The sequence below is a fragment of the Ruegeria sp. BC3 genome, from assembly GCF_056539265.1.
On record NZ_JBQFUP010000008.1, the window covers coordinates 56,309 to 109,263 of the forward strand.

Annotated in this window: 65 protein-coding genes (2 of these 65 running past the window's edge); 31 read left to right on the plus strand and 34 right to left on the minus strand. The window is 58.9% G+C overall.

What is annotated here, in order from left to right:
* The 3 genes from dgcN to ACR0MV_RS18440 form a co-directional block, all read left to right on the plus strand.
* Window positions 1-503, plus strand: partial view of an N-acetyltransferase DgcN gene (gene dgcN, locus ACR0MV_RS18430; RefSeq protein WP_170469603.1) — the 3' portion only. The gene continues 499 nt to the left of window position 1, outside the view; 503 of the gene's 1,002 nt are visible here — the last part of the coding sequence; its start codon lies off the left edge, out of view; the stop codon is at window positions 501-503.
* A gap of 64 nt (window positions 504-567) precedes the next feature.
* Complete coding sequence (gene dgcA, locus ACR0MV_RS18435) at window positions 568-1,533, plus strand: N-acetyl-D-Glu racemase DgcA (RefSeq protein WP_480703208.1); 966 nt, start codon at window positions 568-570, stop codon at window positions 1,531-1,533.
* Between the two features lie 11 nt (window positions 1,534-1,544).
* Window positions 1,545-2,405 carry a D-amino-acid transaminase gene (locus ACR0MV_RS18440; RefSeq protein ID WP_480703209.1) on the plus strand — a complete coding sequence of 287 codons (861 nt, stop codon included), beginning with the start codon at window positions 1,545-1,547 and terminating at the stop codon, window positions 2,403-2,405.
* Between the two features lie 42 nt (window positions 2,406-2,447).
* Here the strand turns inward: ACR0MV_RS18440 and ACR0MV_RS18445 are convergent, their stop codons facing one another.
* The 3 genes from ACR0MV_RS18445 to ACR0MV_RS18455 all read right to left on the minus strand — a co-directional run bounded on the left by ACR0MV_RS18445 (window position 2,448) and on the right by ACR0MV_RS18455 (window position 3,883).
* Window positions 2,448-2,762, minus strand: a complete 315-nt coding sequence (locus ACR0MV_RS18445; protein ID WP_480703211.1) for a DUF1244 domain-containing protein — start codon at window positions 2,760-2,762, stop codon at window positions 2,448-2,450.
* A gap of 77 nt (window positions 2,763-2,839) precedes the next feature.
* Window positions 2,840-3,079: a DUF6868 family protein gene (locus ACR0MV_RS18450; RefSeq protein WP_170429025.1), complete on the minus strand. Its 240-nt coding sequence runs from the start codon at window positions 3,077-3,079 to the stop codon at window positions 2,840-2,842.
* A gap of 66 nt (window positions 3,080-3,145) precedes the next feature.
* Window positions 3,146-3,883: an N-formylglutamate amidohydrolase gene (locus tag ACR0MV_RS18455; protein WP_480703212.1), complete on the minus strand. Its 738-nt coding sequence runs from the start codon at window positions 3,881-3,883 to the stop codon at window positions 3,146-3,148.
* Window positions 3,884-4,015: 132 nt separating this feature from the next.
* On the opposite strand from ACR0MV_RS18455, the gene pyk reads away from it, so the two are divergent.
* The 6 genes from pyk to ACR0MV_RS18485 all read left to right on the plus strand — a co-directional run bounded on the left by pyk (window position 4,016) and on the right by ACR0MV_RS18485 (window position 8,887).
* Window positions 4,016-5,461 (plus strand): pyruvate kinase, encoded by a 1,446-nt coding sequence (gene pyk / locus ACR0MV_RS18460; protein WP_170429020.1) that lies wholly within the window; start codon window positions 4,016-4,018, stop codon window positions 5,459-5,461.
* A 246-nt stretch (window positions 5,462-5,707) separates the two neighbouring features.
* The gene (locus ACR0MV_RS18465; RefSeq protein WP_170429017.1) at window positions 5,708-6,145 is read left to right on the plus strand and encodes a universal stress protein; all 438 of its coding nucleotides are present in this window, start codon (window positions 5,708-5,710) and stop codon (window positions 6,143-6,145) included.
* Between the two features lie 14 nt (window positions 6,146-6,159).
* Window positions 6,160-7,710 (plus strand): alanine/glycine:cation symporter family protein, encoded by a 1,551-nt coding sequence (locus ACR0MV_RS18470; protein ID WP_480703214.1) that lies wholly within the window; start codon window positions 6,160-6,162, stop codon window positions 7,708-7,710.
* Between the two features lie 182 nt (window positions 7,711-7,892).
* Complete coding sequence (rpmI, locus tag ACR0MV_RS18475; protein ID WP_010443552.1) at window positions 7,893-8,093, plus strand: 50S ribosomal protein L35; 201 nt, start codon at window positions 7,893-7,895, stop codon at window positions 8,091-8,093.
* 14 nt (window positions 8,094-8,107) lie between these two features.
* Window positions 8,108-8,473: a 50S ribosomal protein L20 gene (gene rplT / locus ACR0MV_RS18480; RefSeq protein ID WP_008756009.1), complete on the plus strand. Its 366-nt coding sequence runs from the start codon at window positions 8,108-8,110 to the stop codon at window positions 8,471-8,473.
* A 243-nt stretch (window positions 8,474-8,716) separates the two neighbouring features.
* Complete coding sequence (locus tag ACR0MV_RS18485) at window positions 8,717-8,887, plus strand: hypothetical protein (protein ID WP_480703216.1); 171 nt, start codon at window positions 8,717-8,719, stop codon at window positions 8,885-8,887.
* Window positions 8,888-9,154: 267 nt separating this feature from the next.
* Here the strand turns inward: ACR0MV_RS18485 and ACR0MV_RS18490 are convergent, their stop codons facing one another.
* Both ACR0MV_RS18490 and ACR0MV_RS18495 read right to left on the minus strand, forming a co-directional pair.
* Window positions 9,155-9,616 (minus strand): hypothetical protein, encoded by a 462-nt coding sequence (locus tag ACR0MV_RS18490; RefSeq protein WP_480703217.1) that lies wholly within the window; start codon window positions 9,614-9,616, stop codon window positions 9,155-9,157.
* 162 nt (window positions 9,617-9,778) lie between these two features.
* Window positions 9,779-11,176 (minus strand): aminotransferase family protein, encoded by a 1,398-nt coding sequence (locus tag ACR0MV_RS18495; protein ID WP_480703287.1) that lies wholly within the window; start codon window positions 11,174-11,176, stop codon window positions 9,779-9,781.
* A 220-nt stretch (window positions 11,177-11,396) separates the two neighbouring features.
* Here ACR0MV_RS18495 and ACR0MV_RS18500 point away from each other — a divergent pair, with 220 nt between their 5' ends.
* Window positions 11,397-13,025, plus strand: coding sequence for an acyl-CoA synthetase (locus tag ACR0MV_RS18500; protein ID WP_480703218.1), 1,629 nt, complete (start codon window positions 11,397-11,399; stop codon window positions 13,023-13,025).
* Here the strand turns inward: ACR0MV_RS18500 and ACR0MV_RS18505 are convergent.
* The 8 genes from ACR0MV_RS18505 to hmgA form a co-directional block, all read right to left on the minus strand.
* Window positions 13,022-13,357: a DOPA 4,5-dioxygenase family protein gene (locus ACR0MV_RS18505; protein WP_480703219.1), complete on the minus strand. Its 336-nt coding sequence runs from the start codon at window positions 13,355-13,357 to the stop codon at window positions 13,022-13,024. The two genes, ACR0MV_RS18500 and ACR0MV_RS18505, sit on opposite strands and share 4 nt — an antisense overlap.
* A gap of 87 nt (window positions 13,358-13,444) precedes the next feature.
* Window positions 13,445-14,083 carry a maleylacetoacetate isomerase gene (gene maiA, locus ACR0MV_RS18510; RefSeq protein WP_480703220.1) on the minus strand — a complete coding sequence of 213 codons (639 nt, stop codon included), beginning with the start codon at window positions 14,081-14,083 and terminating at the stop codon, window positions 13,445-13,447.
* A gap of 18 nt (window positions 14,084-14,101) precedes the next feature.
* Complete coding sequence (locus ACR0MV_RS18515; protein ID WP_170428992.1) at window positions 14,102-14,299, minus strand: DUF2783 domain-containing protein; 198 nt, start codon at window positions 14,297-14,299, stop codon at window positions 14,102-14,104.
* A 5-nt stretch (window positions 14,300-14,304) separates the two neighbouring features.
* Complete coding sequence (locus ACR0MV_RS18520; RefSeq protein ID WP_480703221.1) at window positions 14,305-15,915, minus strand: FAD-dependent oxidoreductase; 1,611 nt, start codon at window positions 15,913-15,915, stop codon at window positions 14,305-14,307.
* A gap of 237 nt (window positions 15,916-16,152) precedes the next feature.
* Entirely contained in the window at window positions 16,153-16,689 is a 537-nt protein-coding gene (locus ACR0MV_RS18525) for a dihydrofolate reductase family protein (protein ID WP_170428988.1), read from the minus strand.
* A gap of 5 nt (window positions 16,690-16,694) precedes the next feature.
* Window positions 16,695-17,951, minus strand: coding sequence for a fumarylacetoacetase (gene fahA / locus ACR0MV_RS18530; protein ID WP_170428985.1), 1,257 nt, complete (start codon window positions 17,949-17,951; stop codon window positions 16,695-16,697).
* A gap of 22 nt (window positions 17,952-17,973) precedes the next feature.
* On the minus strand, window positions 17,974-18,597 hold the full coding sequence (locus ACR0MV_RS18535) for a LysE family translocator (RefSeq protein WP_480703222.1): 624 nt from the start codon (window positions 18,595-18,597) through the stop codon (window positions 17,974-17,976).
* A 7-nt stretch (window positions 18,598-18,604) separates the two neighbouring features.
* The gene (hmgA, locus tag ACR0MV_RS18540; RefSeq protein WP_480703223.1) at window positions 18,605-19,960 is read right to left on the minus strand and encodes a homogentisate 1,2-dioxygenase; all 1,356 of its coding nucleotides are present in this window, start codon (window positions 19,958-19,960) and stop codon (window positions 18,605-18,607) included.
* A 57-nt stretch (window positions 19,961-20,017) separates the two neighbouring features.
* On the opposite strand from hmgA, the gene ACR0MV_RS18545 reads away from it, so the two are divergent.
* Window positions 20,018-20,470, plus strand: a complete 453-nt coding sequence (locus ACR0MV_RS18545) for a MarR family winged helix-turn-helix transcriptional regulator (protein ID WP_170469544.1) — start codon at window positions 20,018-20,020, stop codon at window positions 20,468-20,470.
* Between the two features lie 60 nt (window positions 20,471-20,530).
* Window positions 20,531-21,769, plus strand: a complete 1,239-nt coding sequence (locus tag ACR0MV_RS18550; protein ID WP_480703224.1) for an adenylate/guanylate cyclase domain-containing protein — start codon at window positions 20,531-20,533, stop codon at window positions 21,767-21,769.
* A gap of 21 nt (window positions 21,770-21,790) precedes the next feature.
* Here the strand turns inward: ACR0MV_RS18550 and ACR0MV_RS18555 are convergent, their stop codons facing one another.
* A complete protein-coding gene (locus ACR0MV_RS18555) occupies window positions 21,791-22,600 on the minus strand; it encodes a division plane positioning ATPase MipZ (RefSeq protein ID WP_170428969.1) in 810 nt (269 codons plus the stop codon).
* A gap of 217 nt (window positions 22,601-22,817) precedes the next feature.
* Here ACR0MV_RS18555 and ACR0MV_RS18560 point away from each other — a divergent pair, with 217 nt between their 5' ends.
* Entirely contained in the window at window positions 22,818-23,705 is an 888-nt protein-coding gene (locus ACR0MV_RS18560) for an AEC family transporter (RefSeq protein ID WP_480703226.1), read from the plus strand.
* An 80-nt stretch (window positions 23,706-23,785) separates the two neighbouring features.
* On the plus strand, window positions 23,786-25,384 hold the full coding sequence (locus ACR0MV_RS18565; RefSeq protein ID WP_480703227.1) for an MFS transporter: 1,599 nt from the start codon (window positions 23,786-23,788) through the stop codon (window positions 25,382-25,384).
* Window positions 25,385-25,390: 6 nt separating this feature from the next.
* Here the strand turns inward: ACR0MV_RS18565 and ACR0MV_RS18570 are convergent, their stop codons facing one another.
* The 3 genes from ACR0MV_RS18570 to rplS all read right to left on the minus strand — a co-directional run bounded on the left by ACR0MV_RS18570 (window position 25,391) and on the right by rplS (window position 26,415).
* A complete protein-coding gene (locus ACR0MV_RS18570; protein WP_170428957.1) occupies window positions 25,391-25,618 on the minus strand; it encodes a hypothetical protein in 228 nt (75 codons plus the stop codon).
* Between the two features lie 180 nt (window positions 25,619-25,798).
* Window positions 25,799-26,020, minus strand: coding sequence for a 50S ribosomal protein L31 (rpmE, locus tag ACR0MV_RS18575; RefSeq protein WP_170428949.1), 222 nt, complete (start codon window positions 26,018-26,020; stop codon window positions 25,799-25,801).
* Between the two features lie 11 nt (window positions 26,021-26,031).
* Window positions 26,032-26,415, minus strand: coding sequence for a 50S ribosomal protein L19 (gene rplS, locus ACR0MV_RS18580; RefSeq protein ID WP_170328369.1), 384 nt, complete (start codon window positions 26,413-26,415; stop codon window positions 26,032-26,034).
* A gap of 380 nt (window positions 26,416-26,795) precedes the next feature.
* Between rplS and ACR0MV_RS18585 the strand changes: the two genes are divergently transcribed.
* Complete coding sequence (locus ACR0MV_RS18585; RefSeq protein ID WP_170428947.1) at window positions 26,796-27,596, plus strand: glycoside hydrolase family 25 protein; 801 nt, start codon at window positions 26,796-26,798, stop codon at window positions 27,594-27,596.
* On the opposite strand, the gene trmD is transcribed toward ACR0MV_RS18585, so the two are convergent.
* The 11 genes from trmD to ACR0MV_RS18640 all read right to left on the minus strand — a co-directional run bounded on the left by trmD (window position 27,593) and on the right by ACR0MV_RS18640 (window position 34,613).
* The gene (gene trmD / locus ACR0MV_RS18590) at window positions 27,593-28,396 is read right to left on the minus strand and encodes a tRNA (guanosine(37)-N1)-methyltransferase TrmD (protein ID WP_480703229.1); all 804 of its coding nucleotides are present in this window, start codon (window positions 28,394-28,396) and stop codon (window positions 27,593-27,595) included. The genes ACR0MV_RS18585 and trmD overlap by 4 nt on opposite strands.
* Entirely contained in the window at window positions 28,393-29,208 is an 816-nt protein-coding gene (locus tag ACR0MV_RS18595; RefSeq protein ID WP_480703231.1) for a hypothetical protein, read from the minus strand. Before ACR0MV_RS18595 ends, trmD begins: the two co-directional genes overlap by 4 nt.
* On the minus strand, window positions 29,208-29,711 hold the full coding sequence (gene rimM / locus ACR0MV_RS18600) for a ribosome maturation factor RimM (protein WP_480703233.1): 504 nt from the start codon (window positions 29,709-29,711) through the stop codon (window positions 29,208-29,210). Before rimM ends, ACR0MV_RS18595 begins: the two co-directional genes overlap by 1 nt.
* Window positions 29,704-29,853: a hypothetical protein gene (locus tag ACR0MV_RS18605; RefSeq protein ID WP_170428934.1), complete on the minus strand. Its 150-nt coding sequence runs from the start codon at window positions 29,851-29,853 to the stop codon at window positions 29,704-29,706. Before ACR0MV_RS18605 ends, rimM begins: the two co-directional genes overlap by 8 nt.
* A 6-nt stretch (window positions 29,854-29,859) precedes the next feature.
* Entirely contained in the window at window positions 29,860-30,495 is a 636-nt protein-coding gene (gene bluB / locus ACR0MV_RS18610; RefSeq protein WP_170428931.1) for a 5,6-dimethylbenzimidazole synthase, read from the minus strand.
* A gap of 12 nt (window positions 30,496-30,507) precedes the next feature.
* On the minus strand, window positions 30,508-30,897 hold the full coding sequence (gene rpsP, locus ACR0MV_RS18615) for a 30S ribosomal protein S16 (protein ID WP_170428928.1): 390 nt from the start codon (window positions 30,895-30,897) through the stop codon (window positions 30,508-30,510).
* Window positions 30,898-30,939: 42 nt separating this feature from the next.
* A complete protein-coding gene (locus ACR0MV_RS18620) occupies window positions 30,940-31,236 on the minus strand; it encodes a chorismate mutase (RefSeq protein WP_170428925.1) in 297 nt (98 codons plus the stop codon).
* Window positions 31,233-31,784, minus strand: coding sequence for a GNAT family N-acetyltransferase (locus ACR0MV_RS18625; RefSeq protein ID WP_480703234.1), 552 nt, complete (start codon window positions 31,782-31,784; stop codon window positions 31,233-31,235). The genes ACR0MV_RS18620 and ACR0MV_RS18625 overlap by 4 nt, the downstream gene beginning before the upstream one ends.
* Complete coding sequence (locus ACR0MV_RS18630) at window positions 31,781-32,371, minus strand: GNAT family N-acetyltransferase (RefSeq protein WP_480703235.1); 591 nt, start codon at window positions 32,369-32,371, stop codon at window positions 31,781-31,783. Before ACR0MV_RS18630 ends, ACR0MV_RS18625 begins: the two co-directional genes overlap by 4 nt.
* Window positions 32,372-32,428: 57 nt before the next feature.
* Complete coding sequence (ffh, locus tag ACR0MV_RS18635; protein ID WP_170428916.1) at window positions 32,429-33,934, minus strand: signal recognition particle protein; 1,506 nt, start codon at window positions 33,932-33,934, stop codon at window positions 32,429-32,431.
* 160 nt (window positions 33,935-34,094) lie between these two features.
* The gene (locus tag ACR0MV_RS18640; RefSeq protein ID WP_480703236.1) at window positions 34,095-34,613 is read right to left on the minus strand and encodes a hypothetical protein; all 519 of its coding nucleotides are present in this window, start codon (window positions 34,611-34,613) and stop codon (window positions 34,095-34,097) included.
* Window positions 34,614-34,701: 88 nt separating this feature from the next.
* Here ACR0MV_RS18640 and ACR0MV_RS18645 point away from each other — a divergent pair, with 88 nt between their 5' ends.
* Entirely contained in the window at window positions 34,702-35,232 is a 531-nt protein-coding gene (locus ACR0MV_RS18645; protein WP_480703237.1) for a prolyl-tRNA synthetase associated domain-containing protein, read from the plus strand.
* On the opposite strand, the gene ACR0MV_RS18650 is transcribed toward ACR0MV_RS18645, so the two are convergent.
* Window positions 35,233-35,973, minus strand: coding sequence for an aspartate/glutamate racemase family protein (locus ACR0MV_RS18650; RefSeq protein WP_480703238.1), 741 nt, complete (start codon window positions 35,971-35,973; stop codon window positions 35,233-35,235).
* A gap of 73 nt (window positions 35,974-36,046) precedes the next feature.
* Window positions 36,047-36,628: an FMN-dependent NADH-azoreductase gene (locus ACR0MV_RS18655; protein ID WP_480703239.1), complete on the minus strand. Its 582-nt coding sequence runs from the start codon at window positions 36,626-36,628 to the stop codon at window positions 36,047-36,049.
* Window positions 36,629-36,748: 120 nt separating this feature from the next.
* Between ACR0MV_RS18655 and ACR0MV_RS18660 the strand changes: the two genes are divergently transcribed.
* The 4 genes from ACR0MV_RS18660 (at window position 36,749) to ACR0MV_RS18675 (ending at window position 39,359) form a co-directional block, all read left to right on the plus strand.
* Complete coding sequence (locus tag ACR0MV_RS18660) at window positions 36,749-37,627, plus strand: LysR family transcriptional regulator (protein WP_480703289.1); 879 nt, start codon at window positions 36,749-36,751, stop codon at window positions 37,625-37,627.
* Window positions 37,624-38,538 (plus strand): DMT family transporter, encoded by a 915-nt coding sequence (locus tag ACR0MV_RS18665; protein ID WP_480703241.1) that lies wholly within the window; start codon window positions 37,624-37,626, stop codon window positions 38,536-38,538. The genes ACR0MV_RS18660 and ACR0MV_RS18665 overlap by 4 nt, the downstream gene beginning before the upstream one ends.
* A 58-nt stretch (window positions 38,539-38,596) precedes the next feature.
* The gene (locus ACR0MV_RS18670) at window positions 38,597-38,863 is read left to right on the plus strand and encodes a hypothetical protein (RefSeq protein WP_480703243.1); all 267 of its coding nucleotides are present in this window, start codon (window positions 38,597-38,599) and stop codon (window positions 38,861-38,863) included.
* A gap of 82 nt (window positions 38,864-38,945) precedes the next feature.
* On the plus strand, window positions 38,946-39,359 hold the full coding sequence (locus tag ACR0MV_RS18675) for a universal stress protein (RefSeq protein WP_170469493.1): 414 nt from the start codon (window positions 38,946-38,948) through the stop codon (window positions 39,357-39,359).
* 2 nt (window positions 39,360-39,361) lie between these two features.
* Here the strand turns inward: ACR0MV_RS18675 and ACR0MV_RS18680 are convergent, their stop codons facing one another.
* Window positions 39,362-39,697 (minus strand): ArsR/SmtB family transcription factor, encoded by a 336-nt coding sequence (locus ACR0MV_RS18680; protein ID WP_170469490.1) that lies wholly within the window; start codon window positions 39,695-39,697, stop codon window positions 39,362-39,364.
* A gap of 231 nt (window positions 39,698-39,928) precedes the next feature.
* On the opposite strand from ACR0MV_RS18680, the gene ACR0MV_RS18685 reads away from it, so the two are divergent.
* The 6 genes from ACR0MV_RS18685 (at window position 39,929) to ACR0MV_RS18710 (ending at window position 43,546) form a co-directional block, all read left to right on the plus strand.
* On the plus strand, window positions 39,929-40,261 hold the full coding sequence (locus ACR0MV_RS18685) for an AtpZ/AtpI family protein (protein WP_170428886.1): 333 nt from the start codon (window positions 39,929-39,931) through the stop codon (window positions 40,259-40,261).
* Window positions 40,262-40,263: 2 nt separating this feature from the next.
* Window positions 40,264-41,022 (plus strand): F0F1 ATP synthase subunit A, encoded by a 759-nt coding sequence (locus ACR0MV_RS18690; RefSeq protein ID WP_170428883.1) that lies wholly within the window; start codon window positions 40,264-40,266, stop codon window positions 41,020-41,022.
* A gap of 70 nt (window positions 41,023-41,092) precedes the next feature.
* Complete coding sequence (locus tag ACR0MV_RS18695; protein WP_005981269.1) at window positions 41,093-41,317, plus strand: F0F1 ATP synthase subunit C; 225 nt, start codon at window positions 41,093-41,095, stop codon at window positions 41,315-41,317.
* Window positions 41,318-41,403: 86 nt separating this feature from the next.
* Window positions 41,404-41,955 (plus strand): F0F1 ATP synthase subunit B', encoded by a 552-nt coding sequence (locus tag ACR0MV_RS18700; protein WP_170428880.1) that lies wholly within the window; start codon window positions 41,404-41,406, stop codon window positions 41,953-41,955.
* 5 nt (window positions 41,956-41,960) lie between these two features.
* Window positions 41,961-42,521 (plus strand): F0F1 ATP synthase subunit B, encoded by a 561-nt coding sequence (locus tag ACR0MV_RS18705; protein ID WP_170428877.1) that lies wholly within the window; start codon window positions 41,961-41,963, stop codon window positions 42,519-42,521.
* A gap of 164 nt (window positions 42,522-42,685) precedes the next feature.
* Complete coding sequence (locus ACR0MV_RS18710; RefSeq protein ID WP_480703244.1) at window positions 42,686-43,546, plus strand: glycosyltransferase family 2 protein; 861 nt, start codon at window positions 42,686-42,688, stop codon at window positions 43,544-43,546.
* Between the two features lie 74 nt (window positions 43,547-43,620).
* Here the strand turns inward: ACR0MV_RS18710 and ACR0MV_RS18715 are convergent, their stop codons facing one another.
* Window positions 43,621-44,391: a FadR/GntR family transcriptional regulator gene (locus ACR0MV_RS18715; RefSeq protein ID WP_480703245.1), complete on the minus strand. Its 771-nt coding sequence runs from the start codon at window positions 44,389-44,391 to the stop codon at window positions 43,621-43,623.
* A gap of 155 nt (window positions 44,392-44,546) precedes the next feature.
* On the opposite strand from ACR0MV_RS18715, the gene ACR0MV_RS18720 reads away from it, so the two are divergent.
* The 5 genes from ACR0MV_RS18720 to ACR0MV_RS18740 all read left to right on the plus strand — a co-directional run bounded on the left by ACR0MV_RS18720 (window position 44,547) and on the right by ACR0MV_RS18740 (window position 51,005).
* Window positions 44,547-45,746: an aminotransferase-like domain-containing protein gene (locus ACR0MV_RS18720; RefSeq protein ID WP_480703246.1), complete on the plus strand. Its 1,200-nt coding sequence runs from the start codon at window positions 44,547-44,549 to the stop codon at window positions 45,744-45,746.
* A 45-nt stretch (window positions 45,747-45,791) separates the two neighbouring features.
* Complete coding sequence (locus tag ACR0MV_RS18725) at window positions 45,792-46,199, plus strand: hypothetical protein (protein ID WP_170428865.1); 408 nt, start codon at window positions 45,792-45,794, stop codon at window positions 46,197-46,199.
* A gap of 139 nt (window positions 46,200-46,338) precedes the next feature.
* On the plus strand, window positions 46,339-49,794 hold the full coding sequence (locus ACR0MV_RS18730) for a chromosome segregation SMC family protein (RefSeq protein WP_170428862.1): 3,456 nt from the start codon (window positions 46,339-46,341) through the stop codon (window positions 49,792-49,794).
* A gap of 54 nt (window positions 49,795-49,848) precedes the next feature.
* On the plus strand, window positions 49,849-50,199 hold the full coding sequence (locus ACR0MV_RS18735; RefSeq protein ID WP_170469466.1) for a hypothetical protein: 351 nt from the start codon (window positions 49,849-49,851) through the stop codon (window positions 50,197-50,199).
* Window positions 50,200-50,327: 128 nt separating this feature from the next.
* Complete coding sequence (locus tag ACR0MV_RS18740) at window positions 50,328-51,005, plus strand: Crp/Fnr family transcriptional regulator (protein ID WP_480703248.1); 678 nt, start codon at window positions 50,328-50,330, stop codon at window positions 51,003-51,005.
* Window positions 51,006-51,035: 30 nt separating this feature from the next.
* Here the strand turns inward: ACR0MV_RS18740 and ACR0MV_RS18745 are convergent, their stop codons facing one another.
* Together ACR0MV_RS18745 and cbiB are read right to left on the minus strand one after the other, a co-directional pair.
* A complete protein-coding gene (locus ACR0MV_RS18745; RefSeq protein ID WP_480703249.1) occupies window positions 51,036-52,199 on the minus strand; it encodes a lytic murein transglycosylase in 1,164 nt (387 codons plus the stop codon).
* Between the two features lie 12 nt (window positions 52,200-52,211).
* Window positions 52,212-52,955 carry the 3' portion of an adenosylcobinamide-phosphate synthase CbiB gene (cbiB, locus tag ACR0MV_RS18750; protein WP_480703251.1) on the minus strand. It continues 177 nt past the right edge of the window, so the window shows 744 of its 921 coding nt (coding positions 178-921); its start codon lies off the right edge, out of view; it ends in the stop codon at window positions 52,212-52,214.

Below are 52,955 nucleotides of genomic sequence, written 5' to 3' on the forward strand. Positions count from 1 at the left end.
GTATGAAATCGACGTTCCGCGCCACTGGTCAAACCGGTATCCTGATAACTGGTCAGGGTGTGCCTCTTGATGCGGTGGTTGCGGATTTCATGGCAGGTTCGGTGGAGTACCTGACGCCGGAGAACGATGCGGATCACTGGGATCACATCGAAGGACAGGGCTCGTTGTTCCACGTCTCGTATTCCGGGGTTACAATGGCCTTGATCCACGGCGGTCAACCCGACGCGCTGATCCTTTGTCACGAACCGACCCGCACTCACATGCGTGGTCTGCCCGAATACTCGCTGCCGACGCTGGCGCAGCTGCGCGACACGGCATTGCCACTTGCGCGTGTTGCCAATCCCGATTGTCAGGTCGCGGGTGTATCAATCAACACCCAGCATCTGAGCGAAGACGACGCGCGCGCCTATATCGAACAGGTCGAGGCCGAGATGGGCTTGCCCGCAACCGACCCTTATCGCTTTGGGGCCGGTAAACTGGTCGACGCGCTGGACGCGATGTGATCAAGAGAATCCGCCGGGGGCACCTCCGGCGGATGTATTTTGAGTAAGATAAAGGAGCTGGCGCGTGCAGGTAGAAGTTTCTCGTGATGTGTTTCGACTGGCGCAGGTTTTTACAATCTCGCGCGGGTCCCGGACCGAAGCAAAAGTGCTAACGGTTCGAATTTCGGACGGAACGCATCAAGGCTGGGGCGAATGTGTGCCCTATGCCCGTTATGACGAAACGCTGGAATCGGTCGAGGCCGAGATTGCAGCACTGCCTGCCGAGTTCACCCGCGACAGCCTGATGGACCTGCTGCCTGCAGGCGCCGCGCGGAATGCGGTGGACTGTGCCCTTTGGGATCTTGAGGCTAAGCGCGCCGGGAAACGGTCTTGGGACCTGGCGGGGCTGCCGGTGCCTGGACCCGAGATTACCGCATATACCCTGTCGCTGGACACGCCCGAGAAAATGCAAGCGCAGGCGGCCGCGAATGCGCATCGTCCTCTGCTGAAGATCAAGCTGGGCACACCGGACGACATGCCCCGGCTTGAGGCGGTACGCGCGGGCGCGCCGGATGCCAAGATCATCGTGGATGCCAACGAAGGCTGGTCCGCTGCCGTGTACGCAGACTTGGCACCGCATCTGGTCCGTCTGGGCGTGGCGCTGGTCGAACAGCCCCTGCCTGCCGGTGAAGATGATGCCCTGATCGGAATGGACCGCCCTGTACCGGTGTGCGCCGATGAATCCTGCCACGACCGCAGCAGTTTGCCAAAGCTGAAAGGCAAGTATGATGTGGTCAACATCAAGCTGGACAAAACAGGCGGCCTGACCGAGGCGTTGGCCCTGCGCGAAGCGGCGCTGGCCGAGGGCTATAAGGTTATGGTTGGATGCATGGTTGGCAGCTCGCTTGCCATGGCGCCTGCGACACTTGTGGCACAGGGTGCGATGATAACAGACCTTGACGGTCCGCTGCTGCTGGCCGAAGACCGTGACAACCCGCTGATTTTTGATAACGCCGGAGTGCACCCGCCCGTGGCTGCGCTTTGGGGTTAAGGAGACAAGACATGACCCGCACCGTTTACGTAAATGGCGAATACCTGCCCGAGACCGAGGCAAAGGTGTCCATCTTTGACCGTGGTTTTCTGTTTGCAGACGCGGTTTACGAGGTCACCAGTGTCTTGGACGGCAAGCTGATCGATTTCGAAGGTCACGCGGTGCGCCTCAAGCGGTCGCTGGACGAGCTGGAGATGGCCGAGCCCTGCACCAAGGATGAGCTGCTGGAGATTCACCGCAAGCTGGTTGAGCTGAACGGCATCGAAGAGGGGCTCGTTTATCTTCAGGTGAGCCGCGGATCAGATGGCGACCGGGATTTCGTTTTCCCGCCCGCAGACACCAAGCCCAGCCTCGTTCTTTTCACGCAGAACAAACCGGGTCTGGCGAACAGCCCGGCTGCTCAGAAGGGCGCGAAGATCATCTCGATCGAGGACATCCGCTGGGGCCGCCGCGACATCAAGACTGTTCAGCTGCTTTACCCGTCGATGGGTAAGATGATGGCCAAGAAAGCGGGTTGCGATGACGCGTGGATGATCGAAGACGGTTACGTGACCGAAGGCACCAGCAACAACGCCTACTTCGTCAAAGAAGGCAAGATCGTTACGCGCCCGCTGTCGAACGACATTCTGCATGGCATCACCCGTAAGGCCGTGCTGCGCATGGCGGCAGAAGCTCAAATGGAAGTCGAAGAGCGTCTGTTCACGATTGATGAGGCGAAAGCGGCAGATGAGGCGTTTACCACCTCGGCCAGTGCTTTTGTTATGCCTGTGGTTGAAATCGACGGCGTCGCGCTGGGCGACGGTACGCCGGGGCCAATCGCCAAACGCCTGCGCGAGATATACTTGGACGAAAGCCGCAAGGCCGCCGTGTAAAGAAAAGGCCCGCCGATCTGGCGGGCCTTCTTCGTTTCGGGACTAGCCCTTTTTCATGACGTTTTCTTCGAACGCGACCTTGAAGGCAGCCTGCTTTTCCGGGCTGGCGTCGGTCTGATAGTTGGCTTTCCAATCATCCATGGTCATGCCGTAGAAGACCTCGCGGGCTTCGTCCTTGCCCATTTCGATGCCCTTTTCATTGGCAGCCTCCTGATACCAGCGCGACAGGCAGTTGCGGCAGAACCCGGCCAGATTCATCATGTCGATGTTCTGAACGTCGGTGCGATCTTCCATCAGGTGCTTTTGCAGCCGACGGAAGGCGGCGGCCTGAAGTTCGATTTCGGTTTGCTTGTCCATGGTCTGGCTCCGAATGACTGTATTGCGTGCTGTACCTGACCTAGCGGCCCAGGGGCGATGTTTCAATGAACAGCGCGTCAGGCCAGTTTCAAAGCCAGCCAAGGGGTGATGCAGAAGATCAGAGTCAGTATCTTGTAGTTGGCCAGATACCGAAAGTACGCCCGTTTTACTGCGGGGCGCTCCATCTGGAACATTTTGCCGTGGATGCCTGCGATCAAGTCCTGCAACAGCAAGATCATCAGCGTTGTGAACAAGAGTACCGCGATGTTCAGTACGGCCATCCAGCCAAAGACGGCCGTCAGGAATTCCTGGGTCATGGTCGCCTCCTTTCGCCTATAATATGGGGACTTAGGCGGTCCCTCACAATGATGTGAGGGCTTTTGTCACAAGCCGCTTTCGGTCAGCGCATCCTGCAGGACCGGGGCGAGGCGCTCGGCCCAGGCCCGCTGTCCGGCGTGATCGGCGATCAGGTCATTGCGCAGTTCGATCAGGGCGTTGGGCCGGCCAAAGCTGGTGCAGTGCTTGTCGATCGCGTCCCCGGGCAAAACACCGGTGTAGGGTTCGTTCACACCCACACATAGATCATTTTCGGACTCCAGCCGGTTGATCAACGGTCGCGAGAACCGCTCGTCCGGGGTGTGCAGAATGCCAACATGCCACGGGCGCGGGTCGCGACCTCGTAGTTGCCGGGTAAACGAGTGCATGGAGACGATAACGGCATGGGGCAGGGCAGCCATTTGTGCCAGAGCGTCATGATACGGGCGATAACACATGTTCAGGCGTCGTTCGCGCTCGGCCGCGTCGGCGTGGCGGTTGCCAGGAATGATGGACCCGTCATAGAGCTTCATCAACAAGGTCGGATCATCCTCGCCCCGGTTCGGATCAATTACCAGGCGTGAGAAATTGGCCGCAATGACTGGTGCATTCAGCAGTTCGCCCAGATGCTTGGACACCTCATACGCGCCGACGTCATAGGCGATGTGGCGTTCCATATCTTCACGCGGAAGACCCAGATCGCCCCCATTGATGTCCGGGGGCACCATGTTGGTCGCGTGGTCACATGTGATCAGCCATCGCGAAGGGCGATCGGCACCGTGGATAAAAAACGGGGAATACGTCATAAGCCTGTCATCTAGTTTGTCGCAGGTGTACGGGAGTTGCTTTGAAAAGGGAATTGCGCAATAAGCGGCCTGAGTAATGTTTGCGGTAACATTTTCGCGGAATCAAGAGAAGACGTTAAGGGGGCAAGACCGATGCGACGCCTGAGAAATGTGAAGATCGTGGCGACGCTGGGACCGGCGTCGAATGACTATGACACCATCCGTGCCCTGCACGAAGCAGGCGCGGATGTCTTTCGCCTGAACATGAGCCATGGTAGCCACGATGAGATCCGCGAGCGTCACCGGATCATCCGGCAGGTGGAGAAGGATCTGGACAGCCCCATTGCCATTCTGGCCGACCTGCAGGGCCCCAAACTGCGGGTGGGCGTCTTTGCCAGTGATGCTGAAGAGCTGGAAGAAGGTGCTGCGTTCCGTCTGGACCTCGATCCTGAACCCGGCGACGTCAATCGTGTTTGCCTGCCGCATCCCGAGATTTTTGCCGCGTTGGAACCGGGCGCGCGTCTGTTGGTCAATGACGGGAAAATCCGTCTGATCGTGAAAGACTGCGGTCAGGACTTCGCCAATTGCACGGTCGAGGTCGGTGGCACGATTTCCAACCGTAAGGGCGTGAACGTTCCTGACGTGGTGCTGCCCCTGGCAGCCCTGTCCGCCAAGGACCGCGATGATCTGGAGTTCGTCTGCCAGTTGGGCGTCGACTGGCTGGCGCTGAGCTTTGTGCAGCGCGCCAAGGACGTGTTTGAGGCACGTTCGCTGGCCGATGGTCGCGCCTCGATCTTGTCCAAAATCGAAAAGCCTGCAGCGGTTGAGGCGTTTGACGACATTCTGGATGCCTCGGACGGGATCATGGTCGCACGCGGCGATCTGGGGGTTGAGCTGCCCGTCTCGGCAGTTCCACCGATTCAGAAACGACTGGTGCGCAAGTGCCGTGGCGCGGCAAAGCCGGTGATCGTGGCGACGCAGATGCTGGAGAGCATGATTGAAAGCCCAATGCCGACAAGGGCCGAGGTCTCGGACGTGGCGACGGCGATCTACGAAGGCACCGATGCCATCATGCTCAGCGCTGAATCGGCCGCTGGTTCCTATCCGATCGAAGCCGTTCAAACCATGAACAAGGTCGCCATCGAAGTCGAAGCTGATCCGACCTATACGCAGATCATCGCAGCCTCTCGCACCGCTAAGGGAACGACCGTTGCTGACGGCATCGTGGCTGCCGCGCGCGAGATCGCAGAAAAGACTGACATCAAAGCAATTTGCTGCTTCACCCAAAGCGGAACGACAGCGCTGCTAACCGCGCGCGAACGTCCCGGTGTTCCGATCATTGCGATGACCCCTGCCACCGGAACCGCACGGCGTCTGTGCCTGAGCTGGGGATGCCATTGCGTGATGACGCCCGAGCTTGAGCGGTTCAAAGGCGCGGTCGTAAACGCCGCCCGCGCGGCCCGTGCTGGAGGGTTCGCCTCGGAGAAGGATCAGATCGTCGTGACCGCCGGCGTGCCCTTTAACGTTCCGGGAACAACCAATATTCTGCGCATCGCACCCTGTGATGAACGTCTGATTTATAACACCGACCCGGGTTGATCCGGGTCGCGCCGGGTGCCCGAAAGTCATGGATTTTCGGGATTCTGCCTAATTTTTAGACAAAAAATATATAACCTTTTCAAAGCCTAATCGTGTATTTGGTTGAGCGGAAAAGATAACCCTCTCTTTTTTGGGGATTTTCCGGGATACTGCACCCTAAGGGCAGTCTACTCAGAAAGTTCCAGGTTCCGGCTGCCCTGCCGGGGGCACGGGCCCCGGCATAACCAAAAATATTGGAGGAACATCATGACAACGAAAATTGTCATTGGGCTGGACGGGACAGAAACCGGAGAACGGGCCATCGCCTTTGCCAAAGATCTGGCCAAGCTGATCGGCGCGTGTGAATTGCTGGTGGTTTATGTCATCGAATGGTCCCCATTCACATTTCAAACCCCCGAGGAAAATGCGTTGCGGCACAAACGTCGCGAGGAAGAGGTCACCTTGGCCACCAACCGCATTGTCACTCCTGCCGTTGATGCACTGACGGCCGAAGGCTTCATGGCGCAGGGTATCGTGCGCCACGGTGATGTGGCCGAAACGCTTAACGCAATCACGGTTGAAAATGGCGGAACGCAGATCATTGTCGGGCGCGCCTCGGCCGATGGGTTCAAGAAACGCCTGTTCGGCAGCTCGACCCAGAATTTGGTCATGCACGCTGACGTGCCGGTCACCGTCGTGAACTGAGGGGAGCAAGAGGAATGAACACGCTGAAACGTTTTGCTTTGGCCGCATTGGCCACCTTGTTCACCGGCCCTGCTTTTGCGCAAGACGCACCGGGTCTGGACGATCGGATCAACCAGGCGTTTGCCGACTTTACGGGGCCTTTCGTCAGTTTCATCTTTGCGCCGTTTCCCGGCACCGGGTTCCCATGGATCGTCGGCTGGCTCGTGATCGCTGCGACTGTTTTCACGCTTTACTTTGCTTTCGTGCAGCTAAGATTCTTTGGTCACGCGATCAGTCTTGTAAAGGGTGACTATTCCGATCCCAACGATGCGGGTGAGGTCAGCCACTTTCAGGCCTTGGCTACGGCGCTTTCGGGTACGGTCGGCCTAGGCAACATCGCCGGTGTGGCGGTGGCCGTGGGCATCGGTGGGCCTGGTGCGACCTTTTGGATGATCGTCGCGGGCCTTCTGGGTATGGCGTCGAAATTCACCGAATGTACGCTGGGTGTGAAATACCGGAATGAGTACGAAGACGGCACCGTTTCGGGCGGTCCGATGTACTATATGTCCAAGGGCTTTGATGAGCTTGGCCTGCCGGGGGGCAAAATCCTGGCCGTTTTGTTCTCGATCTTCTGTATCCTCGGTGCGCTGGGCGGGGGCAATATGTTCCAGGCCAATCAGGCACACCAACAGATCGCAGGCATCACTGGCGACTATCCGGGCTGGATCACCGGTCTCGTCTTCGCCGGTATCGTGTTTGCAGTGATCGTAGGTGGCCTGAAATCCATCGCACGCGTAACCGAGAAGGTCGTGCCGTTCATGGGTGTCATGTATGTTCTGGCCGCATTGGTCATCATCATCATGCATGCCGATCAAATCGGCTGGGCCTTTGGTCAGATCTTCGCAGGTGCCTTCACGGGGCTGGGCGTCGCTGGCGGCATGGTCGGTGCGCTGATCCAGGGTTTCCGCCGTGCGGCGTTCTCGAACGAAGCGGGCGTGGGTTCTGCGGCGATTGCACACTCGGCGGTGCGGACCAAGGAACCGATCACCGAGGGGTTTGTGTCCCTGCTTGAGCCGTTCATCGATACGGTCGTGATTTGTACCATGACCGCGCTGGTGATCATCATCACCCAGCAGTTGATCGTTGATCCGGCAACCGGCAACTACATGCTAAACGAAGCGGGCAATGCGATTGCGACGGTTGATGGCAACACCGGTGTCAGCCTGACCTCGGCGGCCTTTGCAAGCGCCTTTGGCTGGTTCCCCTATGTGCTGGCCATCGCTGTGGTTCTGTTCGCGTTCTCGACCATGATCAGCTGGTCCTATTATGGCCTCAAGGCCTGGACCTACCTGTTCGGCGAAGGCCACACCAAGGAACTGGTGTTCAAGGTCATCTTCTGCATCTTCGTCGTCATCGGCGCTGCGGCCAACCTTGGCCCGGTCATCGATTTCTCGGATGCGGCGATCTTTGCGATGGCGGTGGTCAATGTCTTTGCGCTCTACTTCCTGATGAAGGTCGTGCGCCAGGAACTGGCCAGCTATGCCGAGCGGCTGAGAACTGGCGAAATCCGTAAGTTCGAACACTAAGACCTTTCACCGGGGCGGCTCAGGTTGCCCCGGTGCCTGACCACCCTGCGAAAAGCGCAGATTCTGGTCAAAACCCCCTTGCCACTATGACGGAACTTGCGTAAACGGCGCTTCTGATCGCGTGACCGGCCGAGATGGCATGCCGAGTCGCGTTTAGTACCGAACCCTGAAAGGAGACGGAAATGCCTAAGATGAAGACCAAGTCGAGCGCCAAGAAGCGCTTTAAGGTGACTGCAACCGGTAAGGTCCTTGCTGGCCAGGCCGGCAAACGGCACGGCATGATCAAGCGGACCAAAAAGTTCATCCGCGACGCCCGTGGCAACACCACCCTGTCCGCCCCCGACGCCAAGATCGTCAAGGGCTACATGCCCTACGACCGCTAAGAGGAGATTAAGAGATGTCCCGCGTTAAAGGTGGAACCGTAACTCACGCCCGTCACAAGAAGGTCATCAAGGCCGCCAAAGGTTACTATGGCCGCCGCAAGAGCACCTTCAAGGTTGCCCGTCAGGCCGTCGACAAGGCCAACCAGTACGCAACCCGCGACCGTAAGAACCGCAAGCGCAACTTCCGCGCGCTGTGGATCCAGCGTATCAACGCTGCTGTGCGTTCGCATGACGAGGCACTGACATATTCCCGCTTCATCAACGGCCTGAACCTGGCCGGTATTGAAGTGGACCGCAAAGTTCTGGCCGACCTGGCCGTGCACGAACCGGAAGCGTTCGGCGCGATCGTCGCCAAAGCTCAGGCCGCTCTGGCTGCCTGATCCTCTTTCGAGAGACAGTGAAAGAAGGGCCGTCCCAATTGGGGCGGCCTTTTACGTATCGGCTGCTCAGCACCCCCTGCGCAGGTTCGTTTTGCTTTTTGGAAACCAACCGCTGACCGGGCTTTGCCGAGATTAAAAGTCAGACAGACTGACGATCACCAAATTAAGCAAAATTAATCCAAGAGCAGTAATCATGCTCACAAACCATCAACACCTAAATTTCACCTATCTGGAGTTGATGCTATGAGAATTACCGCAGCTTTGGGCTTGGTGGCCTTGAACTTAGCTCTTCTAAGCAATCCGGCATCTGCCGCTTGCTATTTCGAAACCGACGCGCTGACCGGTATGGAGACAATCGTCTGTGATACGGGTGGTGAGGTCCCGACCTGGGGAACCTTGGTCGCGGAAGCCTGATCCTCGTTGCCTCATGTTCCCGCGAACGTGCAATCCATGCCCATGTCTGCACGTCCGCTTTTGGGGATTATTGTGCCAGACCAATCCGACAAGTTCGTGGACGCGGGCTTAATTCGGCCGAGGTCTCATGTTCTGTCCCACGATCCTGAACGAATATGAAGCGCCGTTTCGCAACAGCCCGTCATCCTAAAGCAAAATACGAACTCGATGACACGGCGTTCCATCCAGAGTCCAATGCGCATTTGCGGGCCGAAAATCAAACTCGGACTACTGACCCTGGTCTTTCTTCACCAACTGCGCCGCAAACGACACGCCCGTTCCCGGTCCGGCATAGGTGACCATGATCACGTCATCCAGATAGACTCCATTGAATATCCCGGCCGAAACGTCGTCTCCCGATATCCCGGCCTCGGCCAGAACAAAGCGGGTGGGCTCGTCCAGGGAAAAGGTGCCCATCGCCTCTTCGACGATCCAGTCGGTATCCCCGATCCGACGCCAGCGATTTGTGGCGGTGATTAGGTTGCCGTCCAGCTTGGTGATCTCCAGCTCCATCTCGGTCTTCAGCAGACCTTTCGCGTGGTTCGGGTTCGATTTGGCAAAGCCAACCAAATAGGTGCCGTGCCAGGTGCCGACGATCTGGGGAAAGCCGCTGCCGTCATCGGCGCTGGATGGGGTGGCAAACGCCAGAAGAATAAGCGCTGCGAAGCTTCGAAAGAGATTGAGTACCATTGGTCACGTCTCCTGAAAGGGCTGAAATGCCTACAGGTTACGCGAGTCTGCGGAATTGACAAACCCTCGGGAGTAAAGACAAAAAACCCGGCGCGGTGGGCGCGCCGGGTAAAGTTCATCTGCCGGAAGTGCGTGAGTGGTGGCAGATGTATTCAGTTAGGTTCAGCCGAACACGCGGCCCAGAGCGCCATCGACCGCGTCGGTGATCTGGTCGATGTCGTCTGCGGTTGCGATCAGTGCCGGCGAGAAGCACAGCGTGTTGTTGCGGCTGGGGATCGAGCGGTTGGTGGCCCCGATGATGACGCCTTGCGCCATACAATCCGCCACAACGGCCTGGACCTTTTTCTCGTCCATCGGTTCCTTGGTGGCGCGATCTGCGACCAGCTCGGCGCCCAGGAACAGACCCTTGCCGCGCACGTCGCCGATTACCTTGTGCTTTTCCATCAGCGCCTGCAGGTTGTCCTTCATGCGGAAGCCCATGTCGGTGCAGTTTTGCAGCAGGTTCTCGTCCTCGATGATGCGCATGTTTTCGATCGCGGCCGCCGGACCAGCGGTACAGCCGCCAAAGGTCGAGATGTCGCGGAAATAGTTCATCGGATCCGAGGCATCGTCCTTGAACATGTCAAAGACTTCTTCGGTGGTGACCATTACGGCAATTGCCGCGTAACCCGAGGCAACACCTTTGGCCATGGTCACGAAGTCCGGCTGGATGCCGTATTGCTGATAACCGAACCATTTGCCGGTACGGCCCACGCCGCAGACAACTTCGTCGATGTGCAGCAGAACGTCGTACTTTTTGCAGATTTCCTGCACACGTTCCCAATAACCCTCGGGGGCTTCGATCACGCCGCCACCCGCGGTCACAGGCTCAAGGCACAGCGCGCCAACGGTTTCAGGACCTTCGCGCAGGATAACCTCTTCGATGGCATCGGCTGAGGCTTTGCCGAAAGCTTCGCCGGACAGGTCTTCCATGTCCAGTTCGTGCTTGCGGTATTCCATACAGTGCGGAACGCGGATGAAGTCAGGTGCAAATGGACCGTACTGGGCCGTACGCTCGTCTTGACCGCCTGCCGACATGGTCGCCAGGGTCGAGCCGTGGTAGTCGCGGTCGCGATACAGGATCTTGGTTTTCTTGCCGCCATAGCGCTTGTGCGCGATCTGGCGAACCATCTTGAACACCTTCTCGTTCGCTTCCGAACCAGAGTTGGTGTAGTAGACGCGGCTCATGCCCGGCATTTTGTCGATCAGCTTTTCAGCAAAGATCGAACCGGGAATCGAGCCAGCCGTATTCGCGAAATAGCACAGCTTCATCAGCTGGTCATACACGGCCTTGCAGATCGATTCGCGGCCATAGCCTACGTTGACGGTCCATACGCCGCCGGACACAGCGTCCAGATGCTCTTTGCCATTCTGGTCCCAGACACGCATGCCTTTGCCTTCGACAATGATACGCGGATCATTGGTTTCAAAGGGTTTATGCTGCAGCAGGTGGTGCCAGATATGGGCGCGGTCGGCTTCGACCACGTGGGAAAGATCGTTTTCGTTGAACGTGCCGTCCATGACATGTCCTTTCAGAATGGCTGGTGCGCGGGTTGCCAAAATCGGACTATCCCGGCCTTGTGTTTTCGATGGCTCAGATCACCGCGAAAGCTGTTTCGGAGATAGGGCCAGATTGCATCATCCCGTAATTCCAGTCCATGGCCGCGCCGTATTTTTACGGATTTGTCAGATGAACAAGTTTGTGCTCAATTCGCCCGAAGTGAAGAGGGAGGATCAGCAAATGAAAAACGCCAATATCTATGAGCGTCATTTGGACAAAAGCCGCGCGAATTACACGCCGCTGTCACCGCTGAGTTTTATCGAGCGGACAGCGCTGATCTACCCAGACTATCCGTCGGTGGTCTACGGCGTGCGCCGCTATACCTGGGCCGAAACCTATTCACGCTGTCGGCAATTGGCCGGAGCTTTGTCCGCGCGCGGCCTTGGGGTAGGGGATACGGTATCAATCATCGCCGCCAATATCCCCGAGATGTACGAGGCACATTTTGGCGTTCCAATGGCGGGTGCTGTGCTGAACGCCATCAACACGCGGCTGGATGCTCCGATCATTGCCTTCATCCTGAACCATGCTGAGTCAAAGGCTTTGCTGGTCGATCCTGAATTCTCGGGCGTCGTGAAAGAGGCGCTGAAACAGGTCGATCACGACATTCTGGTCATTGATATCGAAGACCCCAGCTTTAAGGGTGGCGAAAAGCTGGGCAGCCTGACCTATGACGCCTTGCTGGCGGAAGGTGACCCTGAATTTGACTGGTCCCTGCCCAATGATGAGTGGGACGCGATTACGCTGAACTATACCTCGGGAACTACCGGTAATCCGAAAGGCGTTGTGTATCATCACAGAGGCGCCGCGTTGAACGCACAGTCGGACCTGCTGGATTGGAACATGCCCAAGCACTCGGTCTATCTGTGGACCCTGCCGATGTTCCATTGCAACGGGTGGTGCTTTCCGTGGGCAATGGCGGCGAATGCCGGAGTGTCGGTCTGTTTGCGCGCCGTGCGGGACGAGCCGATCTATGCAGCATTCCGGGATGAGAAGGTCACCCATTTCTGTGGCGCGCCGATCGTCCTGAACATGCTGGCCAACGCGCCCGATCACCTCAAGGATTTTGACCATGAGATCAAGGTGATGACTGCTGGGGCCCCGCCGCCTGCCGCTGTGATTGAGAGCATGGAAAACATGGGCATAGAGGTTACCCATGTTTACGGCCTGACTGAGACCTACGGCCCCTCTGTCGTGTGCGCATGGAAAGACGAGTGGAACGACAAGGCAGCCGAAGAGCGCGCGGCGCTCAAGGTGCGTCAGGGCGTGCGATACACGGCATTGTCCGGATTGATGGTGGCCGATCCGGATACGCTGGAACCAGTGCCCGCCGATGGCGAGACGATGGGCGAGATTTTCATGCAGGGCAATGTCGTCATGAAAGGCTACCTGAAGAATGCCGAGGCTACGGACAAAGCGTTTCGAGGCGGCTGGTTTGCCTCGGGTGACCTGGGTGTGATGCATCCGGACGGCTATATCGCGTTGAAAGACCGATCCAAGGACATCATCATTTCGGGTGGCGAGAACATCTCATCGGTCGAGGTCGAGGATATCCTCTATAAACACCCCGCCGTCATGGAGGCTGCTGTGGTGGCGCGCCCCGATGACAAATGGGGCGAAACACCCTGTGCCTTCATCGAACTGAAGCCGGATGCCCAAGCGACCGAAGCCGAGGTCATCGGGTTCTGCCGTGATAACATGGCCCATTTCAAGGCACCGAAAACCGTGGTGTTCGGGCCTTTGCCAAAGACCTCGACCGGTAAGATCCAGAAGTTCAAACTGCGGGATCAGGCGCGGGCGTTGGATTAAACCTTGTCGAAAATTGACAGATCAAGTTCCAAGAGTTCGCCCATCCAGACCGCCCGGTCTCGGTGATCCGCCAGATGGTCGCCGGTTTCCGGGTGGGTGAAGATGGTCAGGCCTTGTCGGTTCAGCATCAGCCATGGGATCACCTGATCAAAAGCGTCAGGCGCAAAGCCCAGCTGACAGCTCCACCTTGGGTGAGGGCCGACATTCTTCGCATGCATCCGCCCCATTTGTACTGGAAACAGACGGGCAGCTTCTTCGCAGACCTGTCGGGCCGTGTCCTGTGTGTCGGCGTCGAAATAGACATGGGCATGATAGCCGGTGATTTCAGGCATTTGGACCTCCTGCATCGCATTCAACGAAGGTAAGCGCAGCTGGGCCGTGTGACCACTCGCGCCCGCACACATCCTGTGCGCGCGGGGTCATACGGGTGCGTTGGCGTCAGGGTGGGCCTCGGCAAAGCTAGGGTGGGCGGCACAGGCAGCCTCGACGCTCAGGATACGGGGCAAACCTGACAGATCCACATCCCACCGACGCGCGTTGTAGAGTTGCGGAACAAGGCACAGGTCGGCCAAACCGGGTTTGGCACCTGTACAATAAGGCGCTTGGTCGAAGCTTGCCAAAAGTGTCTCAAATGCCAGCAGACCCGGACGTATGAAATGGCGCATCCACTCACCCGGCATATCATCGGCATTGTCGCTGAGAGCGGCTGCATATTGGGCGACTGACAGATTGCAGACCGGATGCACATCGACCGCGATGGACTGAGCAAGGGCCAGAGACTTTGCGCGCTCTGCCGGTTCTGTTGGCAACAGCCCAAGACCCCGGGTTTGGTCAAGGTAGTCGATGATTGCCAAAGACTGTGTCAGCCGCAGCCCATCGATTTCCAGGACTGGAACCAAACCTTGCGGATTTCGGACCAAATGGCTGGCCGACTTCTGTTCGCCCTCTTTCAGGTCAACCGGGACGGCACTGTAACTGATCCCGGCAAAGTTCAGCGCAATCCGCACACGGTAGCTGGCTGAAGACAACCTGTAATCATAAAGCACCACGCCGCTCATCCCGGCCTCCTCAAGGTGTCAGGTTTTCTTCAATGCCGCAGCTTTCAGCGCGTCTGACAATACGGCCGTATCTCCGATGTGGTTGGCCAGTATCAGCAATAGCCGCGCGTTCAGGGCATCGCTGTCATGCCGGTTCAGCCCGTCATGAGCAGCCACCAAGTCGGCATAAAAACCGTCGGCATTGTCCAGATTGGGGGTGAGGATCAGATCGGTCATATCGCTTACTCCTTACCGGTGGCCCGACGGATTGCTTGCCGGAATGCGTTCTCTTCAAATGTATCGCGGCGGGCAGCTACGTGTTGATCGGGGCGGATCAGATACACTGCGCTGGGCGCATCCCCCAGATACCTGCGCTTGAGCTCTAAGGTCAGGTCGTCCTTGACGGACAGGGCCAACCGCCTGGCCGTAATTCCGCCTTCCTCAAGACTGTCGGGCGCATCCGCATCAATTGTCAGCAACGTGAACTGACCCGCGAGTTTTGGCAGCAGAAACTCGTCACCCAGTGGCGCATCGGGACAGGCCGAACCTGGCCGCGTCACCTCAGGTCCGTTCAGTGCATCGGCTGAACTGAGGGGCGAACCAGAATAAGCGCAGGGCGTGCTAAGACGACCGGAATTCACCAGCGGGCGGGCGAACTCGTAATGTTCGCTCAGGTCCAGAACGGCGTCCCGCAACAAGCGCGACATATCGGATTTCGGCGTAATGAACTCGGTCGAGAGTGTGGACATACGGATGTTTTCATCCGCGGCTTCGACCCTCTCGCGGCTATAGCTGTCCAGAAACAGCTCGGGCGCTTTGCCGTCGATGACCAGTTTCAGCTTCCAGCACAGATTGTCTGCATCCTGCAGACCGGAATTGGCCCCGCGCGCACCAAATGGACTGACCTGATGCGCACTGTCGCCTGCAAACAGCACACGGCCATGCCGGAACCTATCCATGCGGCGGCACTGGAACGTGTAGATCGAGACCCATTCGAGTTCAAAGTCGACATCGTCGCCCAACATCGCCCTAAGCCGTGGGATCACGTTTTCTGGCTTTCTTTCCTGCTCTGGATCGATGTCTTTGCCCAGTTGCAGATCAATTCGCCAGACATTGTCCGGTTGTTTGTGCAGCAGGGCAGACTGGCCGCGATTGAAGGGCGGGTCGAACCAAAACCAGCGCTCGGTCGGGTAATCGGCCTGCATCACCACGTCGGCGATCAGAAAGTTATCCTCGAACACGCGCCCGTCGAAATCCAGACCCAGCATCCGGCGGGTCGGTGAATAAGCCCCGTCGCAAGCGATCAGCCAATCGGCTTCGACGTTGTATGGCCCTTCTGGCGTTTCGACCTCAAGCGTGACGTGATCGTCATGGGTGCCGATCGCCTCGACCTTGTTCTGCCCACGGATTTCGATGGGTGCGCCGTCGGCCTGCAGTTCCCGCACCCGTTCGACAAGGGCCTTTTCCATGTAGTACTGCTGGAGATTGATAAAGGCCGGGTTTCCGTAGCCCTTGTCTGGTTGAAGGTGGAATTCATAAACTTGGCGGTTGTCGAAATAGACTTTACCCGCGTCCCACAGCACTCCTTTTTCAACCAGTTTGTTTCCTGCGCCCAACCGGTCAGCGATTTCGAGTGAGCGTTGCGAGAAACAGATCGCACGACTGCCAAAGCTGACCTTGTCATTGTCGTCCAGCACCACGGTTTCGACCCCTTGCTGGGCCAGATCAATCGCGGCCGCCAGCCCGACAGGCCCGGCCCCGACCACAATAACCCTGTGACGCACCGAGGTCGCCGAGTCCTGATCAGGGCTGCGTTCGTAGGGATAAAGTGGAACTTCGAAGATCTTGTTCATGGGTTCTCCCCCAATACTCTGGCGCCCATGGCGCAAGGTCTGGGCCTTCGACCAGTCGTGCCAAAGGCTATGGGTTCATGATTCCACCTAATCCGCTGGCAAAAAACGATCTGGATCAAGTTGGCCTGACTTCCTCGCCCCCGATGGGTCCAACACGTTTCCAGGGTGCCTCGTGCTGCTGCCAGCGCCGAGACATCCATGCCAAGCCCCGAGGGACTTAAGCTTTGGCGATCTGGGTCAGTCTTTGATGCTGTAGTCGATCTGCAAGATGCCGCCGGGTTGTCGTGTAATGTCCGTCAGTTCCAGATAGTGCTGCCGCCCCGGTGCAAAGCAGGGCAATCCGCGTCCCAAAAGCGTAGGCATAACGAACACACGCAGGGTGTCGAACATGCCCGCATCCAGTGCCGCGCGTTGCGTTTCGCCCCCGCCCATTACCCAGACGCGCCGGTGCCCCGCGTCTTCGATGGCACGGCGCAGCGTATTGATGTCACCCGCAGCGGCTACATGCTCGCCCGAGTAACCCGTTTTCCGCGTCAGCACGTAACCAGTGCGGCTCTCGTAAGGCCAGCCCCAGCCAAGCACTTGCTCGTAGGTGGTTCTGCCCATGATCAGGGCGTCGATCTCACTGATAAACTCACCATAGCCGCCATCGCCCCCGTCGGAGGCGAGGCTATCGTTAAAGGTGTTGAGCCAATCGACGCTGCCCGCCTCATCGGCAATGAACCCGTCCAGGCTCATTGCGATGTAGCCAACATATGTTGCGCGCTGGCTCATTTTCTTCACCGCTTGAACGGGTCTTCGAGTGCGGCCAGAACGGTGCCTGTACAATCACCAAAGCCGATCGTGTACCCATCGCCGCGGGCGCGGCCCTTCAGGGTCAGAGTGTCGCCGTTCTCGATAAAGTTGCGGGTCTCGCCGGTATCTAGTGTCAGCGGTTCCTTCCCACCCCAGCTGAGCTCCAGCAGCGAGCCGCGCTCGGGTTTGGTTGGGCCCGAGATGGTGCCCGATCCCAGCAGATCGCCGGTATTCATCGGGCATCCCGACGTCGCGTGATGGGCCAGCTGTTGCGCCGCGGAATAGTACATCTCTTTGTAGTTGGTCCGAGCGATAGTCGTGGCGTCCTTGCCGTCCGGGGCCATCGTGACTTCCAGATCGATGTCATACAGCATCGGTCCGCAATCCTTGAGGTGATCCAGCAGCTCGAATTCACGTGCGGGAGTGTCACAGCGGAATGGCTCCAGCGCAGCCTTGGTCACGATCCACGGGCTGATCGAGGTGGCGGTGGCCTTGGCCTGAAACGGTCCCAGAGGCTGGTATTCCCAGGCTTGAATGTCGCGTGCGGACCAGTCGTTCAGCAACACATAACCGAAGATGTGGTCATCCGCCTCTTGCACGGTGATCGGACCATCCGACGGTGTGCCGACGATCGCGCCCATTTCCAGCTCGATGTCGAAACGACGGCTGGGCAGAAAGGCGGGAAGGTCCTGATCGGGAGATTTGAGCTGGCCCCACGGGCGGCGAATATCCGTGCCCGAGACGACAACGGACGAAGCGCGGCCGTTGTAGCCAATGGGGATGTGCAGCCAGTTCGGGGGCAGGGCGTTTTCCGGCCCACGGAACATGGTGCCCACGTTCTGGGCGTGATGTCGGCCAGCGTAGAAATCGGTGTATTCGCTGACAGCGAATGGCATGTGCATTTCGGCATCGCTCTGCGCGACCAGCAGTGGCTCGACCTGAGCCTGCTCCTCTGATCCTTCGGCCAGCAGAGCGGTCAGCCGGTTGCGTAGGGCGGCCCAAACGGCAGGGCCTTCTTCCATCAGCGGGTTCCAGAAGGGCAGGTCGAACAGCGGCTCATCCGCCAGCGCGATCAGGCCCTCGGCTTCGGCTGCGGTGACGTCCAGGATCATGTCGCCGATCGCGACACCGCATCGTGGGTCTTCGCCTTCGGTCGAAAAGACTCCGTAAGGAAGGTTGTTTAGGGGAAACGGGTGGTCGGCATCGTTGGCCGAGGCCACCCAGGATTTCATCAGAGACATCTGTGATCCTTATACTTTTGAGTTATTGGGCATCCCGCAGGGACTTCAGCCCCAGCAGGATTGCGGCCAGAATCATGAACCCACCGCCGGCGCGGTCTAGCCACAGCCGGGCAGAGCCTTTCAGCCGCGTGGCCAGCCAACTGGCGCTGCCGCCATAGGCTGTCAGGAACAACCCGTCGAGCGTCAGGTAGGTGACCGAGAGGACAGCGAATTGCGGCCAGAACGGCAGCGCGCCATCAATGAACAGCGGGAACAGGGCGGCGAAGAACACCACCGCCTTTGGGTTGGCGGCAGAGGTGATGAAACCCTGCATCCAAAGCGACTTGCGACTGGCGAGTGGGGCTGTGTGCGCCTCTTTCCGGTCGGCTTTGATGATCATCTTCACCCCAAGATATACCAGATAGGCTACGCCCAGCCATTTGATCACGGCCAGCGCGGTGCCCGAGGTGGCAATGATTGCGGCCAGTCCTAGGCCTGCGGCCAGCATCTGCAACAGATTGGCCGTGAGGTCCCCGGCAGCTGTGAAAATCCCCCGGCCTAGGCCATTGGTCGCGGAATTGGACAGCATCAGCAACTGGCTGGGCCCCGGCGTACTCATCAGCAGCAGGACCGTGGCCACATAGGTTAACCAGATATCAAAGCTCATCTAGTCCTCACTTTTTACCCGGAGTTCCGTCGAACTTTTTCTCAAGAGACGTCCAGCAGTCAATGTAATCGTCCTGCAAAGGCGCTTCGTTGGCTGCAAACGCGGTCAGATGCTGCGGGAACCGGGTTTCGAACATGAAGGACATGGTGTTGTCCAGCTTGTCCGGCCCGAGGTTCGCGTTCGAGGCCTTGTCGAACGCCTCGCGATCGGGGCCATGAGGCAGCATCATGTTGTGCAGGCTCATCCCGCCGGGAACAAAGCCCTGCGGTTTCGCATCATACTGGCCGTAGATGTTGCCCATCAGCTCGGACATGATGTTCTTGTGATACCACGGCGGTCGGAAGGTATCCTCGGCCACCATCCAGCGTTCGCGGAACAGGACAAAGTCGATATTGGCGGCGCCGGGTTGGCCTGAGGGGGCCGTCAGTACGGTAAAGATCGACGGGTCCGGGTGGTCGAACAGGATCGCGCCGACCGGGCAGTAGGTGCGCAGGTCGTATTTGTAGGGCGCGTAGTTGCCGTGCCACGCCACCACGTCCAGCGGGCTTTGGTCGATCTTCGTCGTGTGGAACTGCCCGCACCACTTGACGGTAACGGTCGACGGCACCTCACGGTCCTCGAACGCTGCCACCGGCGCCTTGAAGTCGCGTGGGTTGGCCATGCAATTTGCCCCGATCGGGCCGCGGCCCGGCAGTTCAAATTTCTGACCGTAGTTTTCGCAGACGAAACCGCGGGCGGGACCTTCAAGAACTTCGACCCGGTAGACCAGACCCCGCGGGAGGATCGCGATCTCTTTCGGTTCAACATCGATGATGCCCAACTCGGTCGCAAACCGCAGGCGGCCTTCCTGTGGCACCACCAGCATCTCGGAGTCGGCCGAGAAGAAATAGTCATCCACCATCGACTCGGTAACCAGATAGATGTGGCTTGCCATTCCCACCTGTGTGTTCACGTCGCCCGCCGTTGTCATTGTGCGCATACCGGTCAACCAGGTCAGCCCCTTATCAGAATGAGGCACAGCGTCCCAGCGGTACTGGCCCAAACTGATTACGTCGGGATCTACGCACGGGGCGGATCTCCAATAGGGAAGGTCGATTTTTTCGTAGCGGTGCGAGTGCTTAACCGAAGGGCGAATGCGATAGCACCAAGTGCGTTCGGGCGGGTTGGCAGTAAAGGCTGTGCCGCTCAGCTGTTCACCATACAGGCCATAGTTGCAGCGCTGTGGGCTGTTCATGCCCTGAGGCAACGCGCCGGGCAGGGCCTCGGTCTCAAAATCATTTCCAAATCCGGGCATATAGCCCGCGTGCGTGCCGACAGGCGTGCTGGCCTGGGTCAATTTATGCGGATCGGTCTGACGATTCATTCCGTATTCCTCCGTTTGCTGCTTGTCGGATAATAGTTGATTTTGTAACTAACAAGGATGACACAAGACGTTTCCGACAAAAAAGATGAGTTTGATCCGCAAGATTTTCTGCCCTACTTGCTGAACCGGGCCGCCGAAGAAAGCTCGTTGGAGTTTCAGCAGGTCTACAAGGATCGGTATGGGATGCTGCGGACCGAGTGGCGGGTGCTGTTCCACTTGGGCAACTACGGCGAGATGACCGCAAAAGAGATTGGTCTGCGCGCCCGGATCCACAAAACCAAGATAAGCCGTTCGGTCTCAAAACTGGAAGAGCGCAGATTTCTGGTTCGTTCGCGCGACGACGCAGACCGCCGGGTCGAGCGGCTGGCATTGACATCAGCCGGTCAGGCGGCATATCGCGATCTACGCAAGGTCGCACAGGCTTATGACGCAAAGCTTGCGGGCTTGTTTTCTGAAGAGGAAACGGACCTGTTGCGCAAAATGCTTCGGCGGCTGGCGCATATGGATTAGGCACTGGTAATTCTCTGCCCGCGTTCCCAGATGAACAGCAGAACAAAAACGGGACACCATATGACGACCTCGGACAACGTGGCGAAAAAATCAAGCGACCTTATCAACTGGCTGGTCGCGCGCGGGCTTGAAGGATTACAAAAAGAAGAACTGCTGGACGGGTATTGCAACCGGCTGGTGGATTTGGGCGTTCCGCTCATGCGGTTTCACGCGGCGCAATCGACGCTGCATCCGGTGTATGGCGGAACTGGCTATAGCTGGTATCAAGGCAAGGGCGGAGAGCATCAGAAGTTCGAGTATTCCGAAGTACCCAGCGACCACTGGCGCGCGAGCCCCTTGTATGCTGTCCTGAATGAAGGGCTCAGCGTTGTGCACGAACGGTTGGTCGATCAGAACGAACCCAGCAAGTATCCCCTGCTGAATGAACTGCGGGAACACGGTGCGACCGAGTATTATGCGACCGGTGTTTCGTTCAACAGCCCGACCCATATCGGCGTTGCCTCAACGGACAAAGTGGTGAACGGAGTGCTGTTGTCCTGGGCGTCAAATGCGCCCAAAGGGTTTCACGAAGACGACCTGGCATTGATCAACGCGGCGATGCCCCATCTTGGGCTGGCGCTCAAGGCGGCCTCGGACGCGCGTGTCTCGAAAGACCTGATGCGGGTCTATCTGGGCCGCGATGCCGGGCGCAGGGTTCTGTCCGGTGAAATCCGGCGCGGTTCTTTGCAGCAGATTGATGCAGTGATTCTGAATTTTGACCTTGAGGACTTCACCAGCCTTTCCGAGGAATTGCCGGGCAATGCGCTAATCGACATGCTGAACGATTACCTGGCCGTGGCGGTTCATTCTGTTCACCAAAACGATGGCAACATTCTCAAGTTCATGGGGGACGGGTTGATCGCCATGTTTGATGTGGGAGAGATCGACGCTGATGCGCGTGCGGCGTTGGCCGCAGTTGCCGACCTGCAAGAAGGTATGGCCAAGCTGAATGCCAAACGCGAGGCCGAAGGCCTGCCAGTGTCAAATTTCACATTGGCGTTGCATGCGGGAGAGATTTTGTATGGCAATATCGGGTCTGAAAGCCGCTTGGATTTTACGGTTATTGGACCGACGGTGAACCAGACTGCTCGGATAGCCGGAATGCATAGGTCGCTGGGGCAGCGTATCCTGATCTCGGATGATGTGGCTAAGGCTGCACAGCCTTGCGCGTCTGCCGATCTGATCTCGGTCGGGCGCTATATGCTGCGCGGAGTAGCTGAGCCAAAAGAGCTGTTCACGGTGTACCAACCGGCTGAGTGACAGTTATCCGGGGCTGATGCCTCAGAAGTCGATTTCGACGCCCGGTAGGTTCAGCTCTTTCATCATGTCGCGCAGCTCTTGCCGGGCGGCGATGTTCGAGATGTTGAGCTGTTTGACCCCGATGTCCTTGAGGTCCAGCAGGGTCAGTCCGCGCGGGAACAGTTCGCGAAAGATAACACGTTCGGAAAAGCCCGAAGCGATGCGGAACCCGATCCGCTGCGAAAGCATTTCGATCGCGCGCTGCATCTTTTCCTTGTTGACCATGCGCTGAGTACCGACGCGGTTGCGGACCACGACCCAGTCGATGGGTTTTAACCCGGCCTGCGCGCGCAACTGCCGCGCGTTCCAGACCATTTCGGAATAGACCGACGGCCCCAGGATTTTTTCACCCTTCGAGTCGATGCGCGCCAACAGGTCAAAATCGATGAAGCTGTCGTTCAGTGGCGTGACCAGCGTATCGGCCAGCGAATGCGCCACCTGGCTGAGGCGGGTGTGCGAGCCGGGACAGTCGATCAGGATAAAGTCGCTGTCACTTTCCAGTTCGGACACGGCGGCGGACAGGCGGTGGTCATAAATGTTCTCGCCCGGCTTCAGCTTGGTCGCGTCAATCTCGGGCAGATCATGGTGGCGCGGGCTGGGCAGCGTAAGGTCCGAGTTCTTCAGAAAGTTCATACGGTTTTCGAAGTACCGACCAAGGCTGCGCTGCCGCAGGTCCAGGTCCAGCGTGCTGACTTTGTGACCCAAACGCGCCAGTGCCGTGGCTACATGCATCGACACGGTCGATTTGCCTGCGCCGCCCTTCTCGTTCCCCACCACGATGATATGTGCCATGCCTGTATTCCCGTGTCCCGCCGTGCTTAACCACACGTTGTTACGCACCACTATATGTTGTAGAGGCCGGGAAGGGAAGAACCCCAAGCGCCATGACAGGGCAATATCAGGCTCTAATCCGGAAAACTCAATCGGGTGCGTTGGTTAGGCCCAGTGCTTGCCAAAGCTGCCGGCCTGTTTCACTGTCCAAATCAGGGTTTTGCTACAGGGGAACCGGTTGGACCATTTGTTTCTGAACGTTTTTAACGTGGTTCTGCCGGTGCTGATTTGTGCCGGGATCGGCTATGCCCTGGCCGTTATCAAAGCGCCGTTTGACAACAAGGTTATAGGGGGCATTGTCTCACGGGTCGGGTACCCCACGCTTATCATCTCGCATCTTTCCACGACCAAAATTGCGGTAAGTACCTTTATGGACGTTATGGCGGCGGCGGCATTGGCCATTACGGGGTTCGGCGTATTGGGTTTTGTTGTGCTGAAGGCAATGCGCCTGCCTATTCGTGCTTTTCTGACACCGCTGATGCACGGGAATGTCGGTAATATCGGCTTGCCGATCACGTTGCTTGCGCTGGGCGACGCGGGCATGGCCTACACGATGGGTTTTGTCGTTGTTGTGCTGATTAGCATCTTTACAGTGGGTATGTGGATTCCTGCGGGTGAGTTCTCGCCCCGGAAACTGGCCATGTCCCCGATCATTTATGCAGTGGTCATCTCGCTGATCTTGATGGCGACGGGGTATAGCTTGCCGCAGCCAGTGGCTAAATCCTTCGACATCCTGGGCGGTTTGTCGATCCCGCTGATGCTGCTGACGCTGGGCCATACGCTGGCGACTTTGCAGATCAAAAGCCTTGGTCGGGCGGTGCTGCTGACAGTTCTTCATCTGGTCATGGCAGTTACCATCGCCAGTGCGCTGGTGTGGTCGTTCGGGTTCACTGGGGCGGAACGTGGCGCGGTGATCCTGTGTTGCCTGATGCCGTCTTCGGTGGCGACGTATTTGTTCATCGACCAGCATGTGCCTGAATACGGACCGGATGTTGCGGGCTTTATCCTTGTATCGACTTTGGCCACGATCCTCGTCCTGCCGATTGCGTTGTCCTATTGGATCTGAGCCGCACCCTATGCGCAGCGAAAAAAATCGCTAAACTGCTGAATAATTGCATTAAAGATCAACAGTTTTAGGGTGGTGTTATGACCGAAAAGCCGTCTGCTGATCCGGTTCACCAGGGCGGTGCCCGCGTTGTATTGGCGATGACGGCCATCTGCATGATGGTTGTCGGCTTCAACACCACCGCCGTGGCGACCATTCTGCCCAATCTGAAATCCGAGTTCGATTTGACCCCATCCGGCCTGCAATGGGTGATGGCGTCTTATACGGTGGCCAGCGCTTCGTTGGTGACCATCGTCAGCCGTCTGGGTGACATCACCGGCAAGATGGGTGTCTTTTTCTTCGGCATGATCGTCTTTGCCATCGGCTCTACTTCGGTCCTGTTTGCGCAAGACGGCGCAATGTTGTTGTTCGGTCGCGGTGCGCAGGGAGCAGGGGCTGCTGCCCTGTTCGGGACGTCGCTATCTTTGCTGACCGCCGCCACGCCCGAGGAACAACGCGCAAGCGTCACAGGGGCATGGGGCGCAATCGTCGGGCTTGCCATCGGGGTTGGACCCATCGTCGGAGGGGCCTTTGCGCATTACATCAGCTGGCGGGCCGTCTTTGCGACGGACCTTGTTCTACTCGTCGCTGCTTTCGTTATCGGTCTGACCGTTAGCAAACGGGGCTATGTGCCGGACACGCGCCTGGCCGGTGCAAAGTTTGACTATCCGGGGGCCTTTGCCGTGTTGTTTTTTCTGGGGCCGTTATCCTTTGCCCTTAGCAATGGTGAAAGCAGCGGATGGGCGACGCCTCTGACCCTGGTGCCGCTGGCCGTTGCTGCGCTGGCAACGATCATCCTTGTCATCGTCTCCCGGCGCAGCGACGATCCATTGATCGAGCTGCGCTACTTCAAGCACCCGCGCTATTTCATGGCGGCCGCTGGCATGTTCTTCACCGGCTTCACGCTGTTTTGCTTCTTTGTCTATTTCAATACTTTCGTCCAATCACCGGATGCCTTTGGGTATTCGCCAATCGGCGCAGGGCTCGCGATCATGCCGCTTAGCCTCAGCATGTTCGTCGTGTCGGTCACTGCGCCACGTTTCCTGGCACCCTACAGCTTTCAGTGGCCCATCGCGATTGGGCTGGGGGCAATGGCCTGTGGGTTCCTGTTGCTGATGACAACAACGAATACGACGCAATATGCCGAAATCTGGTGGAAACTGGTGATCGTCGGCATCGGGTTGGGGATCTGCTTCTCGCTGCTGCCCCGTCTGGGCCTGCGCCTGCTGCCGGAAGAGCATGTAGGGCAGGGGTCCGGTGTGATCAACGCTTGTCTCTATTTCGGCGCTACCTTGGGTGCCGTGGTGGGTGGTCTGGCCGAGGCGATCACCACTCGCCGAGGGCTGTCCGAGGTCATCGCGGCTCTGCCCGCAGGTTCAACCCAGCGTGAGGATTTGGCCCACGCGCTGACCCACGGAACGCCCAGCCAGATTCAGCAATTGATCGCGGCTATGGACCCTGAGACCAGCATGACACTGGCCAAGGCTCTGCGTGACGTGCAGGACAATGCCTTTGATAGTGCAATGTTGATGGCCGCTATTGCGGCACTTGCTGGTATGGGACTGGCTTTCATGTTGCTGCGAGGGCCAGTGCCACCTGTCCACAGCGCGGTTGATCTGACACGCGGGCCGCAAAGCTGAAGGCCGTTAGCCTCCCAGGTACACCTTGTCTTTGGGGCGATAGAAGACCTTTTGATCGTGAAGCTTGCCCAAAAGATCGTGAATTCGCCGCAGTGTGTCCTCGCGTTCGGCCTTGCCGGCATCGCCTTCTTGCAGCGCGGCTTGCGACAGGGTTGCAACCGAACCACGCAGCGCTGTTTCGATCAGGTCCATATCCTCAACCGACAGTTCGATCATGTCATTGTACTGGGGCATGTTCCGGGGCCTCCGACGGCTGAGTTGGACAATCACCGCTCAGTTTAGCATCTTTCGCCGTCCCTCGAAATCATCCCTGACGCCGGGTGAAATTTTGCTGGCTCGCTATTGGTGTCGACGGTCCAAAAACGAAAAAGGCCGCCCCAAGGGACGGCCTTTTGCAATTCAACCCGGTCAGGCTTAGAAGCCCAGACCTTCGTATTTCTTCTTGAACTTCGACACGCGGCCGCCGGCGTCCATCAGGCGCGACGAACCACCGGTCCACGCGGGGTGCGAGGAGGGGTCGATTTCCAGAGCCAGTTGGTCGCCCTCGGCGCCCCAGGTGGATTTCATCTGAACCACGGTGCCATCGGTCATTTTGACGTTGATGACGTGATAATCGGGATGGATGTCTTTTTTCATCTTTCCGCTCCTTACGCCTCGGCGCCAGCCTTGGGCTTGTAGTTGGTAACCTCTGCGATACGCGCGGATTTACCACGGCGCGAGCGCAGGTAGTACAGTTTGGCGCGACGGACGCGGCCACGGCGGACAACGGTGATGCTGTCGATGTTGGTCGAATGCAGCGGGAACACACGCTCCACACCTTCGCCAAACGAAATCTTGCGGACGGTGAACGAACCGGCGATGCCGCTGCCACCTTTGCGCGCGATGCAGACGCCTTCGTAGTTCTGCACACGGGTACGCGACCCTTCGGTCACTTTAAAGCCGACACGGATGGTGTCACCGGCTTTGAAATCGGGGATGTCTTTCCCCAGGGCGGCAATCTGTTCCGCCTCAAGCTGTGCGATCAGGTCCATCGCAGTTACTCCTATCTGCTCGTGGTTGGTCCACGAAGTTAAGCACGGGCTGAGAGCTCTTGGTCTTCACCGGGTCCTGCGTACAGCCCGCCAGAGGTCAGATCGAATGTTCCTTATGTCTGGTCTGCGCTGCCGCGCCGGGGCCGAAGAAAGCCGGGCGTCACGACATATTTCAAACCAATACACCGGAGTCGCATGTCGCGGCACCGGATTGCGCTGCTTTACGGGCTTTGTGCGCAGGGATCAAGCCTGAATCGCCATAAAATTCGGGGTTTCGCCGGTGGGATTTCGCCACCCAAAGACAACACCGTTGCCTTGTGGCGCGGATCAGGCATTCTGAAGGGAATTACAAGAGCAGAAATTTAGAACAGGACCTTACCATGCGTACAGCTTTGATGCTGGCTGTTATGGCCTTTGCGACCCTGTCTTGCGGTCGAAGCAGCCCTCCACCACAGCAGGTTGAGGCGAAGGCATTTCTCAGCACTACCTCGCCCTCAGTTATCTTCCCCAAGTTCGGCGATGCGGACCCGCATCCGTGGGAGGGGCGGCATCCCGGTCACTACCCGGTGCATGGGCTGGACGTTTCACGCTGGCAGGGGCCGATCGACTGGCGCAGGGCCAAGGCGTCTGGGGTCAGCTTCGTGTTTATCAAAGCGACCGAAGGCGGGGATGTCGCCGACCCGATGTTCGATGACCACCGCACCGGCGCGCAGACAGCGGGAGTGCCCTGGGGTGCTTATCACTACTACTATTTCTGTCGCCCAGCACATGAACAGGCCAAATGGTTCATCGAGAACGTGCCGAAAGGCGCGGACCTGCCGCACGTGCTTGACATGGAGTGGACGCCGCATTCCAAGACATGCACCATACGACCAGATGGCGCGACGGTTCGCGCCGAGGCTCAGCGTTTCCTGAACATTCTTGAGCGTCATTATGGCCGCCGTCCAATAGTCTACACGACCGTGGATTTCTACGGTGACACGGATATCGGCCGCCTACCCAAGACAGAGTTCTGGCTGCGCTCGGTCGCCGGGCACCCGCGCAATGTCTACCCGAAGGCCGTTTGGCGATTCTGGCAATACACGGGCACCGGCCTGGTACCGGGCGTTCAGGGCAAAGTGGACATCAACACGTTCAACGGCCCGCCCGAGATTTGGGCACGTTGGAAGGCGGGGGGTTAGTCGCTGTCGGTTTTTTTCCGGTAGCTGTCCCAAAGGTCCGGACGCCGTTCACGGGTGATCTGCTCGGACATTTGATGTCGCCATTCGGCTATACGGCCATGGTGGCCGGACATCAGGATATCTGGGATCGGACGCCCTTTCCATTCCGCCGGTCGAGTGTATTGCGGGTGTTCCAACAGGCCAGACGAAAAGCTCTCTTCTTCCGCCGAGGCCTGATTGCCCAGGACGCCGGGGATCAACCTTACGGTCGCGTCGATCAGGGCCTGCGCCGCGATTTCGCCGCCGGTCATCACGAAGTCGCCCAAGCTGACTTCCTGAACGCCATAATGCTCCAGCACACGCTCATCGACACCTTCGAAGCGGCCGCAGAGCAGCGTCATCCCATCGCAGCGCGCGAGGTTCTGCATCATGCGTTGGTCCATCCGTCGACCGCGCGGGCTTAGGTAGATCAGCGGCCAATTACCCTGAATGCCGGCCATTGTGTGTTCGATGGCTTCGCCCAACACATCGGCGCGCAGCACCATGCCTGCGCCGCCGCCTGCAGGCGTATCGTCGACATTGCGATGCTTGCCCACGCCGAACTGGCGCAAGTCCACGGTTTCCAACTGCCACAACCCCTCTTGCAGGGCTTTCCCGGTCAGGCTTTCGCCTAGAACCCCGGGAAAGGCCGAGGGAAACAGGGTGATGATCTTGGCCTTCCAGACCCCGTGCAAATCTGGGGTCGGGGTCAGTAATTCGCGCGGCTTGAGCGTGGGCCGAATTGCTTTGCGTCCGTGAGATTTACCTGGCTTGTCTGTCATGTCGTGCCGACCATTGCGTTTTTTGCCTGTTCAATAATGTCGGCCTTTTGCCGGGTCAGAGCGGCTTCGTCCAGTCGGGATCGGTTTAGATTCAGCAACTCGGCCAGCACATCTTCTGGCAGGCGCGTGTTGATCTTAGTGGGCGGCACCAACTGTCTGGCCTTTTCCTGGGGCAAGTTCAGGAAGTCGGCAAAGGGCGTACCAGAGCCAAAGCGGCGCAACTGCATCTCTTCCAGCCAGTCTTCGGTGACACTGACCGAGGGCAGCTTTTTTCGGATGTCTTCAACGGTGTCCTCAAGCGAAGGTAGGTGATCCATGTTCGCGCGGAACGCCTCAAAATCCTGGACCTCGCGCGTTCTTTCAAGGTCATGCGCCCAAAGGCTTCGCAGCCAGGAACCGCGCTGGCGCAGGGACAGGTAGATCGTGATGTCGACCTCCTGACCTGCGAACCGGTCCCGAATGGCATCAACGACACAGGCGGCCAGATCCGGTGCTGCTGCATAGCCTTGGTCGATGTTTCGGCTGGGGCGCAGGCCACTGAAATTCTCTTCGCTCAGGATCAGACCGCGCCGTGTGCCAAAATTTCGTGTGGCCAGATAATCCCGCAGTTGCGTGCTGAAATCGGACAACGTGCCAAGCGTGCCGTAGATGGAGTGCCGTGTAGCGGCATTCGACAAGCCAAGCTTGCGCGTCTTGTAGGGCAACATCAGGGCAAAGTGCGGCCAGATCAGCTCGCGGTTTTCATATAGAAACGACTGTGCCGCTGTGGTCCCGGTCTTGTGAAATCCCAAATGCAGCAGAACGCGCCGCATCAGATAAGCCCTTCGGGCGGGTCCGCGATAATGCGGCCTTTGTCCAGGTCGACCGTAGGGACAGCCTCCAGCGTAAAAGGCAGTAATACGGTGGCTTTCAAGCCCGGCCCATGCAGTTCCAGCAGGTCCGCGGCGCCGTGGTTCTGGACCGACTTAACCCGGCCCAGCAATGCACCGCCTGTGTCATAAACCTCAAGCCCGATCAGATCGGTGTGGTAGAATTCATCGTCCGGCAAAGACGGCAGCTGGTCACGCCGGGCAAACAGGCGCAGGCCCTTCAGCTCGTCGGCCTGTTCCTTGGTCTCAACACCGCCCAGACGGGCGGCAAAACCGTTCTTGATCGCCTTGGTAAGAACCAGCGGATAGCGTTCCTTGCCGTGCTCATCAGTCAGCGGCGAATAGGCTTCGATGTCTTCGGGGGTGGCGCAATAGCTTTTCAACCGCACTTCCCCACGCACGCCGTATGACCCGGCAAGGGTGCCCACGCAGATCAGATCAGTCATTTGGCCCTTCCGTCGTCACACATAGCCCATCTTGCCAGTCGCCGCGCGCGGCGCACGCCTCGCGCTGGTTCGAGCGTTCAAAAAACACTCCGACAATAAATGCGATCAGCAAAAGGATGGGAAGTCGTATCAGTCCAAACATCTGGTTTTATCGTGTTTCCAGATGCAAACGCGCGTTGCGCTTTTCCCAGCCTGCGCGCTCAAGCTCGGGTCGTTCCGACATCTCTTCGGGCCAGCCCACGCAGTAGTAACCGACTAGAGACCAATCGTCCGGTACATCCAAGTCGCGTTTCATCTGTTCGGGATCCAGGATCGAAACCCAACCCAGGCCAAGCCCTTCGGCCCTCAGGGCCAGCCAGAACAAGGTGATCGCGGCGACGACCGAATAGCGACGCATTTCAGGCATCGTGCCCGCACCCAGGCCAAGGCCTTTGTTTGTGCTCTCGTCCGAGAACACAGCCAGTTGGACGGGCGCTTCCTGCATGCCGGACAGTTTCAGGCGGCTGTATTTCAGCGCCTTGTCGCCGGAATAGCCTGCCAGGGCCTGTTCATTGGCGTTTTGGAAATTCTTCAGCGCCGCAGCGCGTGCCGCTTCGCTTTCAACGCGAACAACGCGCCAGGGTTCGCTGAGCCCCACAGAGGGGGCCAGTCGAAACGTGTCGAGGCAGCGCATCAGCACCGCCTCGTCCACTGGGTCTGTTCGGAACCGGCGCACATCGCGCCGGAGCCGCATCAGCAGTTCGAACTGCGTGCGAAAATCGTCGGTGAAAGTCTGATCCTGCACGCGACCGCCTGCTTATTCTTCTGCCGCAGCTTCTTCAGCCGGTGCAGCTGCAGCTTCGGCCGCTTCAGCAGCTTTTGCAGCTTTCTCTTCAGCGCGTTCCTGAGCTTTCTTGCCCGGGGTACCCTTGTTGGGGTTGTTGCGCTCGGCTTTTTCGCGGGTGCCTGCTGCTTCCAGCATGCGTGCAATACGGTCGGTGGGCTGGGCGCCCTGGTCCAGCCAATACTGAACGCGCTCCATGTTCATTTTCACGCGCTCTTCGCTGTCTTTCGGCAGCAGCGGATTGTAGGTGCCCAGTTTCTCGATGAAACGGCCGTCGCGCGGCATGCGGCTGTCAGCAGCCACGATGCGGTAGAAGGGACGCTTTTTCGAGCCGCCGCGGGCGAGACGAATTTTCATTGCCATGGTGGTATCTCCTTTGAATGGCGTATCCGGTAGTTCACCGGTTTAGTTCTGGTGTTTCTTGTGGTGTCGGATGACTTCCTGAATGATGAAATTCAGGAAAGCCTTGGCGAAATCGGGGTCCAGATCGGCCTTTTCCGCCAGGTCTTCAAGCCGTGCGATCTGCGCTGCCTCGCGCGAGGGATCGGACGGGGGAAGGTCGTGTTCGGCCTTGAGCTTGCCAACGGCCTGTGTGTGCTTGAACCGTTCGCCCAGGGTATAGACGAGGATCGCGTCCAGCCGGTCGATGCTTTCACGATGCTCTTTCAGCAACGTCGCAGCCCGTGTGACGGGGTTGTTCATTGGCCGGTCCTTTCGGTGGTCAAAGCAGGATCAGTGAGTTCAAGTTTCGGATGCCGCCAGACCTGACAGCTTGTGCCCACGGCTTCGCCTTCGCGCTCATAGGTTGCACCAAGCCGTTCGGCCAGCGCACGCGAGCGGTCGTTGTTGTGGGCGATGTATGAAATCGGGGCATTGATACCCTGATGCTGGGCGGCATACGCGCGGGCCGTGGTTGCCGCTTCGAAGGCGATGCTTTTGCCTTCAAACCCTTCGAACACAACCCATCCCAATTCGGGTTCGTCCCAGCCCGGCGCGTTAATGATCCCCGTCCAGCCTGCGAAAGCTCCGCTGGCCTTTTCGACGATGTGCCACCCGCCATAGCCCATGATCGCCCAATGACCGAACCGGCCCAGCAGAGACCGCCAGGCTTCGAGCGGAGTTTTTGGGCCGCCGACCATTTGGCTGCGCTCGGACGCAAAGAAAGCCGTCATCGCAGGCAGGTCGTCTTCATGCGGAGCGCGCAGGATCAGGTTTTCGGTTTCAACGGTAGGAATGGTGTACGAGGTCATGCGTATGCCTCCATCCCGCCGTCGCCGTCGGATGAGAAGTGGCGATAGACCAGAGTAACGCCATCCTCTTCTGCAATTTCGCGTTCAACAAAAGCGCCAAGCCGTTCCGCCAACCGAGCAGAGCGTTCGTTGCCTTTGACAACAAAGCTGGCGAGCGTATCCCAGCCGAGTTGGTCGAACGCAAAATCCCGCGCGGCAGAAGCGGCTTCAAACGCGTATCCCTGTCCCTCACCGGCTTCGGTGAAAATGAAGCCGAGCTCTGGCTCGGGGTCTTCGGGCTCGAACCCGAGCACTACAAATCCCAGCAACTGTGCATTGTCTTTGGCGCAGACCGACCACATGCCATGGCCGCGCAGCGACCAGATGGCGACCATCTGCGCGAAGTCATACCACGCATCCTCGCGCGTCATGATCGTCAGATACCGAGCGCGCGGGCTGGCAACGATCTGGGCGTAGATGTCGAAATCCGACAATTGCGGCGCGCGCAGAACAAGACGCTCGGTTTCCAGCGTCGGGACGGCACTTGCCACCCGAGCGGCCAGTTCGGCCCCCTGAGCATTCGGCGCAGCTTCGAACCGGAAGGTCATTGCAGAACCTCCGGTTTGGCGCATGCGCGCTGGGATATGCAGGGGGCGAAAGCCACGTTACTTCTTCTTGCCAAACCCGCTGAGGCCCGGAGGCAAAGCCATGCCGCCGCCCATACCGGGCATGCCGGGCATCTTGCCGCCCATCGCCTTTGCCGCCTGTTCCAGCGCCTTGGGGTCCATGCCTGCAGCCATTTCCTCGGGCGAGGGGCCGCCTTTGCCGAACATGCCCTTCATGGCCTGTTTCAGCATCTTGCCTTTGCCCATCTTGCCCATCTTTTTCATCATGTCCGACATCTGCCGGTGCATCTTGAGCAGCTTGTTGAGGTCGCTGACCTCCATCCCCGAACCAGCGGCAATCCGTTTCTTGCGGCTGGCTTGCAGCAACTGCGGGTTGGCGCGTTCGCGTTTGGTCATCGACTGGATCATGGCGATCTGCTGGCGCAGGATCTTGTCGTCCAGACCGGCCTGATCCATCTGCTTGGCCATCTTGCCCATGCCCGGCATCATGCCCATCATGCCCTGCATGCCGCCCATCTGGATCATCTGTTCCAGCTGCATCTTCAGGTCGTTCATGTTGAACTGACCTTTGACCATGCGCTTCATCATGCGCTCGGTCTGTTCCATCTCCATCGTTTCCTGGGCTTTTTCGACCAGAGCAACGATGTCGCCCATGCCCAGAATACGACCGGCGATCCGGTCCGGCTCGAAGGTTTCGAGCGCGTCCATCTTCTCGCCCAGACCGACAAAGCGGATCGGCTTGCCGGTGACCGCGCGCATCGACAGCGCCGCACCACCGCGCCCGTCACCGTCCATCCGGGTTAGAACCACGCCCGAGATGCCGACCTTGGCGTCAAACTCCTCGGCGACCTCAACGGCGACCTGACCAGTCAGGCCGTCGACCACCAGCAGGGTTTCACGCGGATCGACTGCGTTGCGAACCTGCTCGACTTCGTCCATCAGGACTTCGTCGATATGCAGACGGCCCGCAGTGTCGAGCATGTAGACGTCGTAGCCACCCAGCGTCGCCTGCTGTTTAGCGCGCTTGGCAATATCGACGGGTTTCTGGCCGGGAACGATCGGTAGCGTATCGACGCCGACCTGAGTGCCCAGCACCGCCAGCTGATCCATCGCTGCCGGACGATAGACGTCCAGCGAGGCCATCAGGACCTTTTTGCCCTCTTTCTCTTTCAGACGTTTGGCGAGCTTACCGGTTGTCGTCGTTTTACCCGAGCCCTGCAGACCAACCATCAGGATCGGGGCGGGTGGGTTGTCGATCTTTAGCGCACCGGGATCTTCCTCGCCGCGTAACACATCGACCAGTGCATCATGTACGATTTTGACGACCTGCTGACCGGGCGTGACCGATTTGGTCACGGCCTGACCGGTGGCCTGATCCTGCACCTTCTTAACGAATTCGCGGGCAACCGGCAGCGAGACGTCAGCCTCAAGCAGCGCAACCCGAACCTCACGCAGGGCGGTCTTGACGTCTTCTTCGGACAGAGCACCCTGTTTCGTCAGCCGATCAAAGACGCCAGAGAGGCGTTCGGATAGATTTTCAAACATGCCTTCGGCCTCCTTAGCCGGTTATCTGGTGGCACTTCCTAGGTAGGAAACACCGGTTAAATACACAATTGCCCCCACGGGCGAAACTCGCTGGTGGGGGGCGATCCCTGAACGACTCAAGGGACCGGAAGATCAGACGCTTCCGGATGTTTGCGGCGATTTAGGCCGATTGGCTGGCAGAGTCAACCTTGCGCGCGGGTAGCCAGTCATTGACGGCATCCACCAGCCGCTGCGCGCCATGTCCGCTGACATAAGCTTCGACAATCGGGTGGCGACCCGCACTCATGCCTTTTTCCAGGATCAGAACGGGGCGATGCATCTTGGACGTGGTCCTGTCGCGGCGCGAGGTGGTGGTTTCAACCTCGGCATGGGACAGGTTCGACAGCTCATGTTCCACCGTGCCATATCCAAAGACCGATTGGCGACGGATCACAATGCTATTGCTGTTGCGGTCCAGAATAACCTGAACGCGGCGCACAAAGACACAGAATGCGCCGATCCCCATCCCGCCACCGAACAGGGCAAAGAAGATGCCGAACAAAATGCCCTCGCCACCTTCGCTGGCCATGAACAGGCCGACGCCGACAAAGACGAGGATGAAGAAGACCAGCGAGATGCCGATGAACCACGGTGCGTTGGACAGGATCAATTGGTCGGGTGTATTGCGCGTCACTTTCATGGCGGCACGCTAACACTGAATTCTGGCACTGTCGTGGCTTGAATTCACCGCCATGTTGCGCGATGAGCGCGCCAAACAGGAGGTTCCCATGGACGCATCATCCGCTTTTCAGGACACGCTGCCGCTCAGCTCTGACGCGCTGTTGGCGCAGCTGGACGATTGGGGGCTGTCCTATCGGCTGCATACTCACATTCCATTGCGTACGGTGGAGGAGTCAAAGGCGGTTGAGGATCAGTTCATGGTGCCGGGCGAAAACGCCCTGCGGCTGAAGAATCTATACCTGCGCGACAAGAAAAAGCGAAACTATCTTGTGACGCTGGAACAAAACCGCGAGATCGACCTCAAGGCGTTAGGGGCCGAGCTGGGCGTGGGCAATCTGTCCTTCGGGTCCGCAGACCGGCTGTTGCAGAACCTGGGCATTCGTCCCGGTGCGGTCAGCCCTTTGGCGATGATCAACGGCGTGCAGAACAACGTGCGGTTCTTCATGGACGCCTCTGCTCAGACGGCGGACGTCGTCTATATGCACCCGCTGGTCAACGACCGAACCGTCGCTGTTGCGCGCGACGACCTGATGGCCTTCTTTGACCGGATCGGGTGCGAGGTCACCTGGCTTCCGTGATCAGTCCACCAACGCCTCTTTCAGTGCGGCTGAAACATGGGCGGCGGAGGGGTTGACGAACAGGTGGCCGTCCGCTTCGAACACGGGGTCGTCCAGATGAACGGGGAAGGCCAGCGGCAGTTCGGTGCAGGCCAACAGAATTGCTGTCCCGGGGCTGGCGTGCTTGTCACAAAAAGCCAGCAGCCTTTTTCGCGCATTGTCTGAGGCTCCACCATAGAAATCGCTATCGATCATGGCCTGCATTTCGGTGATTTCAGCTTCAGGAAGGCGGTCATTTGCGGCAATTCCGTCGGTGGCCAAGCGGTCAGCGTAGTTGCTGGCTTGCATAGTCACGGTCGTTCCCAAAACCAGCGCTGTCGAGGCACCGGTGGATGCGGTCGCCTCAGCAGTGGCATCGAAAATACTGAGAATGGGCATGGTGACGCCCTGCCGGATTGCGTGCAGGCGCGCGTGCGGAGTGTTGGAGGCGATGATGCCAAAGTCGCAACCGGCGTTTTCCAGTGTCAACAGCGCCTCGCGGAAGACCGCGTCAAACCCGGCCCAACTCGCCTCGTCCCCGGCGTTGCCACGCAAAGCCCGGGTCTTGGCCTGCGTCACGGATTCGATTGTCATGGGTGGGATCGGCAAAGGAGATCCATGACCTCGCTCGGCGAAGTGTCGGCTGGCTCCTTCGGCAATGGCCCGGTAGTAGTCCACGGTCGAGGCCCAGCCAACGCCGCCCAGAATACCGATTTTCTTCATAGTACACGCCCAGTCTGCCAAGTTCGGTTCGGGTGCAGACTGGACGCTTCAAAAGGTAAAGGCCAGAGCCGGATCAGGCGGCCAGTTCCAATACCGCCTTTTGCGCGTTGGCCAGCGCGGCCTCTGCATCCAGCGCCATTCGGTCAGCAGCCACGACGTCAACATTGTGGATGCCGATGAAACCCAACACATGCTTGGCATAGTAGGTGGCAAAGTCGATTTCGGACCCGACTTCGGTGCCACCTGATGCGATGGCGAGGATTGCGCGTTTGCCTTCCAGCAAACCCTTGGGGCCGTTTTCCGAATAAGCAAAGGTCAGACCGGCTCGGGCAACGAGGTCAATCCAGGCTTTGAAGGCGGCAGGCACCGAAAAGTTGTAGATCGGCAGCCCAATCACCAGCGTATCCGCCTTTTGCAGTTCGCCTACTAGCTCATCGGACAGGGCCAGCAGGTCGCGCTGGACCTCATCCCGCTGATCTGCAGGGGTGAAGTTGGCGTTGATCCAGTCTTCGGTCAGCAGCGGCAGGGGGCTCGCCAGATCGCGGCGGATGATGCGCTCTGCGCCCAAATGCCCGACAATCTGGTTGGACAGGTCACGAGTGGCCGATCCGGTGCGGCGGGCCGAAGCGTCGATATGCAGAATGGTTTTGGTCATGTCAGCGGTTCCTATTTTTGCAGGGATTCTGTTTCTGGAACCAATATGAGTGTTGTGTCTGCGAACGAAACGCAGATATACCAACAGGTATTGTTGGATTTTGCACAATGGGTTTGGGTGATGGACAATTGGGACGAAGTCAAAACGGCCTATCAGGTGGCCCGGATGGGCACTGTCAGCGGTGCGGCCGAGATTCTTGGTGTGCATCATGCCACCGTGATCCGCCATATCGACGCGATTGAAGCGCGGCTGGGTGTCAAGCTGTTCCAACGCCATGCGCGCGGGTACACCCCAACCGACGCTGGCGAAGACTTGTTGCGTGTTGCTCAGGCTACCGAGGATCAGTTCAATCAGTTGGTCGGCCGCATGAAAGGGCGCGGCGATGATGTCTCGGGCGAGTTGGTGGTGACTTCGCTGGCGTCGCTGGCGCCTCTGGTCGTGCCTGCCTTGTCCGAATTCCAGACGATGCATCCCGGCCTGATCGTGCGCTACCTGACCGGCGACCGCCTGTTCCGCCTTGAATATGGCGAGGCGCATGTGGCCATTCGCGCCGGTGCCGCACCGGATCAGCCCGACAATGTTGTGCAGCCATTTATCCCTCAGGAAGTCGGGTTGTTCGCCAGCAAGTCCTACATCGCGCGCCGCGGCAAGCCGTCAAACCTGGAAGAATTCCCCAATCATCTGTTCGTCAGCACGGACGATGAAAACAGCCGGGCCCCGTTCGCCAAGTGGCTGCGCGAAACTGTACCGGCTGAGGCTATCGCCTTTCGCTGCACCAACAACTTCTGCATGCGAGAAGCGGTGTTGGCCGGGGCCGGGATCGGCTTTATGGCCCGGTGGGAAGCGTCGCGCGACCCCGAACTGGTCGAAGTTATGGAGCCACTGCCCGAATGGTCCGGCAAGCTGTGGCTGGTAACCCATGTGGACCTTCACCGAACGACAAAGGTTCAGGCCTTCCTTTCCTTCCTCAAGGAACAGTCCAAGGGCTGGCTTTCGTGACACCGCAGGCGCGTGGCCATCTGGCCATGATCACATTCTCGATTTTGGTGGCGGGCAGTTTCTCGCTCGGGTCCATCGTAGCCAACCAGATCGCGCCTTTGGCGATAACCGCCGGTCGGTTTCTGATCGCCGCGGTTATCATCGGTGTCGCGGCGCTGGCGACCATTGGCCTGCCACGCAGCGCGGTACAGGCCCCTTGGCGGTATGGCGTCTTAGGTGGATTGTTCGCCACCTATTTTGTCCTGATGTTCTACGGCCTGAAGACCGCTGATCCGGTTAGCACTTCTGCGGTGTTCACGCTTACGCCGGTCATGTCCGCCATTGCTGGCTGGGTTCTGTTGCGGCAAGTCACCACTCCGCGTATGGCGCTGGCCCTGACGGTGGGGGCGACTGGAGCCATGTGGGTAATCTTTCGGGCCGATTGGCAGGCCTTTCATGCCTTTCAGATTGGGATCGGAGAGATCATCTTTTTCTGGGGCTGCATGGCCCACGCGATCTACACCCCAATGGTGCGCAAGCTGAACAGGGGCGAACCAGCCGTCGTATTCACTTTCGGCACGCTGGTTGCGGGCTGTGTGATCCTGACGATTGTCGGTTGGTCAGACATTCGTGCCACCGATTGGGCGAACCTTCCGCTGATCGTCTGGGTCAGCCTGCTGTACTTGTCGTTCTTTGCCACGGCGGCCAGCTTTGTTCTGGTGCAGTTCGCAGCGCTGCGCCTGCCGTCTGCCAAGGTCATGGCATACACTTACATCATCCCGACTTGGGTGATCTTGTGGGAAATCGCACTGGGACGGCCTGCGCCGACAAGCCTTGTGCTGGTGGGCGTGCTTTTGACCGTGACTGCACTGGTCCTGCTGCTCAAAAGCGAAGACCGGCCCGTTGTTGGCGCTGCGCATCAATCCGAATGATGCTTGCTATTTCGCTATAAACCTTCACCCTGCCGATCAGAACAACCAGGAGGATAGAATGAGGTCAGCCATTTTCGGTGTCGCCGCTGCGACCTTGTCAGCCTGCGCTCAGGGCGCGTCTGAAACGCCGCTTCAGGCCTCATGCGAAGCGTTGGTTTCGGCCGAGACGGGCGTCCAGGCGGCGGATGTCAAAGCCACTTCGACCGAGTCTGTTCCGACCGGGACCATCACGACGGTCGAGGTTGCAGGCGCTCAAGCCCCATGGCTGTGCCTGGCAGATGCCACCGGCGTGGTGATCGGCGTCGAGTACAGTCAGGAAGGGTAATCCTTAAGGTCGAATTTGTGAGGCAGATCAAGGTGCCTGCTCCTGAATACGCTAGAATCGCGGTCAGGAGAAGGAGGAAACCATGTTCAGTCACATCATGATTCCGGTGGATATTCACCTGCCACCGGAAATTCGAAAAGCGTTGGATGTCGCGGCCCAGATGGCGAAATGGCAAAAGGCCAAGATCACCCTCGTCAGCGTGACCGGGACACAGCCCGGCGACGTTACGCAGTCGGATGCAGCGATCAGCGCCGAGTTGCAAACCATCGTGGATCAATTGGCAGAACAGAGTGGGGCCGAAGTTGAAGCCCGCAATATCCACTCGGTTGACGTGGCAGCTGAGGTGGATGGAGATCTGACCCGTGCGGCCGAAGAGGTTGGGGCTGACCTGATCGTCGTCGGAACGCATGCCCCGCGGATCACGGATCACATCTTTTCCAGCCATGCCGGTTATCTGGCCAAACACGCCAAGGTTTCGGTGTTCGTGGTCAGATAGGCTCAGGCGTCGTCCGCTGTCGGAAGTTCGGTTTCCAGGAACCGTTCGAAGGCGTCCAGATTGACCGGCTCGAACTGACCGAACCCTTGCATCCACACCGACGCCGCCCGCAGCGCGTCGGGTTCCAGTTTGCACCATTTCACCCGTCCGCGCTTTTCTTGCGAGATCAGCCCGGCCTTGGTCAGGATGACCAGATGTTTTGAGATAGCGGCCAGCGACATCTCGAACGGTTCGGCTACGTCGGTGACGGCCATATCATCCTCAAGCAACATTGCAAGGATCGTGCGGCGGGTGGGGTCGGCGAGGGCTGCGAACACGGTGTCGAGATCGTTGGACATGCTCTCGCTCAATCATAGCGTCCGGGTTTGGTCAACCATTTGGTTGAATATGCGGATTCAGCGGTTTTGGCGGCTGATGCTATAAGCGAGCCGCAATCATGAGTCCCTATGACTCCATTAAGCCATTAAAAAACAATAATTTAACCTGCGTCAATTCGGGCGCTCAACGGCGTTGACTCTGAACGCCTTCACCCTTAGCACCCTACCCAAGACTGTACGAGGGAAACGCCCGTGACCGATGATGACCAAAAGCAGCGTATGGCGCAGCTGGAGGCCAAGATCGAGGCGGCAAAAAAGGCCAAAAAGCCTGAGACCCGCGCAGACAGTGACATATCCGGGGGCGAACTTGCCTGGAGGATGGTCATCGAAATGGTATCCGGTCTGGGGATCGGATTTGGCATCGGATACGGGCTGGACAGCCTGCTCGGGACGATCCCGATCTTTCTGGTGCTGTTCACATTGCTGGGCCTTGTCGCGGGCGTGAAGGTTATGCTCCGCAGCGCGAAAGAGGTTCAAGAGAAACAAGCGGCGGCGACGGCTGCCGAGAAGGACGAGAGGGACTGAACGTGGCAACTGAGACCACCGCAGCAGAAGGCAGCAGCCTGGTTTTCCACCCGATGGATCAGTTCATCGTTAAACCGTTGTTCGGTGACGGTGCAGTCGGCATGTTCACGATCACAAACGTGACCCTGTGGCTTTTCCTGGCCATCGTCGCTGTCTTTGGTCTGCTGGTGCTGAGCACGTCCAAGCGCGCCATTGTCCCGACCCGTATGCAGTCAGTTGCTGAACTGACCTACGGCTTTATCTACAAGATGCTGGAAGACATCTGCGGCAAGGAAGGCGTCAAGTACTTCCCCTATGTCATGACCCTGTTCATGTTTATTGTCTGCGCGAACTTCCTGGGCATGATCCCCATGTCTTTCACCACCACATCGCATTTCGCGGTAACCATTCCGCTGGCGCTGGCTGTGTTCCTGACCGTGACGGTTCTGGGCTTTGTCAAGAACGGCGCTGGTTTCCTGAGCCTGTTCTGGGTCTCGAGCGCCCCGCTGGCGCTGCGCCCGATCCTGGCGATCATCGAGCTGATCTCGTATTTCGTGCGTCCGGTCAGCCACTCCATTCGTCTTGCCGGTAACGTCATGGCAGGCCACGCAGTTATCAAAGTTTTCGCAGGCTTTGCCGCGATCGCCGCGATCTCGCCCGTGTCCGTTCTGGCGATCACCGCAATGTACGGCCTTGAGGTCCTTGTGTCCTTCATTCAGGCCTACGTCTTCACCATTCTGACCTGTGTTTACCTGAAGGACGCTCTGCATCCGCATCACTGATCAGGGCGCTGCCCTGAGCACAGGAACGATAACCCAACATCGAAACTTCCAATTCGTAAGGAGATACATCATGGAAGGCGATCTCGCACACATCGGCGCAGGCCTGGCAGCAATCGGTTCCGGCGCAGCCGCAATCGGGGTGGGCAACGTTGCAGGCAACTTCCTGGCCGGCGCCCTGCGCAACCCTTCGGCGGCTGCTTCGCAGACCGCAACCCTGTTCATCGGTATCGCGTTCGCAGAAGCCCTGGGGATCTTCGCATTCCTGGTCTCGCTGCTGCTGATGTTCGCCGTATAATCTGCGGAACCTGATCCTTACGCGCAGGTGGGTCCAAGCCATAGCGGCCCACCTGTTGTAAAGACAAGTTTCCGACGGAGGATATCATGGCGACTGAACCCATTACAGAAGAAGTAGCCGGCTCGTGCGTCGACTCCTATGGCTCTGCCATCGGGATGCCGCAGCTCTGCTTCGATTGGTTCCCCAACCAGATTTTCTGGCTGGTCATCACGCTGGTCGTCATCTTTCTGGTCCTGTCTCGCGTGGCTCTGCCCCGTATCGCGGCAATCCTGGCTGAACGTCAGGGGACCATTACAAATGACCTGGCTGCGGCCGAAGATCTGAAGGCCAAGGCGGTCGAGGCCGAAGAGGCCTATAACAAGGCGCTGGCCGATGCCCGTGCCGAAGCGCAGCGTATCGCTGCCGAAGCACGTGCAGAAATCCAGGCTGGTCTGGATGACGCGATTGCCAAGGCGGATGCAGAAATCGCTGCAAAGGCGGCTGAATCGGAAAAGGCAATTGCCGATATCCGTGCCGGTGCGCTGGAAAGCATTCAAGTGGTTGCCAAGGATACGGCAGCTGAACTGGTCACCGCACTGGGCGGCGAGGCAGATGCCAAAGCCATCGACGGTGCCGTTGACGCGCAGATGAAAGGATAAGTGACATGCGGAACACTCTTGCCCTTATCCTGACCTTCGGCGCAGCCAGCCCGGCATTTGCGGCCAAAGGTCCGTTCTTCTCGCTGGCCAACACCGACTTTGTGGTCTTCCTGGGCTTCATCGTTTTCATCGCGGTCCTGTTCTATTTCAAGGTTCCGGGCATGATCGGTGGCGCGCTGGACAACCGTGCCGAAGGCATCAAGTCCGAGCTGGACGAAGCCCGCGCTTTGCATGAAGAAGCGCGCAGCCTGCTGGCCTCGTACGAGCGCAAACAGCGCGAAGTGCAGACCCAGGCAGATGCGATTGTAGCAGCTGCCAAGGACGATGCTGCGCTGGCGGCGGAACAGGCAAAGGCTGATCTGGAGAAATCCATCGCCCGCCGTCTGGCAGCCGCGCAGGACCAGATCGCTTCGGCCGAGGCGTCAGCGGTCAAGGAAGTCCGTGACCAGGCCATTACCGTGGCAGTTTCAGCTGCCAACGCGGTTCTGGCCAAGCAGATGACTGCGACACAGGCCAACAAGCTGATCGACGCGGCCATCGCCGACGTTGGTGACAAGCTTCACTAATCTTTGGTGACCCGGCGGCAACCTGCCGGGTCCGACCCACTCCCTTTCCTCACAGTCTTAGACCACTCGCTTGGCTGTTGCGACGCGCGGCTTTTCGGCTACGCTTGCACTACTAATGGTGCCGGGCTCAAGGTTCGGGCCAGTTTGCCGACACAAGATTTCCAATGTCTGACCTACCTGCAATCTCTGTTGTTATTCCGAACTACAATTGCAGTGCGTTCATCGAACGCACGATCAAGTCGGTGCTGGATCAGAACTATCCCAAGCTGGATCTGATCCTGGCCGACGGCGGGAGCACCGATGGGTCGCTTGAAATTGCTGAACGCTATCGCGATGCGTTTTCCCATATCATTTCCGAGCCGGATACGGGGCAGGCCAATGCCTTGAACAAGGGATTTGCCAAGGCAACGGGCGAGGTGATGGGATGGATCAACTCTGATGACATGCTCATGCCCGGCGGTTTGTCCCTAGTGGGATCGTTGTTTGCCCTGAATACGGATGTTGATTGGGTGACGGGGCGCATGACCTGTCTGGATGAGGACGACAACATCGTCACGAACATTCGCCCAAAACCGATATCCCGCGCGCGTCTTTTGGCGGGGGACTATCAATGGGTTCAACAGGAATCGACCTATTGGCGGCGCAGCTTGTGGGACAAGGCCGGGGGGCATCTGGATGAATCCCTGAGCCTGGCCGTGGATGGCGAGCTCTGGCTGCGATTTTCCCGGCACGCTGACTTGACCTCGGTCAGGGCTCAGATCGGCGCATTTCGGTTTCGCAAGGGGCAACGGTCAGAGTCGATGCAGGCCTATCACGCCGAGATGCTATCGGCGATTGCGCGCGAGCATCAGTTGGAACACTCCACAGACGATGTAATCCAGGCGATCCTGGCGACGCCGGTAGCCGTGCGGACACGCTCGGAGGCCGAGGGCCGCTTTCCCGGACTGGTTGGTAAAGACCCCAAACCGATCAACCGCCTGCAATTGATGAAGCACGCGGTGTTGCGACGTCTTTATGGCCTTTGAGTACGCGGGATTTCCGGGGCAATTGGCGTTAAACACTGAAACACCGCAACAAGCTTTCAACTCTGAACTGGCATTCAGTTGTAGCTGGTTTCGTGATCCAGACGCTGCTGAGCAATAGCTTCGTTGCGCTGCGCCTTCTGGTGGTCTTCCATACACTGTTGCACATAGCTCAGATGCTTGTGCACGGCCTCGCGGGCGCCTTCGGAATCCCGGGCCTGAAGGGCCGTGTTGATGGCGCGGTGCTGGTCCAAGATGGCCTCGCGCGTAGTTCGTTGCTGAAACATCATCTGCCGATTGTAAAACACGCCCTGACGAAGCAGATCGTACATCGACCGCATCATATGCAGCATGACCACGTTATGGCTGGCCTCGATGATCGCCATGTGGAACTGAGCGTCCAACTGTGCCTCATCCTCGGCGGCATTGCGGGCGTGGGCAGCTTCCATCTTGTCGAATATTGTCTGAACGACTTTCAGATCGCTCGCTGAGCCCAGACGTGCAGCCCGCTCGGCCGCCAGCCCTTCAAGGTCGCGCCGGAACGAGAGGTAGTCGAACACCGCCTCCTCATGGCTGCTGAACAGCCGGATCAGAGCGGGGGAAAAAGCGGATCCCAGAACCTCGGCCACATAGATGCCTGATCCCGCTTTGGCCGTCAGCAATCCCTGATCCTGCAATTCCGCGATGGCTTCGCGCAGAGACGGGCGGGACACGCCAAGACGTTCAGCCAGTTCACGCTCGGCTGGCAGCCGTTCGCCGGGTCGCAAAATGCCGCGCAGGATCAACAACTCGATCTGGCGGACCACGGCAATCGACAGCTTTTCGGTCTGAACTTTTTGAAAGGGCATGCAGGGCGTCATTTTTGTAAATTGGTCAAATCATATGACCACGGATCGCTGGGTGGTTCAAGCACACCGGTCACATGAGTGAAACAATAGGTCAGCATTATTGACTTTAATAAATGCCGCAATACGCTGACGTCACATCAATGCGGAGGAGGCGCATGTCTACGCACGAATTGTTCGCCACGCGGGCGTCCCGGATGAAAGCGTCCGAGATACGCGAGTTGCTTAAACTGCTGGATCAACCCGGCATTATCTCATTCGCCGGGGGAATCCCTGATCCCGCGCTTTTTCCCGCCGAAGGGTTCGCGACAGCGTTTCAAGCTGCTTTAAGCCCTCAAATGCAGGCACAAGCGTTGCAGTATTCTGTCAGCGAGGGGTATGTGCCGCTGCGCGAGTGGTTGGTGGACCATATGCGCGAGATCGGGGTGGAGTGTGGAGTTGACAATATCCTGATCACATCGGGCTCACAGCAGGCTCTGGACTATCTGGGCAAGCTCTACCTGTCCCCTGGCGATACCGCGCTAGTTGGTTGGCCGACCTATCTGGGCGCGCTGGCTGCATTCAACGCCTATGAGCCGCGTTTTGATCAGCTGAGTATCAATGGCAACCGCGGCACTGCGGAATACGTGAAAGCCGCGGGCGAGGGGGCGGTCAAATTCGCCTATCTCTCACCCGATTTCGCGAATCCGACGGGTGAAACTGTGGACCTTCGTGGCCGAGAGGCTCTGCTGGACTTGGCGGACGAGTTGAATTGCGCCGTAATCGAAGACGGGGCCTATCAGGCCTTGCGCTATGATGGCGCGGCTATCCCGCCGGTTCTGGCACTGGAACTGGCGCGCAAAGGCTCGATTGAGGCGTGTCGGACGATCTATTGCGGCAGCTTCTCAAAGACCCTGTCGCCGGGACTGCGGGTTGGTTGGGTTGTAGCGGCAAAGCCGGTGATTTCCCAATTGGTGTTGATGAAACAGGCAGCTGATTTGCATTCCGCGACCATCAATCAGATGGCCATCGATCAGGTCGCACGAGCCTGTTTCGACACCCACATACCAATGTTGCGCCGTGTCTACGGTGCGCGCCGGGATGCGATGTTGCAGGCTTTGCAGGATCATATGCCCGATGGAGTTCAATGGACAAATCCCGAAGGGGGCATGTTCATCTGGTTGACCCTGCCGGTTGGAACAAATGGGGCGGATCTGTTGGCCCGGGCTTTGGAGACGGTCAAGGTGGCCTTTGTTCCGGGCGGTGCCTTTTTCCCCGATGGCAGCGGGACCAACACGATCCGGCTGAGCTTCTCGAACTCGGATGAAGACACGATCCGCGAAGGCATCCGCCGTTTGGGCGAGGTGCTGCGCGCCTGAGAGATGGAAAGGTTTTGTTAACCTCGCTGGTGCAAAGCTGTGGGCATGATCCGGTATCTGTCCCTCCTTGTGCTGGCCGCATGTTCGGCCGGCACGCCCCATTTTCGGGACGCCCCCGCAACCCGGGTGGCGGTGAATGGCAGCGTATTTGACGTGCGGTTGCGGGGCGAATTGGCCGAGGCTGTACGGATCAACGCCCAATATGCCCCACGCCTTGGTCCCATCCGGGACCGAGCGGCCTTGGCCATGGCACAGGTGTCGGGCTGCCCCATACTGGACGTCCTTGGCGATGCGGCGGTGACCGTTGGCGTTCTGGGGTGCGATAGAGATGCGGGTGAGCGATTGTTACTGACCTCAATCTCTACCCCGAACTACGAATGCATTGATTTCGGCACGTTCGAGGGTGTTGGAGACGGGATCGGTTATCAGGTTTTTGAATGCACGCCGTACTGAAATACGCGCATTTCCGCGTATTTTGGCAAGATATTGTGGATAACTCGTCGTGAAATCCCATATCCTGCGTTCCTCCGTTGACTCGACCCCAACAGCTTGCGCAGACTTCCAGATATAGGAATCACGGGACCAATTGCCTTTGCGCTTCAGCAAACTCAAACTGACCGGCTTCAAAAGCTTTGTTGATCCAACCGATCTGATCATCGCGGATGGGTTGACCGGTGTGGTGGGTCCGAATGGCTGCGGCAAGTCCAATCTTCTGGAAGCTTTGCGTTGGGTGATGGGCGAGAACCGCCCCAAATCCATGCGCGGCGGTGCGATGGAGGATGTGATCTTTGCGGGGGCCGCAACCCGCCCGGCACGCAACTTTGCCGAGGTTGTCCTGACCATGGACAATTCCGAACGTCTTGCGCCTTCGGGGTTCAATGACTCGGACCAGTTGGAGATTGTGCGCCGTATCACGCGCGATGTTGGCAGTGCCTACAAGACCAATGGCAAGGATGTGCGCGCGCGCGATGTTCAGATGCTGTTTGCGGATGCCTCGACCGGGGCGCATTCGCCCGCGCTGGTCGGGCAGAACCGCATTGCCGAGTTGATCAACGCCAAGCCCCGCGCCCGTCGTCGAATTCTGGAAGAGGCGGCTGGGATTTCGGGTCTGTATCAGCGCCGTCATGAAGCAGAGCTGAAACTGAAAGGCACCGAGTCCAACCTGACCCGCGTGGATGACGTATTGGAACAGTTGGGCGGGCAGCTTGCCCAGCTTGCTCGTCAAGCCCGTCAGGCGGCGCGTTATCGCGAGATCGGAGAGCAGCTGCGCCAGGCCGAAGGTATGCTGCTATACCGTCGCTGGAAAGAAGCGGATATGGCGCGCCAGCATGCCGAGGACGTTCTGCGTGAGCGGATCACCGAAGCCTCGCGGGCCGAGGCCGAAGCGCGCGCAGCGAGTGCCAAGCGGGCCGAGATCGAGGCAACTCTGCCACCGCTGCGCGAGGAAGAGGCCATCGCAGCCGCCGTTCTGCAGCGCCAGCAGGTCCAGCGCGATCAGCTGACGGATCAGGAAACCCGCGCGCGCCAGACTATTGAAACGCTCACCAACCGCATCCAGCAGCTAGGCAATGATATTGAACGGGAAACCGGCCTGAACCGGGATGCCGGCCAGATGATCGAACGTCTGGAATGGGAAGCGCGCGAATTGGCCAAAGCGGCCGATGGGTATGACGACAAGGTGGCAGAAGCCGCCGAGATCGCCCGCGAGGCTGCGGCGGTGTTGCAGGAGCGTGAAGACCACCTCTCGCAGGAAACCGAGGACATGGCGCGCCTGGTGGCGCGGCACCAGTCGGCGCAGCGCTTGGTGGAAGACAGTCGCAAGACGCTGGCCCGCTCCGAGGGCGAAGAGGAAAAAGCCCGCGCCGCCGTGAATGAGGCCCGCGATGCGCTAACCCGCGCCAGCGAGGCATTCGAGGCCGCGCAAGAAGGTGAGGAAGAGGCCCGCGAGGCCGCTGAAGCTGCAGAAGAAGCATTGGCCGCCGCGGATGAGCTGCGCAGTGAAACTCAGGCCCGCGAAGCTGAGGCGCGCGCTCAACGGTCCGAGGCCGAGGGTGAGCTGGGTGCGATCCGTGCTGAGACTTCGGCGTTGGCCAAGTTGGTGGAACGGGATACTGCCGAAGGTGGGCAGGTCATGGACTTGCTGCGTGTCGATCCTGGCTATGAAAAGGCTTTGGGCGCTGCGCTGGCCGATGATCTGCGCGCACCGCTGGTCGAAGGCGATGGCCCGTCCGGTTGGGTGCAGGTGGCCGGTTATGATGCGGACCAGCCGCTGCCCGATGGGGTTGAACCTTTGGCGTTGCATGTGTCCGGTCCGGATCGCCTGAGCCGTCGGATCGCTCAGATCGGTTTGGTCGATGCGGATCAGGGCGCGCGTTTGCAGGCGTCGTTGAAGCCGGGGCAACGGTTGGTATCGCGGTCGGGTGACCTTTGGCGCTGGGACGGATTCCGGGCCTGGGCCGAGGATGCGCCAAGTGCTGCTGCGCTACGGTTGGAACAGCTCAATAAGCTGGAGGCTCTGAAGCAGGAATTGACGCGTACCGAGGCGCAGGCCGATGGGGCTCGGGCTGCGCATGAGGCGCTGTCGCAACAGCTGACTGACGTCACCGAAGCGGACCGTCGCGCCCGTGAGGCCCGCCGTGCCGCCGATCAGCGCATGGCGGAAACGGCGCGCCAACTCAGCCGGGCCGAAGCCGATCGCAATCTGGCGCAGGGCAAGCTGGAGACACTGACTCTGGCTGTTGACAGGCATAAGGAAGATGCGATGTCCGCCCGCGCCCAGTTGCGCGAGGCCGAAGGCGCGCTGACCAGCCTTGGTGACCTCGACAGTGCCCGTGCGCAGGTCGAGGACATCAAGCAGACGGTCGAAGCTGCACGGATCACGATGCTGACTCATCGTTCAACCCATGACGAGCTGCGCCGCGAAGGCGAGGCGCGGACCCGGCGGACGCAAGAGGTCACCAAGGACCTGAGCGGCTGGCGGCACCGGTTGGAAACGGCAGAAAAGCGGATTTCAGAACTGGCCGAACGCAAGGAAAGCTCGGAAGAAGAACTGACCGAGGCCATGGCCGCCCCGGGTGAAATCGCCGAAGCCCGCGAAGAGCTGAACGAACTGATCGAAACCGCCGAGGCGCGGCGCGCCGAGGCCGCCGACAAGCTGGCCGAGGCCGAGACCCAGCAGCGCGAGGTTGTGCTGGCGGAACGCGAAGCGGAACGTCTGGCCTCGGAAGCCCGTGAAACCCGTGCGGCGGCTGAGGCGCGCTGTGACGCGGCCAAGGAAAGCGTGGTCGCTGCGGCCGAACGGATTGCCGAGGATCAGCAATTGACCCCGAACCAGTTACTGAACCAGCTGGACACCAACCCGGACCAGATGCCAGCTGCCGATGCGCTGGAGGCCGAGGTTAATCGCCATAAGCGACAGCGCGATGCGATGGGTGCGGTGAACTTGCGTGCTGAGGAGGACAGCAAAGAAGTTCAGGAAGAGTTCGACACGTTGAACAGTGAAAAGGCCGATCTGGAAGAAGCCATCAAAGCTCTGCGCAGCGGTATCGCCAGCCTGAACCGAGAGGGGCGGGAACGACTGCTGACCGCGTTTGAGCAGGTGAATTCGAACTTTGCCATGCTGTTCAAGCACCTGTTTGGTGGTGGCGAGGCAAATCTGGTCATGGTCGAAAGCGACGACCCGCTGGATGCTGGGCTTGAGATCATGTGTCAGCCGCCGGGCAAGAAACTCTCGACCCTCAGCTTGCTGTCGGGTGGCGAACAAACCCTGACCGCGACGGCGCTGATCTTTGGCGTGTTCCTCGCCAACCCGGCACCGATCTGTGTGCTTGACGAGGTCGACGCGCCGCTGGACGACGCCAACGTCACCCGCTTCTGCGACCTATTGGACGAGATGTGCCGCCAGACGGATACGCGGTTCCTGATCATCACCCACCACGCGGTGACCATGGCGCGGATGGACCGTCTGTTCGGTGTGACAATGCAGGAACAAGGCGTCAGCCAGTTGGTCTCGGTCGATCTGAAGAAGGCCGAGCAAATGGTCGCCTGACCGCTCACTGCAACGTTATGCCTCAAACGCAGCGCTGCGGGGTAAGGTGGCCTCATGACCCGTTTTTTGATCTTTGCCTTGCTTGCGGCCAGCCCTGTTTCAGCGGCCGAATGGCCCACAAAACCCGGAGATACCCGGCTAACCCCCGACGAGCTAGACGCGTTGGCGGGCCGAACTTTGACATTCTACGATGATGGGCAGGCCAAGTTCTCAGCCGGAGGGGCCTATTCCTATACTTATGCCAGCGGAGACGCGGCCTTTGGGACGTATTCCATTGCCGAGGATGGCAGCGTCTGCATCGCCTATCGCAACGGGTTCAGCCGGTGTGATCTGTATGTCCGCAGCGGCGAGCGTTTGATCCTGATTGACGAAAAGGGCGACCGGTACCCCGTTAGGCCGGACTAATTTAAGCCCTTCGGTGGTATTCGGTTCGCCTGTTTCAGAGCCGGTTTTGCGGTCATGCAATCCCGCGTTGCTCTTTGCATACAGTCATTTACGCTGTTCGGCATGATTGCTGCAGGTGAGGTGCTGGTATGCTGGGCTTGGACGTCTTGGTCAATTCAGCCAACATTTTCTATCTTTTGTCCTATTCCGCAAAAGATATCTTCTGGCTGAGGGTGCTGTCGGTGATCGGCGCCTGCCTGTTGCTGCCCTACTACTACCTGCAGGATTCTCCCTTATGGGCCCCGATCGGTTGGAACCTGTTCTTTTCTGGGATCAACGCCTATTGGATCGTCCGCATCATGTTGGAGCGCCGTCCCGTACCATTCACCGACGAAGAGAGGCGTCTTTACGAAATCGCGCTTCGAAATTTCAGCGAGCAGGACGCCTTTGCTCTGCTCAGAATGGGCGTCCATGAGACCGTTCCGGCTGGAACCGATTTGCTGGTTCAGGGCACAGCGGTCGATCGGCTTACACTGATTGTGGACGGTGAGGTCCGCGTCGATGCGAACGGTGAACAAGTGGACACGCTAGGAGAAGGTCGTTTTTTAGGCGGCACCGCCTTTCTGAGCGATCACACGACCTTCAAAGCGCCCGTTTCTGTGACTACGCTGAAACCCACACGTGTGGTGTATTGGCCATTTCCGGCTTTGGAAGCCGGATTTCAGGGCAACACGAACCTGCAGATTTCAATTGAGGCCAGCCTGGGATTGGAAATCTCACGGTTTTTGGCGTCGGCCAGAACGCAATTGCACCGACCGGCACCCTAGAGACGTACCGCAATGCGCAACCTGTTCGGACTACAGACGGTTCAGCAAGTCCACGGTCGGCCACGCATCCGCAGGAAGGCCCAGCCGCGCCTGTTCCGCTTGCACGGCTGCCCGCGTACCTGCGCCCAAAATGCCGTCGATCTTGCCGACATCATGCCCACGCGCTTGCAGCTTGGTTTGCAACTGTTTCATCTGCGCGGCATTCAACCCTTGTGGTGGATTGCCTGCGTCATAGATCTGCGCGCCCTCAAGCCGTGTGCCGAAATAGGCGGCGGTCAGGACGTAAACAAAGCTCTGGTTCCATTCGAAATAGACGTCGAAATTGGGATAAGCCAGAAATGCTGGGCCTTTGTGGCCCTGCGGCAGGATCAGAGAGGCAGGCAGGTTGGTCAGCGACCCGTTGCGGGCCTGGACACCCATGGCCTGCCATTCGGACACCGGGCGCGGTTTGCCGGGGCCAGACAGGGACCAGTCCATCTGGGCCGGTACGATCACCTCTTGCAGCCAAGGCTCACCCGGCCGCCATCCCAGATGCGACAGCATCTTGCCCCCGGACATCAGCGCATCCGGTGCCGAGGTTTTCAGCGAGACCTTGCCGTCCCCATCTCCGTCCACACCGTTTTCCAGAATGTCGCGAGGCAGCATTTGCACCATGCCAATCTCTCCGGCCCAGGCACCGGTCGTGCGTGCGGGGTCGAAGTTGCCTTGGCTATAGAGTTCGATGGCGGCGAAGATCTGCGGTCGGAACAATTCAGGGCGGCGGCAGTCATAGGCCAGCGTGACCAGCGCATTGCGGGTGTTGAAATCGCCCTGAACCGCGCCGTAATCGGTCTCGAACGCCCAGAAGGCCAGAAGCACACCGCGTGAGACGCCATATTCCCGCTCGATCCGGTCGAACACGGCATCGTATTTGCGCGACATGGACTTGCCGCGATCAATACGGTTTTGCGAGATCAGGCGGCGCGAGAAATCAATAAAGGGCTTCTGGAACACGCCCTGCGCCCGGTCGGCGCGCAGAACGGCTCCGTCCTGTTGAACGCCTTGGAAAAAACCATCAACCGTGGACTGGTCGAACCCCTTCTGCGCGGCCTCTGACTTCAGGCCATTCACGAAGGAAGTGAAGCCGCCGCCGCATTGGGCCAAAGCGGGTGAGGCGAAAAGGGTGGCAGCAAGGATGCCCGAGAGAAAACGCATTCGTACGGTCCGTCAGAAAATGAAACTTGCCCCAACCCACACTGACACGAGCCCCAGCGCAAGCCCCCAAACCCGCCAGAGCATGTCACATGCGCGGAAAACCTCCGGCGCACCGATATCGCGGGGTGCGTCGCCATTGACCCAGGCCAGATCGCGCAGCTTACCGTCATAGCTGCGCGGCCCGGCCAAGGCGACGTTAAGCGCGCGCGCCATGGCGGCCTCGGGCCAACCTGCATTGGGAGAGATATGGCGGCGGGCATCCGCGACCATCTCGGGCCAGCGCGCCCATTGGCCGGACAGGGCCACGATCATTATGCAGGTCAGGCGGGCAGGGATCAGGTTCAGAACATCGTCCAGACGCGCCGCCGCCCAGCCAAAGTCACGGTGTTTTTCGGTGCGATAGCCGATCATGCTGTCGGCCGTGTTGATCGCCTTATAGATCAGAATTCCAGGCAAGCCACCGATCAGGAACCAAAAGGCCGGTGCGATCACCCCGTCGCTGAGGTTTTCGGCGGCACTTTCGATAGCGGACCGCGCAACCTGGGCCTCGGTCATGTCCCGCGTGTCGCGCGATACGATCATAGCAACCTTGGCACGGCCTTCGGACAGAGAGGCGCGCAGCCCGTCGCCTACGGCGCGGACATGGGAGACCAGCGATTTCTGTGCCAGTAGAATTGCGGCAAGGATGATTTCAACCACTGGCCCCAACAGCGCCAAGGCGCGGCCCAGGAACCACGCGCCAATGACAAGCAACAA

What these genes read in the sequence shown, in the direction of transcription:
- ACR0MV_RS18440 (WP_480703209.1), top strand. Translation starts at nt 1,545, where the DNA reads ATGACCCGCACCGTTTACGTAAATGGCGAATACCTGCCCGAGACCGAG.
- ACR0MV_RS18445 (WP_480703211.1), bottom strand. Translation starts at nt 2,762, where the DNA reads ATGGACAAGCAAACCGAAATCGAACTTCAGGCCGCCGCCTTCCGTCGG.
- ACR0MV_RS18450 (WP_170429025.1), bottom strand. Translation starts at nt 3,079, where the DNA reads ATGACCCAGGAATTCCTGACGGCCGTCTTTGGCTGGATGGCCGTACTG.
- ACR0MV_RS18455 (WP_480703212.1), bottom strand. Translation starts at nt 3,883, where the DNA reads ATGACGTATTCCCCGTTTTTTATCCACGGTGCCGATCGCCCTTCGCGA.
- pyk (WP_170429020.1), top strand. Translation starts at nt 4,016, where the DNA reads ATGCGACGCCTGAGAAATGTGAAGATCGTGGCGACGCTGGGACCGGCG.
- ACR0MV_RS18465 (WP_170429017.1), top strand. Translation starts at nt 5,708, where the DNA reads ATGACAACGAAAATTGTCATTGGGCTGGACGGGACAGAAACCGGAGAA.
- ACR0MV_RS18470 (WP_480703214.1), top strand. Translation starts at nt 6,160, where the DNA reads ATGAACACGCTGAAACGTTTTGCTTTGGCCGCATTGGCCACCTTGTTC.
- rpmI (WP_010443552.1), top strand. Translation starts at nt 7,893, where the DNA reads ATGCCTAAGATGAAGACCAAGTCGAGCGCCAAGAAGCGCTTTAAGGTG.
- rplT (WP_008756009.1), top strand. Translation starts at nt 8,108, where the DNA reads ATGTCCCGCGTTAAAGGTGGAACCGTAACTCACGCCCGTCACAAGAAG.
- ACR0MV_RS18485 (WP_480703216.1), top strand. Translation starts at nt 8,717, where the DNA reads ATGAGAATTACCGCAGCTTTGGGCTTGGTGGCCTTGAACTTAGCTCTT.
- ACR0MV_RS18490 (WP_480703217.1), bottom strand. Translation starts at nt 9,616, where the DNA reads ATGGTACTCAATCTCTTTCGAAGCTTCGCAGCGCTTATTCTTCTGGCG.
- ACR0MV_RS18495 (WP_480703287.1), bottom strand. Translation starts at nt 11,176, where the DNA reads ATGGACGGCACGTTCAACGAAAACGATCTTTCCCACGTGGTCGAAGCC.
- ACR0MV_RS18500 (WP_480703218.1), top strand. Translation starts at nt 11,397, where the DNA reads ATGAAAAACGCCAATATCTATGAGCGTCATTTGGACAAAAGCCGCGCG.
- ACR0MV_RS18505 (WP_480703219.1), bottom strand. Translation starts at nt 13,357, where the DNA reads ATGCCTGAAATCACCGGCTATCATGCCCATGTCTATTTCGACGCCGAC.
- maiA (WP_480703220.1), bottom strand. Translation starts at nt 14,083, where the DNA reads ATGAGCGGCGTGGTGCTTTATGATTACAGGTTGTCTTCAGCCAGCTAC.
- ACR0MV_RS18515 (WP_170428992.1), bottom strand. Translation starts at nt 14,299, where the DNA reads ATGACCGATCTGATCCTCACCCCCAATCTGGACAATGCCGACGGTTTT.
- ACR0MV_RS18520 (WP_480703221.1), bottom strand. Translation starts at nt 15,915, where the DNA reads ATGAACAAGATCTTCGAAGTTCCACTTTATCCCTACGAACGCAGCCCT.
- ACR0MV_RS18525 (WP_170428988.1), bottom strand. Translation starts at nt 16,689, where the DNA reads ATGAGCCAGCGCGCAACATATGTTGGCTACATCGCAATGAGCCTGGAC.
- fahA (WP_170428985.1), bottom strand. Translation starts at nt 17,951, where the DNA reads ATGTCTCTGATGAAATCCTGGGTGGCCTCGGCCAACGATGCCGACCAC.
- ACR0MV_RS18535 (WP_480703222.1), bottom strand. Translation starts at nt 18,597, where the DNA reads ATGAGCTTTGATATCTGGTTAACCTATGTGGCCACGGTCCTGCTGCTG.
- hmgA (WP_480703223.1), bottom strand. Translation starts at nt 19,960, where the DNA reads ATGAATCGTCAGACCGATCCGCATAAATTGACCCAGGCCAGCACGCCT.
- ACR0MV_RS18545 (WP_170469544.1), top strand. Translation starts at nt 20,018, where the DNA reads ATGACACAAGACGTTTCCGACAAAAAAGATGAGTTTGATCCGCAAGAT.
- ACR0MV_RS18550 (WP_480703224.1), top strand. Translation starts at nt 20,531, where the DNA reads ATGACGACCTCGGACAACGTGGCGAAAAAATCAAGCGACCTTATCAAC.
- ACR0MV_RS18555 (WP_170428969.1), bottom strand. Translation starts at nt 22,600, where the DNA reads ATGGCACATATCATCGTGGTGGGGAACGAGAAGGGCGGCGCAGGCAAA.
- ACR0MV_RS18565 (WP_480703227.1), top strand. Translation starts at nt 23,786, where the DNA reads ATGACCGAAAAGCCGTCTGCTGATCCGGTTCACCAGGGCGGTGCCCGC.
- ACR0MV_RS18570 (WP_170428957.1), bottom strand. Translation starts at nt 25,618, where the DNA reads ATGCCCCAGTACAATGACATGATCGAACTGTCGGTTGAGGATATGGAC.
- rpmE (WP_170428949.1), bottom strand. Translation starts at nt 26,020, where the DNA reads ATGAAAAAAGACATCCATCCCGATTATCACGTCATCAACGTCAAAATG.
- rplS (WP_170328369.1), bottom strand. Translation starts at nt 26,415, where the DNA reads ATGGACCTGATCGCACAGCTTGAGGCGGAACAGATTGCCGCCCTGGGG.
- ACR0MV_RS18585 (WP_170428947.1), top strand. Translation starts at nt 26,796, where the DNA reads ATGCGTACAGCTTTGATGCTGGCTGTTATGGCCTTTGCGACCCTGTCT.
- trmD (WP_480703229.1), bottom strand. Translation starts at nt 28,396, where the DNA reads ATGACAGACAAGCCAGGTAAATCTCACGGACGCAAAGCAATTCGGCCC.
- ACR0MV_RS18595 (WP_480703231.1), bottom strand. Translation starts at nt 29,208, where the DNA reads ATGCGGCGCGTTCTGCTGCATTTGGGATTTCACAAGACCGGGACCACA.
- rimM (WP_480703233.1), bottom strand. Translation starts at nt 29,711, where the DNA reads ATGACTGATCTGATCTGCGTGGGCACCCTTGCCGGGTCATACGGCGTG.
- ACR0MV_RS18605 (WP_170428934.1), bottom strand. Translation starts at nt 29,853, where the DNA reads ATGTTTGGACTGATACGACTTCCCATCCTTTTGCTGATCGCATTTATT.
- rpsP (WP_170428928.1), bottom strand. Translation starts at nt 30,897, where the DNA reads ATGGCAATGAAAATTCGTCTCGCCCGCGGCGGCTCGAAAAAGCGTCCC.
- ACR0MV_RS18620 (WP_170428925.1), bottom strand. Translation starts at nt 31,236, where the DNA reads ATGAACAACCCCGTCACACGGGCTGCGACGTTGCTGAAAGAGCATCGT.
- ACR0MV_RS18625 (WP_480703234.1), bottom strand. Translation starts at nt 31,784, where the DNA reads ATGACCTCGTACACCATTCCTACCGTTGAAACCGAAAACCTGATCCTG.
- ACR0MV_RS18630 (WP_480703235.1), bottom strand. Translation starts at nt 32,371, where the DNA reads ATGACCTTCCGGTTCGAAGCTGCGCCGAATGCTCAGGGGGCCGAACTG.
- ffh (WP_170428916.1), bottom strand. Translation starts at nt 33,934, where the DNA reads ATGTTTGAAAATCTATCCGAACGCCTCTCTGGCGTCTTTGATCGGCTG.
- ACR0MV_RS18640 (WP_480703236.1), bottom strand. Translation starts at nt 34,613, where the DNA reads ATGAAAGTGACGCGCAATACACCCGACCAATTGATCCTGTCCAACGCA.
- ACR0MV_RS18645 (WP_480703237.1), top strand. Translation starts at nt 34,702, where the DNA reads ATGGACGCATCATCCGCTTTTCAGGACACGCTGCCGCTCAGCTCTGAC.
- ACR0MV_RS18650 (WP_480703238.1), bottom strand. Translation starts at nt 35,973, where the DNA reads ATGAAGAAAATCGGTATTCTGGGCGGCGTTGGCTGGGCCTCGACCGTG.
- ACR0MV_RS18655 (WP_480703239.1), bottom strand. Translation starts at nt 36,628, where the DNA reads ATGACCAAAACCATTCTGCATATCGACGCTTCGGCCCGCCGCACCGGA.
- ACR0MV_RS18660 (WP_480703289.1), top strand. Translation starts at nt 36,749, where the DNA reads ATGGACAATTGGGACGAAGTCAAAACGGCCTATCAGGTGGCCCGGATG.
- ACR0MV_RS18670 (WP_480703243.1), top strand. Translation starts at nt 38,597, where the DNA reads ATGAGGTCAGCCATTTTCGGTGTCGCCGCTGCGACCTTGTCAGCCTGC.
- ACR0MV_RS18675 (WP_170469493.1), top strand. Translation starts at nt 38,946, where the DNA reads ATGTTCAGTCACATCATGATTCCGGTGGATATTCACCTGCCACCGGAA.
- ACR0MV_RS18680 (WP_170469490.1), bottom strand. Translation starts at nt 39,697, where the DNA reads ATGTCCAACGATCTCGACACCGTGTTCGCAGCCCTCGCCGACCCCACC.
- ACR0MV_RS18695 (WP_005981269.1), top strand. Translation starts at nt 41,093, where the DNA reads ATGGAAGGCGATCTCGCACACATCGGCGCAGGCCTGGCAGCAATCGGT.
- ACR0MV_RS18700 (WP_170428880.1), top strand. Translation starts at nt 41,404, where the DNA reads ATGGCGACTGAACCCATTACAGAAGAAGTAGCCGGCTCGTGCGTCGAC.
- ACR0MV_RS18705 (WP_170428877.1), top strand. Translation starts at nt 41,961, where the DNA reads ATGCGGAACACTCTTGCCCTTATCCTGACCTTCGGCGCAGCCAGCCCG.
- ACR0MV_RS18710 (WP_480703244.1), top strand. Translation starts at nt 42,686, where the DNA reads ATGTCTGACCTACCTGCAATCTCTGTTGTTATTCCGAACTACAATTGC.
- ACR0MV_RS18715 (WP_480703245.1), bottom strand. Translation starts at nt 44,391, where the DNA reads ATGCCCTTTCAAAAAGTTCAGACCGAAAAGCTGTCGATTGCCGTGGTC.
- ACR0MV_RS18720 (WP_480703246.1), top strand. Translation starts at nt 44,547, where the DNA reads ATGTCTACGCACGAATTGTTCGCCACGCGGGCGTCCCGGATGAAAGCG.
- ACR0MV_RS18725 (WP_170428865.1), top strand. Translation starts at nt 45,792, where the DNA reads ATGATCCGGTATCTGTCCCTCCTTGTGCTGGCCGCATGTTCGGCCGGC.
- ACR0MV_RS18735 (WP_170469466.1), top strand. Translation starts at nt 49,849, where the DNA reads ATGACCCGTTTTTTGATCTTTGCCTTGCTTGCGGCCAGCCCTGTTTCA.
- ACR0MV_RS18740 (WP_480703248.1), top strand. Translation starts at nt 50,328, where the DNA reads ATGCTGGGCTTGGACGTCTTGGTCAATTCAGCCAACATTTTCTATCTT.
- ACR0MV_RS18745 (WP_480703249.1), bottom strand. Translation starts at nt 52,199, where the DNA reads ATGCGTTTTCTCTCGGGCATCCTTGCTGCCACCCTTTTCGCCTCACCC.